This window comes from Leclercia sp. LTM14, assembly GCF_023736175.1.
GTDB classification, from domain to species: domain Bacteria; phylum Pseudomonadota; class Gammaproteobacteria; order Enterobacterales; family Enterobacteriaceae; genus Enterobacter; species Enterobacter barmai.
The window spans coordinates 799,517-855,281 of sequence record NZ_JAIKTT010000002.1 but is presented as its reverse complement, the minus strand read 5'-3'; the positions used below and the strand labels follow the sequence as shown (position 1 = coordinate 855,281).

The window sequence follows — 55,765 nt, the reverse complement described above, 5'->3', positions numbered from 1 at the left end:
AGCATAGCGATCCGGCGGCGTCATTTAACCAAGCAAGCTATGGCTTAGAAGGAAGCCAACCCTCAGATGTTTGTTCGCCTAATCGCACTGATTCCGGTGCGAGTGATGAATACCAACAACTCAAGGTGCTATCCATGGGAAGACAAAAAGCAGTGATCAAAGCTCGTCGTGAAGCGAAACGTGTGCTGAGACGGGATTCACGTAGCCATAAACAGCGTGAAGAAGAGTCGGTCACCTCGCTTGTGCAGATGAGTGGCGTTGAAGCAATTGGCATGGCGCGGGACAGCCGTGATACCACCCCAATTGTGGCGCGCAATGACGCTCAGGCGCAGTACCTGAATGCTATTGAGAATAAGTCGCTTATTTTCGCCACCGGCGAAGCCGGTTGCGGGAAAACCTGGATAAGTGCAGCCAAGGCGGCGGAGGCTCTGATTCATAAGGACGTCGATAAGATCATTGTGACCCGTCCGGTATTGCAGGCTGATGAAGATCTCGGCTTCTTACCTGGCGATATTTCGGAGAAGTTTGCCCCCTATTTCCGGCCCGTCTACGATGTGCTGGTGAAACGGTTGGGTGCATCTTTTATGCAGTACTGCCTGCGTCCCGAAATTGGTAAGGTAGAAATTGCGCCGTTCGCCTATATGCGCGGACGTACATTTGAAAATGCAGTTGTGATTCTCGACGAGGCTCAGAACGTAACTGCTGCGCAAATGAAGATGTTTTTAACGCGCCTCGGGGAAAACGTGACGGTGATCGTGAACGGGGATATCACCCAGTGCGACCTGCCGGCCGGCGTCAAATCGGGTCTGAGCGATGCGCTGGCACGTTTCGAAGAGGATGAGATGGTGGGCATCGTACGGTTCGATAAAGACGATTGCGTACGTTCGGCGCTCTGCCAGCGGACGCTGCAGGTCTACTCCCGGTCATAGCATAACCTTCTCGTTTTACTTGCTTCCTGTAACCCCTTCCCGGCGTAATGCCGGGAAGCTGCGTCTGATTCCTCGGTTGAAATGCACCTGCGGTTGTCTTTCACAAGATCATATTATGATGATGACATATTTATTTCGTATAGAAAATGCCGGGTATTACGCGGTGTTTTGCTGTATTTATAAGTCTTGTTGTTAACTCAACAGGCTTTTTAATAAAAATGACAGAAGTGTGATATTAATTCGTAATACCCACAAAATATGTATGAAAACCATGATCAGGCTAATTATAAATAATCAATTAAACGTGAATGTTGTCACAATTCATTACTGCCAGCCGAATATTAAGTTGGTAACTTTCGGGCTATTATCTATGTTTCGTAGTCATTCAAACACAATTCTAAAAAGAAACTCCCGGGAAGACTTTTCTCTGGAACATCACGCTGAGGGCCATACATGAACGAACTGGTTAGTGCAATTAATGGTGTTATCTGGAGCCCGGCGTTAATATTTTTATGCCTGGGTGTTGGCCTCTATTTCTCACTGCGTAGTCGCTTTTTACAATTACGCCATGTCAAACATATGGTGGCTCTGATGTTCCAGGGGCGTGCCACGGATGCAGGCGTATCGTCGTTTCAGGCACTGACAATGACGCTGGCGGGGCGCGTGGGGACCGGTAACATCGCGGGTGTGGCAACCGCCATTACCTTTGGCGGGCCGGGAGCGCTATTCTGGATGTGGATGGTGGCGTTTTTGGGTGCCAGCTCCGCTTTTGTTGAATCCACTCTGGGTCAGGTTTATAAAGAAAAAATTAACGGCGAATATCGTGGCGGTCCTGCCTTCTATATTGAAAAAGGTTTGGGCGTGAAATGGTACGCATGGTTATTTGCTATTGTGACTATTTTCTCCTGCGGCTTATTACTTCCTGGTGTACAGGCAAACTCTATTGGCGCCAGCCTGGATATTGCCTTTGGCCTCGATCCAAATGTCACCGCCGCATTATTGGCTATATTATTAAGTTTCATTATTTTTGGTGGTGTGAAAAGGATCGCCAGCTTTAGCAGCATGGTCGTTCCTTTTATGGCGCTCGGCTATATTATTGTCGCCTGCGTTATTATCGCCATTAATATTGAGCAACTTCCTTCTGTTATTCTGCTGATCTGGAAAAGCGCATTTGGCCTTGAAGCAGGCTTTGGTGCTGTTCTGGGGCAGGCAATAATGTGGGGCGTTAAGCGCGGGGTATATTCCAACGAGGCGGCGCAAGGTACAGGGCCACATGCTTCCTCAGCGGCCGAAGTGAGCCATCCGGCGAAACAGGGCCTGGTTCAGGCCTTCTCAGTCTATATCGACACGCTGTTCGTCTGCTCCGCGACCGGGTTCATGCTGTTGATTACCGGGTTGTATAACGTTCAGGGCGTCGATGGCGCGGCAATCTATACAGGTATTGCAGGCGTGGCAGCGGGCCCTGGCTATGTGCAGACCGCCATGGAAAGCATGATGCCTGGTTTTGGTAATTACTTCGTTGCCATTGCGCTGTTCTTCTTTGCTTTCACCACTATTATTGCCTACTACTATATTGCTGAAACAAATATCGCGTATATCAACCGTAAAATTCACCGCCCGTGGCTGACGTTCTTGCTGAAAATATGCCTGTTAACGTCCACGGTATATGGCACCGTGCGTACTGCAGATCTGGCATGGGGGTTGGGCGATATTGGGGTCGGCCTGATGGCGTGGCTTAACATTATTGCAATTGTTCTTTTACATAAAAAAGCATTTGCCAGTCTTAAAGATTATGAAAGCCAGAAGGCGCAAGGTATCGATCCGCAATTTGATCCGATTCGACTTGGGATTAAAAATGCCGATCACTGGGTTAAAGACCGTAAAGATGAAAAGGATGCGAGCCTGGGTCAGACATCTTCACTGTCGGGAAATCGTACACTAAGTTGATGGTGCAAAAAGAGCCCGTATGAAAGTACGGGCTCTTTTTTTATATGGCGGTGAGAAGGTTAAGGGTCTGGATTCCGTGAACATGCCTGATGGCGCTTCGCTTATCAGGCCTACGGGATTGAGGCCGGGTAACGCTTTGTTCCCTCGCCCCTTTGGGCAGCCTGTTCGCTGCGCTCTCAGTCTGTCCAACTGGCTGTCGCCAGTTGTCGAACCCCGGTCGGGGGTTCTTATCCTTCCCTCTCGGGAGAATATAAAAGAAAAGAGCCCGTACTTGCGTACGAGCTCTCATCTCGAATATGGCGGTGAGGGAGGGATTCGAACCCTCGATACGTTGCCGTATACACACTTTCCAGGCGTGCTCCTTCAGCCACTCGGACACCTCACCATATTGTTTTGCTGCCTTTCCTCTCGGGGGCAACGGGGCGCTACTATAGGGAGTCGGGCTAAAACGGTCAAGCAGATTTTATGCTTTACTGCGCGTTCGGTTAAGCAATAAGCAGCTCCACGGTTTTCAGGCCGTGGAGCGAGCCATTAGCGCTGTGAATCGAGCGCCTCACCGTTCTTCACCACCTCTTGCGCCTTGCCGTAGCTTTCAATCAGCAGCTGATACGCCGGGAAGATATGGGTATAGACTTCCGCCCACTGCGCCGCATCTTCACGATTCCAGGTGCGCTGGATCTCCGAGGCGACAGCGGCGGTATCCATTGGCACTACGCCTGCCTGCACCACACGCGCCAGGGTGATCTCCTGGGCCATTTTGCTGTAGGTGCCCGATGCGTCGATCACTGCAAACACCTTATAGCCGTCGGCCACCGCGCTGATTGACGGGAAGGCCATGCAGACGCTGGTGATGGTCCCGGCGATAATCAGCGTTTTACGTCCGGTCGCCTTCACGGCGGCCACGAACTCCGGGTTGTCCCAGGCGTTAATCTCACCTTTACGCGCCACGTACTGCGCATGCGGCGCATTGGCGTGGATCTCCGGGATCAGCGGCCCGTTTGGCCCCTGCGGCACGGAGGCCGTGGTGATCACCGGGATATTCGCCAGGCTGGCGATTTTCGCCAGCGCCGCGGCGCGGGCGCGCAGTTCCGGCATCGGCATGTCGCCGACGGTCTGGAACAGGCCGCTCTGGTGATCGATTAGCAGCATCACTGCATCATTCACATCAATCGCCGGACGTGCGCCGTTAAAGTTAGCGGGGGTAGACATGATTCTCTCCTTTATTACATTCAGATCTGACCGAAGCGGCCGGAATTGAAATCGCGAATGGCTTCGGCGATTTCGCTTTTACTGTTCATCACAAACGGGCCATAGCCCACAATCGGTTCATTCAGGGGCTCCCCGGCCATCAGCAGCACTTTGGCGTCGCTGCTGGCTTCCAGATGGAGCGTCTCTCCCTGCTGGCTCAGCACCGCCATCTGGGCTTCACCTGCCTCTGCGGTGCCGTTCACCGTCACGTTGCCCTCCAGCACCACCAGCGCGGTGCTCCAGCCTTCAGGCTGAGTCAGCGTGAGATGGCTGCCCTGACGCAGGGTGAGATCCCAGACATTCAGCGGCGAGTAAGTGTGCGCCGGGCCGGTAGTCTCTTCGTAGCGACCGGCGATCACCCGCAGCGAGCCGCTGTTGTCGGGCAGCGTCACCACCGGAATCTGGCTTTTGGTGATGCTCTGATAGCCCGGCGTCGCCATCTTGTCTTTCGCGGGCAGATTGACCCACAGCTGCATCATTTTTAGCTCGCCGCCTTTCTGCGCAAAGGCGCTGGAGTGGAACTCCTCGTGCAGAATACCGGCGCCCGCCGTCATCCACTGCACGTCCCCCGGGCCAATCACGCCGCCTTTACCGGTTGAGTCGCGATGCTCCACTTCGCCGGAATAGACGATGGTGACCGTTTCAAAGCCACGGTGGGGATGCTCACCCACGCCGCGTTTTGCGCCATCCGCCGGGAAGGTGTAAGGCCCGGCATAATCGAGCAGTAAAAACGGGCTCAGCGGCTCACCCTGTGTCTGGTAAGAAAACATCGAACGCACCGGGAAACCGTCGCCAACCCAGTGCTGACGGGGTGCGGTATAAATGCCTGTAACGTTTTTCATGGTGTTCTCCTGATGTTCTGTTGATGTAATTAGCTTATATTCAGGTTTAATATCCCGGTAGATAGTGAAAATAAGTTGCACTGTTCTGTTTATGGAACGATGAGGGCGTGATGCAGGATCTCAATGATTTCGTGTGGTTTGTGAAGGTGGTCGATCACGGTGGCTTTGCGGCGGCGGGTCGGGCGCTGGATCTGCCAAAATCCCGGCTCAGCCGACGGATAGCCCAGCTTGAGGCGCGGCTTGGCGTGCGTCTGATCCAGCGGACCACGCGCCAGTTTACGGTAACGGAGGTGGGGCAGACCTTCTATCAGCACTGCAAGGCGATGCTGGTGGAGGCCGAGGCGGCGGAAGAGGCGGTTGCGGCGTTGCAGGCTGAACCGCGCGGCATGGTGCGGATCACCTGCCCGGTCACGCTGCTGCACGTTCACGTCGGGCCGATGCTGGCAAGGTTTATGGCGCGCTATCCCGGCATTAATCTGCAGCTGGAAGCGACTAACCGGCGGGTGGACCTGGTGGCAGAGGGCATTGATATTGCTATCCGGGTGCGTCCTCGCCCGTTTGACGACAGCGATCTGGTCCTGCGGGTACTGGCCGACAGGGGGCATTGCCTGGTGGCGGGGCCAGAGCTGATTCAGCGCCTGGGCGTGCCGACAATGCCGTCGGAGCTCAGTGCCTGGCCCGGCTTGAGTCTGGGGGAGGGGAGGCAGATCCATAAATGGGCATTAAGCGGGCCCGAAGGGGCAAAGGCCGAGGTCCATTTTCAGCCGCGCCTTATTACCACCGACATGCTGGCGCTGCGGGAAGCGGCGATAGCGGGGGTAGGGCTGGTGCAGTTACCCATTTTGATGGTCAAAGACCAGCTGGCGTCCGGGGCGTTAATAAAAGTGCTGGAGGCATGGGAGCCGCGGCGGGAAGTTATTCACGCGGTTTATCCCTCCCGGCGCGGGCTGTTGCCGTCAGTCAGAACGCTGGTGGATTTTTTGACGCGAGGATGGTGGAGGAATGATTGGGGGTCAGGTTTTGATTTTGTAGGTCGGGTAAGCGAAGCGCCACCCGTCGCTTTTTTCCCCTCTCCCCTTTGGGGAGAGGGTCAGGGTGAGGGGCCCAGCCCGCACGGTGCCGCATCTGGCTCCGGGAGAATATAAAAGAAAAGAGCCCGTACTTTCGTACGAGCTCTCATCTCGAATATGGCGGTGAGGGGGGGATTGACTCGCTTCGCTCGCCCTTCGGGCAGCCCACTCACTGCGTTCGTGGTCTGTCCAACTGGCTGTCGCAAGTTGTCGAACCCCGGTCGGGGGTTCTCATCCCCCCTGCAGGCGTGCACTATGCGAAAAAAAAGCCCGCATTTTCATGCGAGCTCTTCTTTAAATATGGCGGTGAGGGGGGGATTGACTCGCTTCGCTCGCCCTTCGGGCAGCCCACTCACTACGTTCGTGGTCTGTCCAACTGGCTGTCGCCAGTTGTCGAACCCTCGGTCGGGGGTTCTCATCCCCCCTGCGGGCGTGCACTATGCGAAAAAAAAGCCCGCATTTTCATGCGAGCTCTTCTTTAAATATGGCGGTGAGGGGGGGATTCGAACCCCCGATACGTTGCCGTATACACACTTTCCAGGCGTGCTCCTTCAGCCACTCGGACACCTCACCATATTGTTATCCCGTTGCTGCCGGGACGGGCGCTAATGTAAGGAAAAGCCTGACTGACGTCAATCAACTTTTTCAGTAAATTAGCGCGTTAAGACAAACTTCAACCAACATGATTTTTAATTGCGCTGAAAGCGCCTTTTTTATCAACAACACCCCGGTCGCAAATTTTGTTATGCTGCAATGCAGTTGAAAATGAACGTAAAACAGCGCAACAGAAGGCAATCGCAATGGACATTATTTTTTACCACCCGACATTTGATAACGCTTACTGGATAAAAACACTCTCGGCGGCGCTGCCGGGCGCGCGGGTGCGGGAGTGGAAGCGCGGCGATAATGAACCGGCAGATTACGCTCTGGTGTGGCATCCGCCGGTTGAGATGCTGCAGGGCCGTAACCTGAAAGCGGTATTTGCCCTCGGGGCCGGGGTGGACTCGATCCTCAGCAAGCTCAAGGCGCACCCGGAAATGCTGGCGGAGTCGATCCCGCTGTTCCGCCTCGAAGACACCGGTATGGGCCAGCAGATGCAGGAGTATGCCGTAAGCCAGGTGCTACACTGGTTCCGCCGGTTCGACGACTATCAGGCGCTGAAACAGCAGGCCCGCTGGGAACCGCTGGCCGATTACCCGCGCGAAGAGTTTACCATCGGCATCCTCGGCGCCGGGGTATTGGGATCGAAAGTGACAGAAGCGCTGGCACCCTGGGGCTTCCCGCTGCGATGCTGGAGCCGTACCCGCAAGAGTTACCCTGGCGTCACCAGCTTTGCCGGGAAAGAAGAACTGCCGCAGTTTTTACAGGGCACGCGGGTGCTGATTAACCTGCTGCCGAATACGGCTGAAACCGTCGGCATCATCAATAAGGACCTTATCAGCCAGATGGCGGATAACAGCTATCTGATGAACCTGGCGCGCGGTGTACACGTGGTGGAGGCCGATCTGCTGGCGGCGCTTGAGAGCGGCAAGCTGAAAGGCGCGATGCTGGATGTCTACAGCAAAGAGCCGTTACCCGCTGACAATGCCCTGTGGGCGCACCCGCGCGTGGCGATGACGCCGCACATTGCAGCAGTGACGCGTCCGGCAGAAGCCATCGACTATATTGCCCGCACCATCTCCCAACTGGAGAAGGGCGAGCAGGTCACCGGGCAGGTCGACAGACAGCGCGGTTACTGAGTCAAACCCGGCGATTGCCGGGTTTTTGCTAATAAACGCCCGGGATAACTGCTATCCTTTGGGAAACACGAGAGGAGAGAACGATGTACCCCGTTGACCTGCATATGCACACCGTCGCCAGTACCCACGCCTACAGCAACCTTCATGACTACATCGCCCAGGCTAAACAAAAGCACATCAAACTCTTTGCGATCACCGATCATGGCCCGGATATGGCTGATGCGCCGCACTACTGGCACTTTGTGAATATGCGCATCTGGCCACGGGTGGTGGACGGCGTCGGGATCCTGCGCGGCATTGAAGCCAATATCAAAAACACCCAGGGTGAAATTGACTGTACCGGCCCGATGCTCACCTCTCTGGATCTGATCCTCGCCGGTTTTCACGAGCCGGTTTTCGCGCCTCAGGATCGGGCGACCAACACCGAGGCGATGATCGCCACTATCGCCAGCGGTAACGTACATATCATCAGCCATCCGGGTAACCCGAAATATCCCATCGACATTCAGGCTGTCGCCCGGGCGGCGGCAGAGCATCGCGTGGCGCTGGAGATCAACAACTCCTCCTTTATTCACTCCCGCAAGGGCAGTGAAGCGAACTGCCGGGCAGTAGCGGCGGCGGTGAAGGAGGCCGGTGGCTATGTGGCGCTGGGATCGGATTCCCACACTGCCTTCACGCTGGGTGATTTTAGCGAATGCCGCAAAGTCCTCGACGATGTAGACTTCCCGGAAGATCGCATTCTCAACGTCACGCCGCGCCGGATGCTGGATTTCCTCGAGTCTCGCGGCATGGCGCCAATTGCTGAATTTGCCGAATTTTAACTGTGTAATGGACTAAATAAATGAATGAGTTTTCCATCCTCTGTCGCGTACTGGGTTCTCTTTACTATCGCCAGCCGCAGGATCCGCTGCTGGTGCCGCTGTTAACCTTGATCCGCGAAGGCAAGCTGGCCCAGAACTGGCCACTTGAGCAGGATGAGCTGTTGCAGCGTCTGCAAAACAGCTGTGATATGCAGCAGGTGGCCGCCGATTACAATGCGCTGTTTGTGGGCGAAGAGTGCCGCGTGTCGCCGTATCGCTCCGCATGGGAAGAGGGCGCAACCGAAGCCGAAGTGCGCGCGTTTCTTTCTGCACGCGGGATGCCGTTGACCGATACCCCGGCCGATCATATCGGTACGCTGCTGCTGGCGGCCTCGTGGATTGAAGATCATGCGGCGGAAGATGAAAACGAGGCGCTGGAAACCCTGTTTGGGGAGTACATCCTGCCGTGGTGCGGGGCGTTTCTCGGTAAGGTCGAAGCGTATGCCACCACTCCATTCTGGCGCACCATGGCGCCACTCACCCGTGACGCCATTGCCGCTATGTGGGACGAACTGCAGGAAGAGAATGAAGAGTGATTTAGATCACTCTTTACATGTAACAGCAAATCTCAATTTGCATATTATGTGTTCCTGATCGCATTTCATGGCCGCGTATCTGCTAAGATGCGCGCCATGAACATACTACTCTCTATCGCAATCACGACAGGCATCCTCTCCGGGATATGGGGTTGGGTTGCCGTCTCTCTCGGACTCCTCAGTTGGGCGGGCTTCCTCGGCTGCACGGCCTACTTTGCCTGCCCGCAGGGCGGCGTGAAGGGGCTGTTTATCTCGGCATGTACCCTAATGAGCGGCGTGGCCTGGGCGATGATTATCATCCACGGCAGCGCGCTGGCACCGCATCTGGAAATCCTGGGCTACGTCATGACCGGCGTGGTGGCGTTTCTGATGTGCATTCAGGCAAAACATCTGCTGCTGTCATTTGTCCCTGGCACCTTCATGGGGGCCTGCGCCACCTTTGCAGGGCAGGGGGACTGGAAGCTGGTGGTGCCTTCGCTGGCGCTGGGGCTGGTGTTTGGTTACGCCATGAAAAACAGCGGACTGTGGCTGGCGGCGCGACGGGAACGAACGCGCAACGTCACGGCGCTGAGCAAATAAAAAAAGGCGAGACCCGGGTCTCGCCTTTTTAATGCGCTTTCTGTCAGGATTCTGGCGGCGTCGACATCTCGCGGTATTTCACCAGAATATCGTTTTTCACTTCGTTTTTGTTTTGCAGGTCCCACAGTCCGCGATCGATACCGTCGTTAATCAGGAAGATCACCCCGGTTTCAATTGCCGACATCAGGCAGAGCATGACCGGCTCGTTAGAGGTATACCCGATTTCGCCTTCCAGCAGACGCTGGTAGTCGATGAAGCGGAACACCCCGGCCTGCACTTCGTACGAGAGAATCGTTTTGCTGGTGGTAACGGACGACAGGATTTCGCCGGTACTGACGTTGACCACACGCAGGTTCACCGCAATCTGGTCAAGCTGGTACTGCGTATCGCCGCCGATACCGAAGTAACGGGCCCCCACACCGCCCGATTTGACGTTACTTTCGTAGCCGATAATCGAACCTTCAACCATGACGTTCGCGGCCGTAAGCGAATGCAACGGAATACGGTTGTTCATCGCTACGGTGCCGTTATCCTGCGCAGCACGAATGATCTTACGTTCGTTAAGCAGGTTCTGCAGCCCCTGACGTTCCAGAGGAATAAACCAGCGTGAGTCTTTTAACGCAGTGACCAGCATGGCGGTGGCGCTTTGCGGTACAGCCGTTGAGAAGTTACTTGCCGGATACGGTTTAAATTGCCCGGTTTCATCCTGAATATTATAAACCGACACGTAAATCTTACCCGTTGGCAAAGGCAATTTGGTTAAATCACGATAGCTCTGGGCGCGAGGCATTAATGTCGGTTTCGCTGCTTCTTTCGGCGGAGCAGTTAAACAACCGCTCAATAAGCACACTGCAACAAGGAGGAGAAAGCGCTGCATGATTATTGTCCTTATCTCGACATTTTTTAAAAGTCGGTAGAATTGTTTTGCAAGCCCGCAACCTGAATGGTGGAGGTTTTCCCCGTTTTCCGGTCTGTCACGTTCAGCTGCATTTGACCGTCCGCATTGGCGATGTCGACAATAAAGTCGCTGGTCACCATACGGCCGGGTGTGCCGGTATTAATATTGGTCAGCAGTCCGCCCAGAACCTGGGCCTGAATTGCCTGGGTAAAGTTATCCAGCGCGCTCGGGGTTTCAATACCAAAATCATCGGAGCTTGGATCCGTATAGGAGTTTTGCGCCTGCGCCGAGTTTAAAAGGAAAGATCCGTTATTTGGGTTTCCACCAAAGTTCGGGTTGCGGAACTGGAAGGTCATATTTCCGGCCCAACTCAGAGATGGAATTAGCATTAAAGCTACAACTGCATGGACAACACGCATGAATGCCTCCGAATTAAAATTCGTCTTGCGCTAAATCGCCGGTACTCAGCAGAGCCTTATCGATCTGCAGACGATTTAATGCCTCTTCGGTTTGAGCCAGAGCAAAGACCACGTTTTTATCCAGGTCAGTTTTCGAGGGGTATAAGAAGGTCTGGAAAATAACGTCCTGATTAACCGTTATTGTGATCCAGCTTCCCCATCGTGCACTGGGCCGTTCATTGATCGTTAAGTTACCGGGATAGTCACTTTCCCATTTGTCGCTAAAGCCACGATAGAAAGCATGGCCGACAGCCGAGACGGTGTGGTCAGTTAACAATCCAGGTATCTCAACTTCAACCGCATGAAGATTCCCGGCAGCAAGCCACAGGCCTGCTGCGGTAATCCAACTCATTGTGCGTTTCATACTGTTAACGCCTGAGGTTATCATTCGCCCATGAAACCGCCTGAGTCCGGTTTTTGACAGCTATCTTCTTGAAAAGATTATAAAGATGGGTCTTAACCGTATTTTCGCTGATAAATAACGAACGGGCGATTTCAATATTTGAAGCACCTATACGTAATTTATTCAGAATCTCTTTTTCGCGATGGGTCAGCAAAGCGGACTCTGAACTGTTATAGCGATAATTTCCGGAATGCGTGATGAGGTAGCTGGCAAGTTTCTGCGAAAAATAGCATTCCCCACGCAGTACTCCCTGCAGGCCATCCACCACGCGTGTCTCGTCCTCGTTGACATAAAAGACACCGTTGATATGTGGCCAACTTTCAATATCCCTGAATGGGTATTCTTCGGGAGTATTTAACAACAATACACGGATATTGTTGTTTTTCCTGCTTAAAATATCTTGCCAGTATTGGATAAGTTTTTTATCCGCTTCCATCATATCGAAAAGAATAATGCTGCCAGGAGCAATGTCATCGAAAGAGCGTTGAATGCTATGCAATTTTCCGCTCAACGTTAAGCTATGCTTTAAATGCTGTAGTAAAGCTGTCGCCTGTAAAGAAGGTTTGGTGACTAACAATAAAGTCTGACCATGCAAGCTTTGGACTTCATTAAACATGATGAAACCCCTTTTTGAACATCTGGCAGCTGCCCCCAATATATATTGGGGGCACCAGAAGTACTGACAGATGTGCACTGCTGTGTGTAGAAGAAAGACCATATCCCTTGAGAGAAGGGAAAATAAAATTAACAATGCCGAACTTCTGTTTTCAATCTAGCTATTACGATTTTTAAAGCAAGTGTTAAACGTGTAACAAGATGTAAAAATCAGTATTACTTTGTAAAAAATGAGTTCATGAATTGCTTAGGAATCATTAAAAAGTTGTACACATTGTTATTGATGCACACATTTTAAAAATCATACAAATAACGATATGTTTATGATTTTTATAGGGTATATTATTTTGTCAATATGTGTAGTCAGGTATGAGCTTGTTCAAAAAGCTAAGTCTATTTTTACAATGTGTAAACGTCTTAAGAAATCACGAGGTTTGTCACGCAATCATGGATATATCCCGTTTTCCCTTCTGCAGAGCAGACGAAACGGCAAATCTGCCGAATTGACGATTTTGATTTTTGCAAACTGAAAAAGACGCTTTTTGCACCCCTCTAAAATCGTTGTATCGCCACAGTATTTAATTTTATTTAATACTTTGGGGTGAACGAAAGAATAAAAATACAACTGGCGGGTGAGATATTAAAATTGTTTCGGCAGACATACTCTTCATCGTAACGCCGGGTTAACAAAATATTTGTTCTTGTTAACGCAGTTATTATACCACCAGGTCCAGGGTGATAACATGAAGAACAAGTTGTTATTGATGTTGACATTACTGGGTGCACCTGGATTTGTTTTCGCAACGACTGATTTAGCAGCGTCAGAATACAATTTCGCGGTTAATGAGCTAAGCAGATCCTCATATAACCAGGCAGCTATCATTGGACAAACTGGTGTGAATAACAATGCCAACGTTCAACAGCAAGGTCAGAAATTGTTATCTGTCGTTTCTCAGGAGGGCGGAAATAATCGGGCGAACATTGATCAATCAGGCAGTTACAACCTTGCCTATATAGATCAAAAAGGGAACTCGAACAATGCGAGTATTAATCAAGGTGCATATGGTAATACCGCAGTGATTATTCAGAAAGGTTCTGGTAATAAAGCGAATATTACGCAGTATGGTACGCAAAAAACGGCAGTTGTAGTGCAGAGACAGTCGCAGATGGCGATTCGCGTTATTCAACGCTAGCTATTGGGCGATAATTAATCAATCCGATGGGGGCTTTACAATGAAACTTTTAAAAGTGGCAGTAATTGCAGCAATCGTGGTTTCTGGCAGTGCTATGGCTGGTTCTATTCCACAATGGGGTAATAACCATGGTGGTGGCGGAAATAACAACGTCAGCCCAGAATCGCTGACCGTTTATCAATACGGTGGCCGTAACAATGTGGACGCTTTGCAAAGCGATGCACGTGGGTCTGAAATTACTGTTCGTCAGAATGGTTTCGGTAACGATGCTGACCTGTCTCAGGGCGCTGACAGCAGCGAAATCAGCCTGACCCAGCGTGGCCAGGGTAACGAAGCGACCATCAGCCAGTGGAGCGGTCGTGACCTCTCTGCGACTGTTAGCCAGTCTGGTGGCCGTAACGAAGTCGATCTTCGTCAAACTATGAACGGCGCTACTGCTAACATTACTCAGGTTGGCTTCGGCAACACCGTGACTGCTGGCCAGTACTAATACTGCCGCTGAACGTCGAAAAACAGGGCTGAGGCCCTGTTTTTTTTTGGGAGAAAATGATGAATACACTTCTATTGCTTGCCGCGCTAACCAGTCAGATTACCTTTCAGACCTCCACCGAAGGTGAGATGGTCACTATTATTCCTCAGGTGACCGTTACGGAACCCTGCTTATGCCAGGTGCAGATCCTCACCTCGCGCAGCGGCCCCGGTGGGCAGAGCACCTCGCGCCAGCAAAACACCGTCTCATTGCCAGCTAATAAAACGGTCAACCTTTCCCGCATGACCCTCAATTCCGGGCCCAATGACAAGGTCAACGTCATTGTGACGGTGTCGGATGGGAAATCGCTGCACTTATCACAGCAGTGGCCGCCGTCTAAAGGCTAATGGTTGAAATATTCATAAAATCAATGCATTAATTGATGTGGCGAAAATGTTATTCCATTGTTATTCTCATGTTGCTGGCGTCGTCGATGCCAGCCGATAGCCCCCTGTGAGGGCACGTTGTTTAAGGATCAGGGACGATTGTCATTGAGGAGTATACCGATGGTTTCGTTCCGTACTACCCTTGCAGCAGCGTCTTTGTTTGCCGTAACGCTCGCTCCCGCTTTCGCCAATGTTATTCATTTCACCGGACAGATTGTTGAAGATCCCTGCAATATCTCCCCTGGCGTACACAGGTTGTCCATTACCTGCCCGCAGGATAAAAAGATGACGACCCAACAGGTAAGCTATCAGGAGGCGATCAACGGCAATGTTCCCGCTGCAGACCGCGCGACCGTCAGCATGAAGTACATTAACCCGCAAAAATCTCTCGCCATCGTGCAGGTTGATTACCGCTAAGGCGGAGCCGTTTTCTGTCAACCTGGCTGCCACAACCCAACCTCTGCGATACACTTAAGAAAAAAGCGGTATCCAGAGGTTGCTTATGTACTCCCGAATTGAAGTCTTTCATGGTGATATCACCACGCTGCATGTTGATGTGGTGGTCAATGCTGCCAATCCTTCTTTAATGGGCGGGGGCGGCGTGGACGGCGCTATCCACCGGGCGGCGGGACCCGCTCTGCTTGAGGCCTGCAAGCTGGTGCGCCAGCAGCAGGGCGAGTGCGCCCCGGGGCACGCGGTGATTACCCTCGCAGGCGATCTGCCCGCCAAAGCGGTGATCCACACCGTCGGACCCGTCTGGCATGGGGGAGAGCAGCATGAAGCACGTATCCTTGAAGAGGCCTACCGCAACAGCCTGAATCTGGCGGCAGCCAACGGTTACCGCACCCTGGCATTCCCCGCAATAAGCACTGGCGTTTACGGTTATCCCCGTGCGGCAGCAGCAGAAATCGCCGTAAATACGGTTTCGGATTATCTCACCCGCAAGCCTCTGCCGGAGCGGGTATACTTTGTCTGTTATGATGAAGAAAATGCCCGGCTATACCAGCGACTGCTTACCCAACGAGGACAGGAAACCGACGCATAATACGCGACTGGGGCGTGCTATCGCGCCGGTCAGCTCTGCTCACCCTGGACTTTGCGGCCTTCTTCCCCTTGATAACAGTCTTGACGCCTTCGCCTGCCGCTACCGGCTGGCGGAGATGGCGGAAAAGACGTTAGATGTTCAGTACTACATCTGGGAAGACGACATGTCAGGACGGCTGTTGTTTTCCGTACTGTTGTCCGCCGCCATGCGCGGGGTACGCGTGCGCCTGTTGCTCGATGACAACAACACCCAGGGGCTGGACAGCATCCTGCGCCTGCTGGACGCCCATCCCAATTTCTCGGTCCGGCTGTTCAATCCTTTCTCCTTCCGCACCCTGCGCGCGCTGGGTTATCTCACCGATTTCGCGCGACTTAACCGCCGGATGCACAACAAGAGTTTTACCGTCGACGGCGAGGTCACCATCATTGGCGGACGCAACGTCGGCGATGCCTATTTTGGCGCGGGCGAAGAGCCGCTCTTTTCCGATCTGGATGTGATGGCGACCGGCCCCGTGGTGCAGGACGTCGCGGATGATTTTGAGCGTTACTGGAACTGCGCGTCGGTCTCCACGCTCCAGCAGGTTCTGGAACTCTCTGAAGCCGAAATCGAGGATAAAATTCATCCGCCGGAGGAGTGGTACCGGGACGATATTACCCGACGCTATCTGGATAAACTCCAGTCCAGCGACTTTATTACCAATCTTGAAGCGGGCAATTTACCGCTGATCTGGGCAAAAACCCGGCTGCTTAGCGACGATCCGCGTAAAGGGCAGGGCAGGGCGAAACGCCACTCCCTGCTGCCGCAGCGTTTACTGGACGTGATGGGCTCACCGGTGGAGCAAATTACGATTATCTCGGCCTATTTTGTGCCGACCCGGGCCGGGGTGGCGCTGCTGCTGCAGATGGTGCGCAAAGGGGTTAAGGTTGCCATCATGACCAACTCCCTGGCCGCCAACGACGTCTCTGTGGTTCATGCCGGCTACGCCCGCTGGCGCAAAAAATTGCTTCGTCACGGCATCGAGCTTTATGAGCTGAAGCCCACCCAGGACGGTGTCCCGCCGGCGCACGACCGCGGGATCACCGGGAACTCCGGCTCCAGCCTGCATGCCAAGACGTTCAGCGTCGACGGCGAGAAAGTGTTTATTGGTTCGCTCAACTTTGATCCCCGCTCCACCATGCTCAATACCGAGATGGGTTTTGTCATCGAGAGCGAGAAGCTGGCGAGACTGATCCATACCCGGTTCGTGCGCAGCCAGCGTCACGAAGCCTGGCAAATTCGGCTGGATAAGCTCGGGCGTCTGAACTGGATCGAGCGCAAGGACGGGCAGGAGATCGTGCATAAAAAGGAGCCCAAAACCCGCTTCTGGCAGCGGGTTCTGGTGCGTCTGGTTTACTGGCTGCCGGTAGAGTGGCTGCTGTGATGACGCGCCGGTTCAGTGACCGGCGCAAAAATGCTTAGCTGGTGGCCTGCGGGGTGTTATTCGCTTTCGTGGCCGGTTTGCCCGAAAACAGGAAGCGCAGCAGCGGAATACGCAGATGGATTTCATAGAGCACAATCGCAATCCCTACCACAAAGACCAGGCCGCAGATAAAGCCGAGCAGGTTTGAGCTGATATGCGGCGTGATGTACGCGCCAAAGAACAGCGTCAACGGATGGTGCACCAGATAGATGAACAGCGAGGCGTTAACGAAATAGGTGACGCGCGCGGATTTAAAGTTCAGCAGGCGGTGACCCAGGGCAAAGACCACGTTGACCATCCACAGACCCAGCAGCATGGTGATCACGCTTTCGGTTTCATACATCCACGCATCGCCGCTGCCATAACGCTGGTTGAGCAGATAGGCGATAAACGCCAGCAGCGCCCCGAGAGTGCAGCCACGCGACGGCGTGGTGAACAGGGCTTTCAGCTTCGGATGGACAAACGCCAGCGCGCCGATCAGGAAGAATGGCAGGTAGAACAGGGTCTGCATCACCACAAAATTAAACAGGCCATCGCTGAGGATCGGCGAACAGACGATGAGCAGCGTGCGGCGCAGCGCGGCATAGGCGATACCCAGCACCAGAAACAGCACTGACAGTTTGCCCCAGCTGATATCGGCAAAAAACGCGTCCGAGCGGGCGCTCAGATGATGGCGCATACGGCTGAACAGCCACAGGCTGACGGTGGTCATCACCACCAGCACTAGCAGGAACCACAGGTGCGAGACCAGCTCCCAGGCCAGCGTGTTGTATTTATCGTACAGCGACAGGCTGTGCCAGGTGTCGGCTTTGCCTTTGACATACTGCAGCATAATGAATTGCGGCAGCGTCAACAGGGGAATGGCGGTAAGCATCGGAATGCCGACGCGCTCCACGCGCACTTTCCACCAGCGCTTAAGCGGGTAGCGCAAAAAAAGCATGTAAGAGAAGTAGCCCGAAATAACGAAAAAGACCTGCATCCGGAAGGAGTGGATAAAATCGTTAAACAGCGTCAGCCACCATGACGACTCCGCACTATTGACGTGCCAGACGTGGCTCGAATAAATCAAGGAAATGTGAAACGGGATCCCCAGCAGCATGAGCCAGGCCCGGATAGAATCAAGGAAATATTCGCGTTGTGCGGGTACGGTACTCATATAACGTTGCGCATTCTCAGACTTTTCGTCTTATCCCTAAGACCAATAGTGTTTACATTCGGTGCCAACCCTACACGAAGTCTGACACACTGTCTCCAGGATAAGCACGCAAAGTGAAAACGGGTTACTTTCACTTGCTTAATCCATGAGCCAGCACGCTGAACAAAGCGGTGATTATGTTGTCGGAATGCCTGATTTTCCATTAAAATGGATCGGATCGATATAAGCACACAAAGGGGGAAGTGCTTACTTATTATGAAACATAAACCACAAATGATGAAAATGCGTTGGTTAGGAGCGGCAGTCCTGTTGTCTCTGTATACCTCATCGGCCCTGGCCTTTACCATCGACGACGTCGCAAAACAGGCAAAATCGATGGCCGGTAAAGGGTACGAAGCGCCAAAAAGTAACTTACCCTCCGTTTTCCGCGACATGAAATATGCGGACTATCAGCAGATCCAGTTTAATCACGATAAAGCGTACTGGAATAAAATTAAGACCCCGTTCAAGCTTGAGTTTTATCATCAGGGGATGTACTTCGACACGCCGGTCACCATTAATGAAGTGACCTCTAACGCGGTACGCAAAATCAAGTATAGCCCGGACTATTTCAATTTCGGCAACGTACAACACGACAAAGACACCGTGAAAGATCTGGGCTTCGCGGGCTTTAAAGTGCTTTATCCCATCAACAGTAAAGATAAAAACGACGAAATTGTCAGCATGTTGGGGGCAAGCTATTTCCGTGTGATCGGCGGCGGCCAGGTTTACGGCCTCTCTGCGCGTGGTCTGGCGATTGATACCGCCCTGCCTTCCGGAGAAGAGTTCCCGCGCTTTCGCGAGTTCTGGATCGAGCGTCCAAAACCAACCGACAAACGCCTGACCATCTATGCGCTGCTGGACTCCCCGCGTGCAACCGGCGCCTATCGCTTTGTCATTATTCCGGGCCGCGATACCGTGGTCGACGTGCAGTCTAAAGTCTATCTGCGCGACAAGGTTGGCAAACTGGGCGTAGCGCCGCTGACCAGTATGTTCCTGTTCGGGCCAAACCAGCCGTCTTCAGTCAGCAACTTCCGCCCGGAACTGCATGACTCTAACGGTCTGTCGATCCTGGCCGGAAACGGCGAGTGGATCTGGCGTCCGCTGAACAACCCGAAACACCTGGCGGTAAGCAGCTTCAGCATGGAAAACCCGCAGGGGTTTGGTCTGCTGCAGCGCGGTCGTCAGTTCTCCCTCTTTGAAGATCTGGACGATCGTTACGATCTGCGCCCGAGCGCCTGGATCACTCCGAAAGGCGACTGGGGCAAAGGTAAAGTTGAGCTGGTAGAGATCCCGACCAACGACGAAACCAACGACAACATCGTCGCCTACTGGACGCCGGACCAGCTGCCGGAAGCCGGCAAAGAGATGAACTTCAACTACAGCATCACCATGAGCCGCGATGAAGACAAGCTGCATGCGCCAGAAAGCGCGTATGTGCTGCAGACCCGCCGTTCAACGGGGGATGTGAAACAGTCTAATCTGATTCGCCAGCCTGATGGCACCATCGCGTTTGTTGTCGATTTCACCGGCCAGGATATGAAAAAACTGGCACCGGAAACCCCGGTCACCGCTCAGGCGAGCATTGGTGATAACGGCGAAATCGTTGAGAACAGCGTGCGTTATAACCCGGTCACCAAAGGCTGGCGTTTAACCCTGCGCGTGAAGGTAAAAGACGCGAAACAGCCGACTGAGATGCGCGCCGCTCTGGTGAACGCAGACCAGCCGTTGAGTGAAACCTGGAGCTATCAGCTACCTGCCAATGAATAAGATAACTGAGTATATCGATGCCATGCCGCTGACCGATATCGAGAAGGCGGCACTGCCGAAGGGTGACATCAGTGCGGTTCATACCGCGCTGGATGCCGATCATCATCCGTTTACCCGTGAAGATGATACCCCGCTGGGCTCGGTGAAAAGCCGTCTCGAGCAGGCCTGGCCCGATTCACTGGCCGAAGGCCAGCTGATTCGCGATGACGAAGGGCGCGCCCAGCTTGAGGCGATGCCGAAAGCGACGCGCTCGTCGATGTTCCCGGATCCGTGGCGCACCAACCCGGTGGGCCGTTTCTGGGATCGCCTGCGCGGTCGCGACACCAACCCGCGCTACCTCTCTCGCCTGTCTAAAGAGCAGCAGGCCAGCGAGGAAAAATGGCGTACCGTCGGGAGTATTCGCCGCTACATCCTGCTGCTGCTGACCATCGCGCAGACCGTCGTCGCCACCTGGTATATGAAGACCATTCTGCCTTACCAGGGCTGGGCGCTGATCAATCCTGCCGATATGTTCGACCAGGATCTGCTGGTGTCGTTTATGCAGCTGCTGCCATACATTCTGCAAAGCGGCATCCTGCTGCTGTTCGCCATTCTCTTCTGCTGGGTATCGGCCGGTTTCTGGACCGCGCTGATGGGCTTCCTGCAGCTGTTGATAGGCCGGGATAAGTACAGCATTTCGCACTCGACGGTAGGGGATGAACCCCTTAATCCTGAACACCGTACGGCGCTGATCATGCCTATCTGTAACGAAGACGTGGATCGTGTCTTCGCCGGCCTGCGCGCTACCTGGGAGTCGGTGAAAGCTACCGGCAACGCCGAACACTTCGACGTTTACATCCTGAGTGACAGCTACGACCCGGACATCTGCGTGGCAGAACAGAAGGCGTGGATGGAGCTGATCGCCGAAGTGCAGGGCGAAGGGCAGATCTTCTACCGCCGTCGTCGCCGTCGCGTGAAGCGTAAAAGCGGCAACATCGATGACTTCTGCCGTCGCTGGGGCAATCAGTACAGCTACATGGTGGTGCTGGATGCCGACTCGGTGATGACCGGTGAGTGTCTGACGGGCCTTGTGCGCCTGATGGAAGCTAACCCGAATGCCGGGATCATCCAGTCGTCGCCAAAAGCGTCGGGCATGGACACGCTGTACGCCCGTTGCCAGCAGTTTGCTACCCGCGTGTACGGACCGCTGTTTACCGCCGGTCTGCACTTCTGGCAGCTGGGTGAGTCGCACTACTGGGGTCATAACGCCATTATCCGCGTCCAGCCGTTCATTGAGCACTGTGCGCTGGCGCCGCTACCGGGCGAGGGCTCGTTTGCGGGCTCGATCCTGTCGCACGACTTCGTGGAAGCCGCGCTGATGCGTCGTGCCGGTTGGGGGGTGTGGATCGCCTACGACCTGCCGGGCTCCTATGAAGAGCTGCCGCCGAACCTGCTGGATGAACTGAAGCGTGACCGCCGCTGGTGTCACGGGAACCTGATGAACTTCCGTCTGTTCCTCGTGAAAGGGATGCACCCGGTACACCGTGCCGTGTTCCTGACCGGCGTGATGTCCTACCTCTCCGCGCCGCTGTGGTTTATGTTCCTGGCCCTGTCGACCGCGTTGCAGGTGGTTCACGCCCTGACCGAGCCGCAGTACTTCCTGCAGCCGCGCCAGCTGTTCCCGGTGTGGCCGCAGTGGCGTCCTGAGCTGGCGATAGCGCTCTTTGCCTCGACGATGGTGCTGCTGTTCCTGCCGAAGCTGCTGAGTATCGTGCTGATCTGGTGCAAGGGCTCGAAGGAGTACGGCGGTTTCTTCCGCGTCACCCTCTCCCTGCTGCTGGAAGTGCTGTTCTCCGTGCTGCTGGCGCCGGTGCGTATGCTGTTCCACACCGTCTTCGTGGTCAGCGCGTTCCTCGGCTGGGAAGTGGTCTGGAACTCGCCGCAGCGTGATGACGACTCCACCCCGTGGAGCGAAGCCTTTATGCGTCACGGTTCCCAGATGCTGTTGGGTCTGGTCTGGGCGGTGGGCATGGCGTGGCTGGATCTGCGCTTCCTGTTCTGGCTGGCACCGATTGTCTTCTCGCTGATCCTGTCGCCGTTCGTGTCGGTGATCTCCAGCCGCTCGACGGTGGGTCTGCGCACCAAACGCTGGAAGCTGTTCCTGATCCCGGAAGAGTATTCCCCGCCGCAGGTGCTGGTGGATACCGATCGCTATCTGGAGCTCAACCGCAGCCGTTCGCTGGAAGATGGCTTTATGCACGCGGTGTTTAACCCGTCATTCAACGCCCTGGCTATCGCGATGGCGACAGCCCGTCACCGTGCCAGCCGTGTGCTGGAGATCGCCCGCGATCGTCACGTTGAGCAGGCGCTGAACGAGACGCCGGAGAAGCTGAATCGCGATCGTCGTCTGGTGCTGCTGAGCGACCCTGTGACCATGGCGCGTTTGCATCATCGTGTGTGGTCCGCACCGGAGAAATACTCTTCATGGGTGAACCATTATCAGACGCTGAAGCTGAATCCGCTGGCGTTGAAAGGGAAGTGATGCGCCGGGTGGCGCTGCGCTTACCCGGCCTACAAAACCTGTAGGCCCGTGCAAGCGTAGCGCCACCCGGCAAATAAATACCGGCTCCAGGGCCGGTATTTTTATCTTTTGAGGTACGGGATGAGATTTTTCATCGTCATCACAATGGCGTTATTACTGAGCGGCTGCGGCAGCATTATCAGCCGGGCGGTCCCGGGACAGGGGCACGGCAATCAATATTACCCGGGCGTGCAATGGGATGTCCGCGACTCCGCATGGCGCTACCTGACGATACTGGATCTGCCGTTCTCGCTGGTCTTTGATACGTTACTGCTGCCCATCGACGCTCAGCATGGGCCCTATGAATAATTAACGCTCGTCCCACTCATCCGCTGCGGTTTGACCCTCTTCGGTATCCAGCGGCGGCTCGAGCTGAAATTCACCCTCATCCCATTCGTGCAGGGTGTTTTCTTCCAGCCACTCCTGACGCAGCTCAATCTCGTCATAATCGCCATCAAACACCGCCTGAGCCGCTTCGCCGCTCAGTACGGGCAGGCATTCGCCATCTTCACCGTCATCGGCAAAAAATTCGGCCTGCCACATAATGTCCCCATCCTGCATGACATATTTTTGAATATTGAGTTGTTCAATATTCGCGTCATCTTCCTCAATGCCTGGATTATCGGCGAGAAACTCTTCGCGCGCGGCATCAATCGCTTCCTCTAAAGTGGCAAACATAGTCATCGGCGTCTCCCTGTGAATTGACGTGGTATTCAGGGAAAGAATAGCTGATTCTCCATAATTGCAAGTATGAAAGCGGCAAAAGCCGTCACGAGGTTGTCTTATTCGGACAATGAGACCTTATCTGACTCAGAAATAGCCGCTGGCCGACGCACCGCCCGCGACAAACTGAACCACGAGTAAACCGCGTTAAACATCACCACGCAGGCGGTGACGATAAACACCGCGCGAAAACCGTAGCTGGCGGCTATACCCGCCCCGAGTAGAGGGCCGGTGACGTTGCCGATATCGCGGAATGACTGGTTATAGCTGAAGATGCGCCCGGCAATCTGGTTGGTGGAGTTATAGACCAGCAGGGTCTGCACCGCAGGCAGCAGGGCACCATCGGCTGCACCGAGTAAAAAGCGCAGCACGCCCAGCTGCCACGGCGATTGCACAAAGGACATCGGAATAAGCAGCAGGACGGAGATCACCAGGGCGACAATCAGGATCCTTTCCGGACCAATCCGATCACCCAGTTTCCCAAGGCGCGGAGCGCTGATCAGGGCCGCCACGCCGGGCACCGAGGCAATCATGCCGCTGATAAAGGCGATATTGCCGACGTGTCCGGCCAGATCGCGCACGTACAGCGTCAGGATTGGCGCGATAGAGCCGGTAGCCACCTGAATGATCATGGTGGTGACAAACAGGCTGATGACCAGCCGGGGATTCTTCAGCGAAGCGAAGACCTGGCGGGCGTGAAGCATCTCTTTTTTCGGCACCGGGGTGAAATTTTCCCGGATACAGAACCATGTCAGCAGGAAGCAGGCAAACAGCACGCCTGCGGTAATGAAGAAGACCGGGCGCAGACCGTAGCTGTCCGCCAGTAAACCGCCCGCCAGCGGGCCGAGCAGGGCGCCGCTTACCGCGCCGGTGGAGAGGGTTCCCAGCGCCCAGCCGCTTTTATGGCGGGGTATCTGCGTGGCGATAAGTGCGTTGGCGTTGGGCACAAAGCCGCCCAGCAGCCCCAGCACCGCGCGCAAAATCAGAAACTGCCAGATATTTTGCGCCATCCCCATCAGCAGCATGATGATGGCCATCCCCAGCGCCGAGCGCAACAGCATGATTTTGCGGCCTTTGCGGTCGGCCAGTCCGCCCCAGAAGGGGGAGGCGATAGCGGAGAAGAGAAAGGTGATGCTGAATACCAGCCCGGACCACATGTTGAGCGCGCTGTGGCCGCTGACGCCGAGCTGCTCGACGTAGAGGGGCAGGAAAGGCATCACCAGGCTAAAGGCGGCACCCGTGAGAAAGCAGCCCAGCCAGGCAACCGTAAGGTTCCGCTTCCAGTTTATTGGCGTTTCTGAGGGAGACATAGCTATCCGCGTTATGATGCGCTGCGGCATCATTATAAAAGAAGGTAATAAGCCTGCTAATTATGCGCCGGGGTGATGATTGCTGCAATGGCGGAGAGCATTATAAGCTCAAGGGAGGCTGCGGCCGGGGAGGCCGCAGGGGGAATTAATAGCGGGAAGGGACGCCTTCCGGGCGGGTTTTAAAGCGGCGATGCAGCCACATATACTGTTCCGGAGCCAGCAGGATGCATTTTTCCACCACCTCATTCATCCACGCCGCCGTGGTTCTGGCATCGTCCAGCGGCGGGGCGCACTCCGGTTCCAGCATCATCAGCTCATAACCTTTGCCGTTGGATTTACGGCGCGGCACGAACGGCACAATGGCCGCATTCGACAGACGGGCCAGGGTCCAGGTGCCGGTGGTGGTGGCTGCCTCGTCTACCGCAAAGAAGGGCACAAAGACGCTGGCGGTTGGGCCGTAGTCATGGTCGGGCGCGTACCAGATCACTTCCCCGGACTTCAGGGCGCGGATCATCCCCTTGAGATCCTTACGGTCAATCATGCTCTTGTTGGAGCGCATCCGGCCCCAGGTTTGCAGCCAGTCGATCACCGGATTATCGTTCGGACGGTAAACCCCAATGCCGGGTGCCTGCATGCCAAACATCCGCGCGCCGATCTCCAGCGTCAGAAAATGGACGCCAATCAGCAGCACGCCGGTTTTATTTTCCTGCAGATTGTGTACCGGATCCATGCCGGTGCCGGTCACTTCCGACCAGCGCGCCATGCGCTTATCAGACCAGAACCAGGCCATCCCTGTCTCCATCAGTCCCATGCCGACGGATTCGAAATTTTTCACCACCATGTCGTGGCGCTCATGCTCGCTCATCTCTGGGAAGCAGAGTTCCAGATTGCGGCGGGCAATGCGGGCGCGGCGTGACATAAAGCGCATCGCCAGTCGACCCAGGCCGCAGCCAATGCGGTAGATCAGCGGGTAGGGCAGTTGCACCAGTAACCACAATAAACCGATCCCAGCCCAGGTCAGCCAGTAACGAGGATGTAATAGTGCAATGGAAAATTTAGGTAGTTGAGTCATGTCGTTCCTGTTTTTGATACGTCCTGTTGTCCTAGTGTCGCATTTTTCCATTCATAACCAAAACGCATGCCAATGGATTGGTCATTATTACAGCAGATGTTATTTCCCGGATAATTTAACCTGTGAAATGTAGCGCAAAATGAAGGGATGTAAATTGCCAATGTTTGCTATATCATGCCGACCGATTTTCATTCTCACTACGATTGCAGGAACCGTACACCATGCCAGTGTTACACAACCTCATTTCGAACGAAGAGCTGAAAGCGCGCATGTTGGCTGAAACCGAGCCGCGCACGACGATCTCGTTCTATAAATATTTCACCATCGTTAATCCGCAGGCAACCCGCGACGCGCTGTATAAAGCCTTAACCGCGATGAACGTATTTGGCCGTATTTATCTGGCCCATGAAGGTATCAATGCCCAAATCAGCGTGCCTGAAAGCAAGGTCGATGAGCTGCGCACCTTCCTGTACGGTTTCGATCCGGCGCTGGACGGCCTGCGCCTGAACATCGCTCTGGACGATGATGGTAAATCCTTCTGGGTGCTGCGTCTGAAAGTGCGCGAGCGCATTGTGGCGGACGGCATTGACGACCCGACCTTTGACGCCAGCGACGTGGGTGATTACCTGAAAGCGGCGGAAGTGAACGCCATGCTGGACGATCCCGATACGGTGTTTATCGATATGCGTAACCACTACGAATATGAAGTGGGCCATTTTGAAAACGCGCTCGAGATCCCGGCGGACACCTTCCGTGAACAGCTGCCGAAAGCCGTCGAGATGATGCAGGAGCACAAGGACAAGAAAATTGTCATGTACTGCACCGGCGGGATCCGCTGCGAAAAAGCCAGCGCATTCATGAAGCACAACGGCTTTAACAAAGTCTGGCATATCGAGGGCGGGATCATCGAGTATGCCCGTCGCGCGCGCGAGCAGGGGCTGCCGGTGCGTTTTATCGGCAAGAACTTTGTCTTTGACGAGCGCATGGGCGAGCGTATCTCTGATGATGTGATTGCCCATTGCCACCAGTGCGGCACACCGTGCGACAGCCATACCAACTGCAAAAATGACGGTTGTCATCTGCTGTTTATTCAGTGTCCGGCCTGTGCGGAGAAGTTTAACGGCTGCTGTAGCGAGCTGTGCAGCGAGGAGAGCGTGTTGCCTGAAGAGGAGCAGCGCCGCCGTCGTGCCGGGCGCGAGAATGGCAATAAGATCTTCAATAAGTCGCGTGGTCGTCTGAACACCCGTCTCGGCATTCCTGACCCGGAATGATCCTGAAACCTTGCCCGGTCCTGTGACCGGGCGAGGGCATTACTTCTGCTGAACCCCTTCCACCGAAATGATCAGCTCAACGTCCTGCGATGCCGGGCCCAGATCGGTAGTGATATTGAAGTCTTTCAGGTGAATTTTGCCTGATGCTTCAAACCCTGCGCGCTTGCCGCCCCACGGATCGTCACCCTGGCCAATCAGTTTTGCATCCAGCGTTACCGGCTTCGTCACGCCGTTCAGCGTCAGGTTGCCGGTAATATCCAGACCGTCGCCATCCTTTTTCACTTCCGTTGAGGTGAAGGTTGCCTGCGGGTATTTCGCTACGTTGAGGAAATCCGCGCTGCGCAGGTGCTTGTCGCGCTCGGCGTGGTTGGTATCGAGGCTGTTGGTGTTCAGGGTCACATTGACCTTATCGTTCGCTGGGTTGCTCTCATCGAAGGTGAAGGAGCCATCGAAATCCTTGAAGGTGCCGTACAGCCAGCTGTAACCCAGATGCTGAATACGGAAGTTCACAAAGGCGTGCTGGCCTTGTTTATCAATTTTGTAGTCCGCTGCCACGGCGGTACCGGTGGTGAACAGCAGAGACGCTAAGGTTAATCCCAGCAGGCTTTTCTTCATTTTATGCTCCAGAGTCAGGTGACGCTTTGCCCAACATACGTGTCAGGGTGGCATCTTTGTCGATAAAGTGATGTTTCATGGCGGCAAGACCATGCAGTACGGAAAGGATCACCACGCCCCATGCCAGCCACAAATGCACGGTGCCGGCCAGATCGGCCTGTGCGCCGGCATCGGCCAGCAGGGCGGGCACGTCAAACAGGCCAAAGACGCTGATCGGTTTGCCGTCGGCGGTAGAAATCAAATACCCGCTGATCAGAATGGCGAACAAGATTGCGTACAGCGCGATATGGGCGGCGGCGGCGCTGAGACGCGTGAGGCGCGACTGGCTCTTCAGCGCCGGAGGAACAGGGGAGAAACGGCGCCACAGCAGTCGCACCACCAGCGCCAGCATCAGCATAAACCCGATGCTTTTATGCAGCTCCGGTGCCTGGTGATACCAGCCGTCGTAATAGCTGAGGGTCACCATCCAGAGGCCCAGGCCAAACATGCCATAAACCGCAATAGCCATCAGCCAGTGCAAACTCATGGAAATAACGCCATAGCGTGTGGGGGAATTACGCACCTGCATTGTGAGTACCGTTATTAATTAGCAAGCGCTAAAAATGGCGTGGGGGAAACATTAATGCAAATGATATTTACAGATATTCATTTTTAATTCTATTCGTTCAGTTATTTTGAAATAAATATCGGAAGAATGGTCAATGTGGTTGTTAATGATTTGTGGTAATGGCTGATTTCTGGCGGGTTGTGACGATTTTATGATGTTCAAATAATTTATTGTGAAATTATAGTTATCTGAAGAAGTGTCAGTTTTTGTCAGTATTTTTCATCAGAAAAATACAATGTAGAGAATATCCAGCAGTGCCAGCAGCGACCACAGCAAAATATAGAGCATCAAATGCTCGCGAATATTATTGACCAGATAATTAACGATACGACGCATGAGGATACCGATGAGAGGATGAATGAAAGGCTTCGGAAACCCGAAGCCTGACAGCATTATCGGCTAAAGCGCGACAGGGAGAAAGGCGTGAGATCAAACGGCGGGTCGATCTGCAAAGAGAATTGCGCGGCAATCTCACCCAGCACGCTGGCAAATTTGAAACCGTGTCCGCTCAGACCGGTGATCAGCAGCGTGTTGTCATGGCCTGGCAGGGTATCAATGATGAAATCTTCATCCGGGGTGTTGTCGTAGGTGCAGGCTGCGCCGTGCAGCAGGCCGCCGATGCCGGGAAGGACGTTACGCAGGAATTTGAAGGCTTCTGAACCATCGCCAGGGTAAGCGCCAAACGGCTTGCGCTCTTCCGGCGAGTTGATGACCTGGCCGCCGTTGTGTTTGCCAATCTTCAGGGCATCTTTCTCGGACGGGAAGCCGTAAAACTGATCGCCGTCCGGCAGTTCGCCGGTAAAAGCAGGGAAGTGATTCTGATGACTGTAACGTCCGTCGGCCTGGAACCAGGAGAAGACTTTGCGCACCGGCTGCACCGGGAGACCCGGCACCAGACGCGAAACCCAGGTCCCCGCGCTCACCAGCAGGCGATTTGCGCTGTACGGGCCTTCCGGCGTTTCGACGGTGACGCCGTCGTCATGGTGGGTAATGGCGGTCACCGGGCAGTTAAACAGCTGGGCGCAACCGGCCTCTTTCGCCAGCGCAATCCAGGTTTTAATCGCCAGTTCGCTGCGCAGTACGCCCGATTCGGCTTCAAACAGGCCGATGTAATCCTCGGGGACGTTAATCTCAGGCCAGCGCTTCATGATGGCTGCGGCGTCCAGGCGCTCGAGATTGAGGCTGAACTGACGGGCGCTTTGCTCCACGGTGGCCAGAAACTGTGAATCCGACGGCCCGAGGTTGACCACGCCCGTGCGTTCAAAGACCGGCTCACCGCTGATTTGCGCCAGTGCATCCCACAGCGCCTGCGCGCGTAAAACCAGCGGCACATAGCGCTCACCTTCACCGTACGCGTGGCGCATCAGACGGGTATCACCGTGATGGCTGCCTTCGGTGTGGGGCGGCATATGAGCATCGATCATCAGCACATTCTGGCCTGCCCGGGTTGCGTAATAACCTGCCGCTGCACCGACAGATCCGCTGCCAATAATAATAAGGTCGTATTTCATGGGGATCTCTTTACGCGTTTCGTTGGTTAGCAGGGTAATTAAGACAGGGCGGTTATACAAGGGGGAAATAAGTGAGGCACCGTCAGGTGCCTTTGGGGTGAGATTCAGACATTATACTAATGCCGCTTATACTCATTTTCCTGGTAGTCACTGGATTCTATTTTTGCAATACCGGCTTCTAAAATAGAAATAAACTGGCGTGCGACGTCTGTGGTTAGCCACAGGGTCTGCCCAACTTCCGCTTCTTCGGTGTCAGGGTGATTTGGGGTCTGGTAATGCAAACGCAGCATCAGTGCGTCGTAGCTATCTACAGTGCTGATATCCCAGCCAACAAGTGGATGTGTCTGGATGACTTCATTATTCTTTTCCATCATAACCCCCTGAATACGTGTTAAAAAGACAACGACTGTGAGGTTCAATGCGTGTTTTTCTGAAGCAATTTCAGTATATCAATAAATAAGGCTTCTGAAGGGAAAAAGAAACAGGGAGCACCACTTTTTTATCGCTTTTAGGATTGTTTGAACATTAAAACATCACCTTGCTGATGATTTTTGATGGACTCAAACAGATTATTTGCGCCTGGCTTGATTAGACGAAAAAAAGCCGGGGCGACCCGGCAAAAAACACAATGAAGGAGAAAATTTAATCGGTAATAAACCAGTCGTCAGCGCTCTCCCAGGTTTCCTGTAAAATTTCGCTGATGCGCTCTTTATCTTCTTTTGCGCCACCGATTACCGACAGATTGTTTGACCCCGCATAACGCACGGTGACAGCACCATCGCGTTCGGGAAAGGAGTGATTTATACGGCGGGAGAGTTCACCCGCCAGCGCGTCCAGCGCACCGGCAGGTAAAGCAGTTGTTCTGGCAATGGTCACTTCGATACGCATAGTTGCCCCCTGTGTAATATACTGTTTATTTATACAGTTATATTGTTGAACTTACAACAGGGGACAAACAATTTTTAACGCTTCACCGTCCACTGAACGGTTTCGCCCGCGAGGAACGGGATCAGCGTGTCGTCGGTCAGGGCGATCGACTCCACCACACTGCTCTCTTCGCGCACCAGTTCAACGAAGGTTTCGTTCACCGGCAGACCGTAGAAGCGCGGCCCGTTCAGGGAACAGAACGCCTCGAAGTGCTGCAGGGCGTTCATCTCGTCGAACACCTGGGCGTAGCTGGCAAGGGCCGTCGGGGCGTTAAAGCAGCCTGCACAGCCACAGCTGGCCTCTTTGCGATGACGGGCATGCGGCGCGGAATCGGTGCCGAGGAAAGCGCGCTCAAAGCCGCTGGCGACCAGCTCACGCAGGGCCTGCTGGTGAATGTTGCGTTTGAGGATCGGCAGGCAGTACAGGTGAGGACGCACGCCGCCCACCAGCATGTGGTTGCGGTTGAACATCAGGTGCTGCGGGGTGATGGTGGCAGCCAGAAGCTCATTGCCATCGCGCACGTATTCCGCCGCGTCTTTGGTGGTGATGTGTTCGAACACCACTTTCAGCCCCGGCAGGCGCTGGCGCAGTGGCTCCATCACGGTTTCAATAAAACGCGCTTCGCGGTCGAAAATGTCGATCTCGGCATGGGTCACTTCGCCGTGCACCAGCAGCGGCATGCCCAGTTTTTCCATGCGCTCCAGTACCGGCATAATCGCATCAGTGCTGGTGACACCGTGGCTGGAGTTGGTGGTGGCGTTGGCCGGATAGAGCTTGGCGGCGGTAAAGACCCCTTCGTTAAAGCCGCGTTCAATCTCATTAGGATCGAGCGTGTCGGTCAGATAACAGGTCATCAGCGGGGTAAAATCGTGACCGGCAGGCACGGCATCAAGAATGCGCTGGCGATAGGCAATAGCCGCGTCGACCGTGGTGACTGGCGGCACCAGGTTTGGCATGACAATCGCGCGGCCATAAATTTCACTGGTATACGGCACGACGGTTTTCAGCATATCGCCATCGCGAAGATGGATATGCCAGTCGTCTGGGCGGCGGATTTTCAAAACCTGGGATTGTACAGTCATGGATAGGCTCCGGCTGGGTGAGATGATTTTTGCCGGACACAAAGAATAGAGGGAAACGTTTTCGTTTGCACTCTTTTCTGTAAAAAAAGGCGCCGGAGCGCCTCAGAGGTTAATCGACGAAGGGGATAACAATCTCACCCGGCTTCACTTCGATGCCTTTCGCGTATTTTTTCGCCAGCGCTTCACCCTTGCTGTTATCTTCTTTCAGGATGTAAGCGGGCTGGCGATTAAAGTAGTTCTGCAGGGACTGGTTCAGGTACGGCATCAGCGTTTGCAGAACCGGTTTCATCTTGTCCGGCGACACGACGGCGTCGGCGATCTCCATCTGCTGCAGGTAGATAGCGCCCTGTTCTTTATTGAAGACCGGCAGCGCTTTTAACTTCAGCTTGATATTGGCTTTCTGGCTGCCGAACAGCGAGGTCATGTCCAGGCTGGCATCGCCGGAGAGCATCACTTTATTCGGCTCTTCACGCCCAATCTGGCTGGTAAGATTGGTCAGGACGATATGCGCATCGGCCACGCCCGGAACGCCAATATCTTTCGCAAAGTTATTGCGCTTCTGCAGGGCCTGGTTGATCTCCTGCTCACTGACGGTGTACTGGGTAAGCTGATTACAACCAACCAGCAGGCCGCTGACGATCAACGCAGTGGCAATAACAAATTTTTTCATGGTTTTCCTCGACATGATGTCAGCGCTTCAATCCTGACGGGCAAGTATGTCAGGGGACAGCCGGCCAGACCAGCAGAAAAAACTGATAACGGCGAAGAACAGGAATAGTGCCTGAGAATCGGTCAGGCACCGGGCTCCAGCATACCGGGGGCTGTGCGCCTGTGGCTGAACTGCCAGCCCAGTGCGAAGAAGGTCATCAACCCGATCAGGGCCAGCATCATCCACGGCAGTTCAGGCTGGTTGAAGGCCTTCCCGGCGTCGAATAGCCAGCCGCCGCCGGCATAGCCCAGCGCGCCGCCAATCGCCAGCCCGAGACGGCTAAAGCCCATATAGCTGCCCCGCGCACGGGCGTCCGCCAGCTGCGCGCTCAGGGTTTCGCGGGCGGGCTCAGCAATGATTGAGCCGATGTAGAAGGTGCAGATCAGGATAAACAGCTGCTGCAGCGAGCCCACCATCCCGACAGGCAACATGCTCAGGGACATGATCAGCAGCCCCGCCATCAGGCGGTGCTCAAGGCGGAAGCGTTTTTCGCTCCAGCGGGCGATGGGGTAGAGCAGGGTGAGGGAGAGACAGGCCTCAATGGCGTACATCCACTTTACCGCCGCCGGAGAACCAGCGATATCGTTGACCATGATCGGCAGCATCAGCATCACCTGCACCGCCAGCATGTAATAGCCCGCCAGCGTCAGGACGTAGGTGATAAAGCGTTTGTCACGCCAGACGCGGTCGAGCCCTTCCCGCACCGGTGCTTTGACGGTGGAGAGTTTCCACGCGGGTAGCAGCCAGGCATTGAACGCCGCGCAAAGGATAAACAGCACCGCGCCGGTGGCGCAGACCAGGCGGAAATCATACTGCAGCAGCCAGCTTCCCAGCAGCGCACCCACCACCGCACCGGCGCTGTCCTGCATCATCAGCAGCGAGAAAAAGCGCCCGCGATGCTGAGGGCGGATCAGTTTGACCACTAACGCCGTGCGCGGCGGGTCGAACAGGGTGCCGCCAAGCCCGGAGACGATACAGGAGACCCACAGCAGCCAGGGTTCGTGAGCGATCGCCATGGTGGCAAAGCCCGCCGCCCGCAGCAGCATGCCGGTGACAATCATCGGTTTCGCGCCAAAGCGGTCGGCAATCGCTCCGCCAAACACCCCCAGCCCCTGCTGAACGAACTGGCGCAGACCCAGCGCAATGCCGACCATTAATGCCGCCCAGCCCATCTGATCGACAAAGCGAATCGAAATAAGCGGAAAAACGACAAAAAAGCCGAGCACAACCAGCATGTTATCGACAAGCAGGAAATATTTACCCAGGCTCCGGGCCTTCGAGATACGGGACATTTCCCCTCCAGGGAAAGATACCCGTCATACTTCAAGTTGCCGGTGCGTTGGCCTCCTCGCTCACCCCTGTCACTTACCGGAGTAAGCTCCTGGGGATTCGCTGCGTCGCCGCCTTCCTGCAACTCGAATTATTTAGGGTATCAAGATAATGAGCGCGCTAATATTCTGCGGTGTCGGCAGGTTTTTTCCCACTGCGCAGGCGACAATATTTTTTTATCAAAAGGGTACTTTGATTGAGGGTTTTCATCGAAAAATGTGAAAAGTCTCCAAAATGGTATGTCACTGTTTTCCCGAAAGGCAGCGGCGCAGGTATAGTAAAGCTAACGGGTCAAGGTTGTAACATGAAGGAGTTGTATCCATGTTTGGCTATCGCAGTAATGTGCCGAAAGTGCGCCTGACGACTGACCGGCTGGTGGTTCGCCTCGTGCATGAGCGTGATGCCTGGCGGCTGGCGGACTACTACGCTGAGAATCGTCAGTTTTTAAAACCCTGGGAACCCGTACGGGATGAGAGCCACTGCTATCCTTCCGGCTGGCAGGCCCGGCTGAGCATGATTGCCGAGTTCCACAAGCAGGGCTCGGCGTTCTATTTTGCCCTGCTGGACCCCGATGAAAAAGAGATCGTCGGTATCGCCAACTTCTCTAACGTGGTGCGGGGCTCGTTTCACGCCTGCTATCTGGGCTACTCCATCGGACAAAAATGGCAGGGGCAGGGGCTGATGTTCGAGGCTCTGACCTCGGCGATCCGCTATATGCAACGTACCCAACATATGCACCGCATTATGGCCAATTATATGCCGCACAATCAGCGCAGCGGCGATCTGCTGGCGCGCCTCGGATTTGAAAAAGAGGGCTACGCCAAAGACTACCTGCTGATTGACGGCGAGTGGCGCGATCATGTCCTGACGGCGCTGACAACCAAAGAGTGGAGCGCGGGGCGCTAAGGAACAGAGATGAAATATCAATTAACCGCCACAGAAGCGCGCGTCATCGGCTGCCTGCTGGAGAAGCAGGTCACCACCCCGGAACAGTATCCGCTCTCGGTGAATGCCATCACCCTGGCCTGCAACCAGAAGACCAACCGTGAACCGGTGATGAACCTGGCCGAGCATGAGGTGCAGGATCAGCTCGATGCGCTGGTCAAACGCCACTACCTGCGCACCGTCAGCGGTTTTGGCAATCGCGTGACCAAATATGAACAGCGTTTTTGCAACTCCGAATTTGGTGCCCTGAAGTTGAGCGCCGCCGAAGTGGCGATCGTCGCGACCCTGTTGCTGCGGGGCGCCCAGACGCCGGGCGAATTGCGCACCCGCGCCGCGCGCATGCATGAGTTCGCCGATATGCAGGAAGTGGAGCAGACTCTCGAAGGGCTGGCCGCCCGGGAGGATGGCCCGTTTGTCCTGCGTCTGGCGCGCGAGCCCGGCAAGCGTGAAAGCCGCTATATGCATCTCTTCAGCGGTGAGGTTGAAACCGTCGTCGCGGCGGTGGAAGCCGTGGCGCCGGCAACCGACGAAACCTTACTGGCCCGCGTGGAAGCGCTGGAAAATGAAGTTGAAGAACTTAAGCAGCGCCTCGATTCGCTGCTGGCACATCTGGGAGATTAACGGTGACAAAATTACGAGTGGGCGTGGTAGGGCTGGGCGGTATCGCCCAGAAAGCCTGGCTGCCGGTGCTGAGCGCCGCGTCAGACTGGACGTTGCAGGGCGCCTGGTCGCCGTCCCGGGATAAGGCTTTGCGGATCTGCGAGTCGGTACGCATGCCTTACTACGAATCGTTGCAGGAGCTGGCCCGCGCCTGTGATGCGGTCTTTGTCCATACTTCCACCGCCACCCACTATCAGGTGGTCAGCGAGTTGCTGCATGCCGGGGTGCATGTCTGTGTCGATAAACCGCTGGCGGACAATCTGGCCGACGCCGAGCGGCTGATCGACCTCGCCGCGCAGAAAAAACTGACCCTGATGGTCGGCTTTAACCGTCGCTTTGCGCCGCTCTACCAGCAGCTCAAAACCCAGCTGAACGGCGCGGCATCGCTGCGGATGGACAAGCATCGCGCCGACAGCATCGGGCCCAACGATCTGCGTTTTACCCTGCTCGATGACTATCTGCACGTGGTGGACACCGCCCTGTGGCTGGCGGGGGATAACGCGCAGCTGACCGGCGGTACCCTGCAAACCAATGAGCAGGGGGAGATGGTCTATGCCGAGCACCATTTCAGTACGGGAACGCTGCAGGTAACCACCTCCATGCACCGCCGGGCAGGGAGCCAGCGGGAGTGGATCCAGGCGGTAACGGACGGGGCGCTTCTGGACGTGACCGACATGCGCGAATGGCGCGAAGAGCGGGGAGCGGGCGTGGTCACGCCGGCGATACCGGGCTGGCAAAGCACTCTGGAGCAGCGCGGTTTTGTCGGCTGCGCGCGCCACTTTATCGAATGCGTGCAAAATCAGACGGTTCCTGAAACATCGGGCGAACAGGCGATCCGCGCCCAGCGCATCGTGGAGAAGCTCTGGCGCGATGCCATGAGCGAATAACCCGCTGTAACATCTGCCCATAGCAATTCGCGTTTTTACGAGTAGACTAGGCGCGTTTATTGTCTTGCAGGCCGGGTAAGCGCAGCGCCTCCCGGCGAGAATCACGCCTGCTTTGCAGGCGTTTTGCCGTCTGGTAGTGGAAATTCACGTTAATGAACCTATTAAAATCGCTGGCCGCCGTCAGCTCGATGACCATGTTTTCGCGCGTGCTGGGCTTTGCGCGCGACGCCATTGTGGCGCGGGTGTTTGGCGCAGGAATGGCGACTGACGCCTTTTTTGTTGCTTTTAAACTGCCTAACCTGCTGCGCCGTATCTTTGCTGAAGGGGCGTTTTCTCAGGCTTTCGTTCCTATTCTGGCTGAGTACAAAAGCAAGCAAGGGGAAGATGCGACTAAGGTGTTTGTCTCCTACGTCTCAGGACTGTTGACCCTCGCCCTGGCGATCGTTACGGTGATGGGGATGCTGGCGGCGCCCTGGGTGATCATGGTCACCGCCCCCGGCTTTGCCGATACCGCCGACAAGTTTGCCCTGACCTCGCAGCTGCTGCGCATCACCTTTCCTTATATTCTGCTGATCTCGCTGGCGTCGCTGGTTGGGGCCATTCTCAACACCTGGAACCGCTTCTCGGTCCCGGCGTTTGCGCCGACGTTTCTGAACGTCAGCATGATCGGCTTTGCGCTCTTTGCCGCGCCGCACTTCCATCCGCCGGTCCTGGCGCTGGCGTGGGCGGTGACGGCGGGTGGGGTGCTGCAGCTGGCGTATCAGCTGCCGCACCTGAAGAAAATCGGCATGCTGGTGCTGCCGCGCATTAACCTGCGCGATGCCGGGGCGATGCGGGTGGTTAAGCAGATGGGCCCGGCGATCCTCGGCGTGTCGGTAAGCCAGATCTCGCTGATCATCAACACCATCTTCGCCTCGTTCCTCGTCTCCGGGTCGGTTTCCTGGATGTACTACGCCGACCGCCTGATGGAGTTTCCGTCCGGGGTGCTGGGTGTGGCGCTGGGGACCATTTTGCTGCCTTCGCTCTCCCGCAGTTTCGCCAGCGGCAACCATGATGAGTACTGTCGCCTGATGGACTGGGGGTTACGCCTCTGCTTCCTGCTGGCGCTGCCAAGCGCGGTGGCGCTGGGGATCCTCGCCAAACCGCTCACCGTCTCCCTGTTCCAGTACGGAAAATTTACCGCTTTTGATGCAGCGATGACCCAGCGGGCGCTGGTCGCCTATTCGGTGGGCTTGATGGGACTGATCGTGGTGAAAGTGCTGGCCCCGGGCTTCTACTCACGTCAGGACATCAAAACGCCGGTGAAAATCGCCATCGTGACGCTGATCATGACCCAGGTGATGAACCTGGCGTTTATCGGCCCGCTGAAGCATGCCGGTCTGTCGTTGTCCATCGGTCTCGCAGCCTGTCTCAATGCCGGGCTGCTCTACTGGCAGCTGCGCAAGCAGCAGATCTTCACCCCGCAGCCGGGCTGGGCGAGCTTCCTGCTGCGTCTGGTGATTGCCGTGCTGGTGATGGCGGCGGCGCTGGTGGGGATGCTGTACGTGATGCCGGACTGGTCGCTGGGCACCATGCCGTATCGTCTGCTGCGCCTGATGGCGGTGGTCGTGGTGGGTGTGGTGGCGTACTTCGCCACCCTCGCGGTGCTGGGCTTTAAGGTTAAAGAGTTCGCCCGCCGCACGGCGTAAAAAAGGGGAGCGCCGGTCGGTGCTCCCCTTTTTTTGGCTATCGCCTGATTAAATCGAAAATTTCTTCCCGCCGGTGCGTGAGCTGGCTGTCTGGCCATCGGCGCCATACAGTCCTGTCTCCTGATGCGGCTTAAGCACCTCAAGCGCCTGCTGGTTGCGAAGGATTTGACCCTCAAGTAACCATCCGTTGTGCTGATTCAGATCGCGCAGATGCTGCGTTTTTTCAGTAATAGTTTGCCAGCGATCGACGACATCATCATTTGCACTGTGGCGCGCGGATTGCTCGCCGCGTCGCTGCTGTTCAAGGTAGTCCAGCGTGGCCAGCAAAGAGCTTTTGTCTTCTGTAATGCGCTGCAGCGCGCTGCCGTGAACATTCCCGGCAGAGAGCTGCTGTTGTTCGGCGTCCATCACCGTCTTCAGGTCGTTCAGCACGACCGTCATTTGATCCATTATTTCCGTCAGACGACTCATACGGTGATTACTCTAAGAAACTTTGCGCATCCTGGATCAGCGCATCAGCGATTTTACTGGTATCCATTTTTAGCTCGCCATTACGGATGGCGGTTTTCAGCGCTTCAACGCGTTCCATGTTGATATCGTTGCTACCAGGCTGCATCAGTTTCGCCTGGGCATCGCTCAGCGTGACGCTGGTGCTGTTGGCGGTCGCCGATTTCTGCGGGCGAGTCTTTGCAGTGGCAGTGTCATTCAGCTCGCGCGGTTGTACAGGGCTAACCGGCTTCAGGGGCGATGTACGATCAATGCTCATTATGTTGTCCTCATCGAGGGTTCGCGGCGTTGGCGCCTGACATCATCATTTGTTACTTATTTATCGGCAGCCGCCGCATAATCTTTAAAAAGATTATAGGTTAATCAGAATATTCCCATCCGTATCGACGGTTCCGCTTACCACCTGGCCCGATGTCATCCTGACCCGTGCATTCTGCGCGACCGCGGCATTGTTCAGCGCCTGGCCTTCACCGTTGACGCTAAAGCCGTCGCCGCTGGCAATCACCATCACCCGCTGCCCGGCTTTGATTCGCCAGGACTGGCGCAGCATCGACAGCTGTAACGGCTGTCCTGGCACCAGATCCCGCAGCGTGACGGCATTTTGCACCTGGTTTATATCCAGAATAGCCCGCGGTGGAAGCTGATCCAGCCTGCCGCGCTTCAGCGTAACGCTGCCCGGCTGCAGGGCGGCCCCCCGGGGGATGCTCCGGGACGCGACAACATAATCGCCCGTCGCCTGAACTGCAACCTGAATAAACCGTTTTTCATTGCCACATTGTGCCCTGACGCTGACGTTGCCCCACAGCTTTGTGTTGCCGGGGGCGCTGAATTCAGGCGTCTCGCAGGAGGGACGCATGTTGTCTGGCGTGCGGACCTGCACCGAAACCTCATCGCTGAATCCCGCCAGCCGTTGGGCAAAGAACGCCGTCAGCTGGGCATCGAGATCCTGTGCCTGCGAAAGGGCGCTCCACAGGAGCAGGGTTGCGGTCACACCACGTTTGAATGCCATATCGCCAGTTACCGTCGGTTTAATGATGAGCAGAATTCTACCTGTAGCGCATTGGCATCAACGCAATAAATAGCGACGCATTTTGCGCTTATTCCGTCGATGAAGGAGATGGGGTGAGATTTAAGCTATCCACTGAAATTTTGCCATCAGCGGAGGAGACATGCTCGATAAACTCGACGCCGCGCTACGTTTTCAGCAGGAAGCGCTCAACTTACGCGCCCAGCGTCAGGAGATTCTGGCCGCCAATATCGCAAACGCTGATACCCCCGGGTTTCAGGCGCGTGATATCGATTTTTCCAGTGAATTAAAGAAAGTGATGGAGCGCGGCCGGGCCGAAAATAGCGGTGTCGCCCTCGCGCTGACCTCTGCACGCCACATTCCCGCAGAGACCGTGACCACCCCGAATATCGATTTACTTTATCGCGTTCCCGATCAGCCATCCCTGGACGGCAACACCGTCGATATGGACCGCGAGCGTACGCAGTTCGCCGATAACAGCCTGAAGTACCAGATGGGACTGACCGTTCTCGGCGGGCAGATTAAAGGCATGATGAATGTACTGCAAGGAGGCAACTAATAATGGCCTTACTCAATATCTTTGATATCGCGGGTTCAGCGCTGACCGCGCAATCCAAACGTCTGAACGTGGCCGCCAGTAACATGGCGAACGCCGACAGCGTGGCCGGCCCGGACGGGCAACCCTACCGCGCCAAACAGGTTGTGTTTCAGGTGGATGCTGCACCGGGTGCACAAACCGGCGGGGTAAAAGTCGCCAGTGTGATTGAGAGCCAGGCACCGGACAAACTGGTGTACGAGCCGGGCAATCCGCTGGCTGACGCCAATGGCTACGTCAAGATGCCGAACGTGGATGTGGTCGGCGAGATGGTGAACACCATGTCAGCGTCCCGCAGCTACCAGGCCAACGTTGAAGTGCTGAACACCGTGAAGAGCATGATGCTTAAAACGCTCACTCTGGGCCAGTAAAGGAGAGATCAATGTCTATTGCCGTTAATGTAAATGACAGGTCAGCGACTACGGGTGTCTCCGGCACCACGGGCAGCAGCTCGCTGACCGGAAGCAACGCTTCCGATCTGCAAAGCAGCTTTCTGACGCTGCTGGTTGCGCAGCTGAAAAACCAGGACCCGACCAACCCGATGCAGAACAACGAACTGACCACGCAGCTTGCGCAGATCAGTACGGTGAGCGGCATCGAGAAGCTCAACACCACTCTGGGTTCCATTTCAGGGCAGATCGACAGCAGCCAGTCGATGCAGGCCAGCACCCTGATTGGTCATGGCGTGATGATCCCGGGAACCACCGTTCTGGCGGGCAGCAGCACCACCGACGGCACCAGCACCACCTCCACCACGCCGTTTGGCGTTGAGCTGCAGCAGAGCGCCGACAAAGTGACCGCCACCATCACCGACAAGAACGGTGCGGTGGTTCGCACTATTGATATCGGCGAACTGAAAGCCGGTGTTCACACCTTTACCTGGGACGGCACGATGACCGATGGCAGCAGTGCGCCAAACGGTTCTTATAACGTGGCAATTTCCGCCAGCAGCGGCAGCACGCAGCTGGTGGCCCAGCCGCTGCAGTTCGCGATGGTGCAGGGCGTGATCCGCAGCAGCAGCGGTAACACGCTGGATCTCGGGACTTACGGTACAACTACGCTCGACGAAGTTCGGCAGATTATTTAAGCCTTAACCCTTATCAGGAGTAACAAATGGCCTTTTCACAAGCGGTCAGCGGCCTGAATGCTGCAGCCACTAACCTCGACGTCATTGGTAACAACATTGCCAACTCCGCGACCTATGGCTTTAAGTCCGGTAGCGCGTCGTTCGCAGACATGTTCGCCGGCTCCAAAGTGGGTCTGGGCGTAAAAGTTGCTGGTATCACCCAGGACTTCGCTGACGGTACCACCACCAACACCGGCCGTGGTCTGGATGTCGCTATCAGCCAGAACGGTTTCTTCCGTATGCTCGACAGCAACGGTTCCGTCTATTACAGCCGTAACGGTCAGTTCAGCCTGGACGAAAACCGCAACCTGGTGAACATGCAGGGTCTGCAGGTAACGGGTTATCCGGCAGGCGGCACCCCGCCAACGGTACAGACCGGCGCGAACCCGCAGCCGATCACCATCCCAAACAACCTGATGTCGGCAAAAGCGACCAGCACCGCGGCCCAGCAGATCAACCTGAACTCTACGGACAGCGTGCCGACCATTGCGTTTGACGTGACCAACGCCAACCCGGATTCGGACAGCTACAACAAGAAAGGCACCATCACCGTTTATGACAACCAGGGTAACGCCCACAACATGTATGTCTACTACGTGAAAACGGCAGACAACAAGTGGGATGTCTATTCACAGGATGGCAGCGTGGCGAACGGCAAGATCACCAAATCTGCCCAGATGAGCTTCGACAGCAACGGTAACCTGGAAGGCGTTTATAACTACACCGCCATGGGCACCACGCCGGAAACCTGGACGATGAGCGCCACGGCAAATGCCAACGCGTCTATCAACGTGACTACCGATCCGCTGAGCGGCGCGCTGCCGGTGACCTTCTCCCTGAGCTTCCTGAACTCCATGCAGCAGAACACCGGGGCGAACAACATCGTGGCCACCAACCAGAACGGCTACAAGCCGGGCGATCTGGTGAGCTATCAGATCAACGATGACGGCACCGTTGTGGGTAACTACTCCAACGAACAGAACCAGGTTCTGGGGCAGATTGTGCTGGCAAACTTCGCCAACAACGAAGGTCTGCAGTCTGAAGGTAACAACGTCTGGTCTGCCACGCAGTCCTCCGGCGTCGCGCTGCTGGGCACCGCCGGTTCCGGTAACTTCGGTACCCTGACCAACGGCGCGCTGGAAGCCTCCAACGTCGACCTGAGTAAAGAGCTGGTCAATATGATCGTCGCGCAGCGTAACTACCAGTCGAACGCGCAGACCATCAAAACCCAGGATCAGATCCTCAACACGCTGGTTAACCTCCGCTAAGTGGCTGACGGGATAGCTTAATGGATCACGCAATATATACCGCGATGGGCGCGGCCAGTCAGACGCTTAATCAGCAGGCCGTGACCGCCAGTAACCTGGCGAACGCCTCCACGCCGGGTTTTCGCGCGCAGCTGAACGCCATGCGCGCCGTCCCGGTGGAAGGCCTCTCCCTGCCAACGCGTACGCTGGTGACGGCGTCCACTCCTGGCGCCGATATGACGCCGGGGCAGATGGATTACACCTCGCGCCCGCTCGACGTGGCGCTGCAGCAGGACGGCTGGCTGGCGGTTGAGACCGCCGACGGCGGCGAAGGCTACACCCGTAACGGGAACATCCAGGTGGATTCGGTCGGGCAACTGACCATCCAGGGGCGTCCGGTTATTGGTGAGGGCGGCCCGATCACCGTGCCGGAAGGCTCGGAGATCACCATCGCGGCAGACGGTACTATCTCCGCCCTGAACCCGGGCGATCCGCCGAATACCGTGGCCCCGGTTGGCCGCCTGAAGCTGGTAAAAGCCGAAGGTTTCGAAGTGCAGCGTGGCGACGACGGTATGTTCCGTCTGACCCAGGCGGCGCAGGCTACCCGTGGCCCGACATTGCAGGCCGACCCGAGCATTCGCGTCATGTCTGGCGTGCTGGAAGGCAGTAACGTTAAGCCGGTGGCCGCGATGACCGACATGATCGCCAGCGCACGCCGTTTTGAAATGCAGATGAAGGTGATCTCCAGCGTTGATGAAAACGCCGGTCGCGCCAACCAACTGCTGTCAATGAGTTAACAGGACTTCTTATGATCAGTTCTTTATGGATCGCGAAAACGGGTCTCGACGCGCAGCAAACCAATATGGACGTCATCGCCAACAACCTGGCGAACGTCAGCACCAACGGGTTTAAGCGCCAGCGTGCCGTTTTCGAAGATTTGCTTTATCAAACCATCCGCCAGCCAGGGGCGCAGTCGTCTGAACAGACCACGCTGCCTTCCGGCCTGCAGATCGGTACCGGTGTTCGCCCGGTGGCGACCGAGCGTCTGCACAGCCAGGGCAACCTGTCCCAGACCAACAACAGCAAAGACGTGGCGATCAAAGGCCAGGGCTTCTTCCAGGTTCAACTCCCGGACGGCACCTCTGGCTACACCCGTGATGGTTCGTTCCAGGTCGATCAGAACGGCCAGCTGGTGACCGCAGGCGGTTTCCAGGTGCAACCGGCGATCACCATTCCGGCGAACGCCCTGAGCATCACCATCGGGCGTGACGGGATCGTGAGCGTGACCCAGCAGGGGCAGGCCGCGCCGGTGCAGGTTGGCCAGCTTAACCTGACCACCTTCATGAACGACACCGGTCTGGAAAGCATCGGTGAGAACCTGTACATCGAAACCCAGTCCTCCGGTGCGCCGAACGAGAGCACGCCGGGTCTGAACGGTTCAGGTCTGCTGTATCAGGGGTATGTGGAAACCTCAAACGTCAACGTCGCGGAAGAGCTGGTGAATATGATCCAGGTGCAACGCGCGTACGAAATTAACAGTAAAGCAGTGTCGACGACCGACCAGATGCTGCAGAAACTGACGCAACTCTAAGGTGCAGTCCGGTGCGGTTCGCGCCGCACCGGCTCCCTGTTTTCGAAGATGAAGGCAATGCAAAAACACGCGGCGATTCGTTATCCGATAGTGACTCTCCTGGCCGTTACCCTCAGCGGTTGCGCCTGGGTTCCGTCTCAACCGTTGGTGCAGGGTGCGACTTCCGCCCAACCCATTCCTGGCCCGACCCCGGTAGTGAATGGCTCAATTTTCCAGACCGCGCAGCCGATTAACTACGGTTATCAGCCGCTGTTTGAAGACCGTCGCCCACGTAATATCGGCGATACGCTGACCATCCAGCTGCAGGAAAACGTCAGCGCCAGTAAGAGCTCGTCGGCGAATGCCAGCCGCGACGGGAAGACTAATTTTGGCTTCGACACCGTGCCACGCTACCTCGAAGGCCTCTTCGGTAATGCGCGCGCCGATGCCGAGGCGTCTGGCGGCAACTCCTTTAACGGAAAAGGCGGCGCCAATGCCAGCAACACCTTTAGCGGCACCCTGACGGTCACCGTCGACCAGGTGCTGGCGAACGGCAATTTACACGTTGTGGGTGAAAAACAGATCGCCATCAACCAGGGCACTGAGTTCATTCGCTTCTCCGGTGTGGTTAACCCTCGCACCATCAGCGGCTCCAACACCGTACCGTCCACCCAGGTGGCCGATGCGCGCATTGAGTACGTCGGCAACGGCTACATCAACGAAGCGCAGAATATGGGCTGGTTGCAGCGCTTCTTCCTTAACCTCTCACCGATGTAATCGAGGTGACCTATGTTTAAATCCCTCTTCGGGTTCCTGCTGGTGCTGGTGGCAACCTGCGCCCAGGCCGACCGTATTCGCGATCTCACAAGCGTACAGGGCGTGCGGGAAAACTCACTGATCGGTTACGGTCTGGTGGTGGGGCTGGACGGTACGGGTGACCAGACCACCCAGACGCCGTTCACCACCCAGAGTCTGAACAACATGCTCTCCCAGCTCGGCATTACCGTGCCGGCCGGGACCAACATGCAGCTGAAAAACGTGGCGGCGGTTATGGTCACCGCCTCCTTCCCGGCCTTCGCGCGCCAGGGGCAGACCATCGACGTGGTGGTCTCCTCCATGGGTAACGCAAAAAGCCTGCGTGGCGGCACCCTGCTGATGACTCCGTTGAAAGGGGTGGACAGCCAGGTCTATGCCCTGGCGCAGGGGAACATCCTCGTTGGCGGGGCGGGAGCCTCCGCAGGCGGCAGCAGCGTGCAGGTAAACCAGCTTAACGGTGGGCGTATTACGAACGGGGCCGTCATCGAGCGTGAGCTGCCGACTCAATTCGGCACCGGCAACACCATCAACCTGCAGCTGAACCAGGATGACTTCACCATGGCGCAGCAGATTGCGGATACCATCAACCGCGGCCGCGGCTTCGGCAGCGCCACCGCGCTGGATGCCCGCACCGTGCAGATCCGCGTCTCCAGCGGCGGCAGCAACCAGGTACGTCTGCTGGCAGATATCCAGAATATGGAAGTGAACGTCACGCCGCAGGACGCCAAAGTGATCATCAACTCCCGTACCGGCTCGGTGGTCATGAACCGTGAGGTGACGCTGGACAGCTGTGCCGTGGCGCAGGGCAACCTCTCCGTTACCGTTAACCGCTCGGCGAACGTCAGCCAGCCGGATACGCCGTTTGGCGGCGGTGAAACGGTGGTTACGCCGCAGACCCAGATTGATTTACGCCAGAGCGGCGGCTCGTTGCAGAGCGTGCGTTCCAGCGCCAACCTGAACAACGTGGTACGTGCCCTCAACGCTCTGGGCGCCACCCCGATGGATCTGATGTCGATTCTGCAGTCCATGCAGAGCGCGGGCTGTCTGCGCGCCAAACTGGAAATCATCTGATGCTGACCGATAGCAAACTGCTGAGCAGCGCGGCCTGGGATACCCAGTCGCTCAACGAACTGAAGTCCAAAGCGGGTAAAGATCCGGCGGGGAATATCCGCCCGGTGGCCCGCCAGGTGGAGGGGATGTTTGTCCAGATGATGCTGAAAAGCATGCGTGAAGCCCTGCCGAAAGACGGCATCTTCAGCAGCGACTCAACGCGTCTGTACACCAGCATGTATGACCAGCAGATTGCGCAGCAGATGACCGCCGGTAAAGGGCTCGGGCTTGCGGACGTGATCGTCAAGCAGATGGCGGCCGCCCAGGGCGTGCCGCCGGAAGATGCGCCGCAGCAGGTGCCGATGAAGTTCGATCTGGAAAAGGTGACCAGCTATCAAAATCAGGCCCTGACCCAGATGGTGCGTAAAGCGGTACCGAAGGCACCTGAAAGTAACGATGAACCCCTCACCGGCGACAGCAAAGACTTCCTGGCGCAGCTCTCGCTGCCGGCGCGTCTTGCCAGCCAGCAGAGCGGGGTGCCGCATCACCTGATCCTCGCCCAGGCGGCGCTGGAGTCGGGCTGGGGGCAACGTCAGATCCGCCGCGAGAACGGCGAACCGAGCTTTAACATCTTCGGCGTCAAGGCGTCGGGAAGCTGGAAGGGGCCAACCACCGAGATCACCACCACCGAATATGAAAATGGCGAGGCGAAAAAGGTCAAAGCCAAATTCCGCGTGTACAGCTCGTATCTGGAGGCGCTTTCAGACTATGTCGGCCTGCTGAGTCGTAACCCGCGCTATGCGGCAGTGACCCAGGCCGCGACGGCAGAGCAGGGGGCGCAGGCGTTGCAGAATGCGGGCTACGCTACCGACCCGCAGTATGCCCGCAAGCTGACCAGCATGATTCAACAGCTGAAATCGATGGGTGAGAAAGTCAGCAAAGCCTACAGCAACGATATCGAAAATCTGTTCTGAAAGTTCTCAAGTCCGGCTGGAGACTGCCGATAATCTCCAGCAGGACTCGTGTCTGAAAGTATAAAAGGAACCCCCATGTCCAGTTTGATCAACAGCGCCATGAGTGGCCTCAGTGCGGCACAGGCTGCGCTGAATACCGCCAGTAATAACATTTCAAGCTACAACGTGACGGGCTACACCCGTCAGACGACGGTGCTGAGTGCCTCAAACAGCACGCTGACGGGCGGCGGTTGGATTGGCAACGGCGTGTATGTCTCCGGGGTACAGCGAGAATATGATGCATTCATTACCAACCAGCTGCGCACCGCGCAGAACCAGAGCAGCGCCCTGACCACGCGCTACCAGCAGATGTCCAAAATCGACGACATTCTGTCTGGCAGCAGCAACAGCCTGGCCACCACCATGCAGGACTTCTTCAGCAGCCTGCAGACTCTGGTCAGCAACGCCGAAGATCCGGCTGCGCGCCAGACGGTGCTGGGCAAGGCCGATGGCCTGGTGAACCAGTTCAAGGTGAACGATCAGTATCTGCGCGATCAGGATAAGCAGATCAACACCGCGATCGGCACCAGCGTTGAGCAGATCAACAATTACGCCAAACAAATTGCCAACCTCAACGATCAGATTTCCCGTCTGACCGGCGTAGGCGCGGGCGCGTCCCCGAACAACCTGCTCGATCAGCGCGACCAGCTTGTGAGCGAGCTGAACCAGATCGTGGGCGTTGAAGTCTCCGTTCAGGACAGCGGCACCTATAACGTCTCCTTCGGTAACGGCTACAACCTGGTTCAGGGCAGCACCGCCAACCAGCTGGCGGCCGTGAAATCCAGCGCCGATCCGTCCCGTACCACGGTAGCCTTTGTTGACGGCACCTCGGGCCCGGTCGAGATCCCGGAAAAACTGCTTACCAGCGGTTCTCTGGGCGGCATGATGACCTTCCGCACCGAAGAGCTCGACGCGGCACGCAATACCCTCAACCAGCTGGCGCTCTCCTTCGCTAACGCAATGAATACCCAGCATGAAAAGGGCTTTGATGCAGCAGGCGATCCCGGCGGTAAACTGTTCGATATCGGTTCCCCGGCGGTACTGGCTAACAGCAAAAACAGCGGTACGGCCTCCGTCACTGCGGCCATTAATGTGGCTGACAGCGCCAAAGTACAGGCTACAGACTACAAGATGGAGTTTGATGGCTCCGCCTGGAAGATTACTCGTCTCTCCGATAAAACCACCGTCACCCCAACCGACGACGGCAAGGGTAACTTAACCTTCGATGGCCTGACGGTCAGCGTATCGGGCGCGGCGAAGAACAAAGACAGCTTTATCGTTAAGCCTGTCGCCAATGCCATCGTCAATATGGATCTGGCGATCAGCGACGAGTCAAAACTGGCGCTGGCCTCTGACGCCACCGGCGGTGAAAGTGATAACCGCAACGGCCAGGCGCTGCTGGATTTGCAGAACAGCAAAGTGGTCGGCGGCAACAAAACCTTTAACGATGCCTATGCCTCGCTGGTCAGTACCGTCGGCAGCAAAACCGCGACGCTGAAAACCAGCAGCACCACCCAGGCAAACGTGACGACGCAGCTGAGCAATCAGCAGCAGTCGATCTCCGGCGTTAACCTCGACGAAGAGTACGGCAACCTGCAGCGCTACCAGCAGTACTACCTGGCCAATGCCCAGGTGCTGCAAACCGCCAGCACGCTCTTCGACGCGTTAATTAATATTCGCTAAGGCTGAGGTGAACGATGCGTATTAGCACCCAGATGATGTACCAGCAGAACATGCGCGGGATCACCGATTCCCAGAGCAAGTGGCTGAGTTACGGTGAGCAGATGTCCACCGGCAAACGCGTTAACCGTCCGTCTGACGACCCCATTGCCGCGTCGCAGGCGGTGGTGCTGTCGCAGGCCCAGGCGCAGAACAGCCAGTTTACGCTGGCCCGCTCTTTTGCCTCCCAGCGAGTAGGGCTGGAGGAGAGCGTTTTGGGTCAGGTGACCACGGCGCTGCAATCAGCGCAGGATAAAATTGTCTATGCCGGTAACGGCTCCCTGAGTGACAACGACCGTAGCTCCATTGCTACCGACCTGCAGGGTATCCGCGATCAGCTGGTGAACCTGGCAAACAGCACCGACGGTAACGGACGCTATATTTTCGCCGGTTATAAAACGGACGCTGCGGCTTTCGACCAGGCCACGGGTACCTATAACGGCGGTGACACGCCTATCCGGCAGCAGGTTGATTCCGCGCGTAACATGCAGATCAGCCATACCGGCAGTGAAGTGTTTGAATCCTTCACCAGTAACGCAGCGCCAGAGCCGGACGGCTCAACCCCGGAAACCAATCTGTTCAAGATCCTGGATAATGCGATTGCAGCCCTGAAAACGCCGGTCAGCGGCGATCAGGACAAGACGGATCAGCTGAATCTGGATATCGATAAGGCCAACCGCGGTCTGCGTAACTCCCTTGATAACGTGCTGACCGTGCGCGCTGACCTGGGGACTAAGCTGACCGAACTCGATGCACTGGATACGCTGGGCAGCGATCGTGCGTTAGGCCAGACCCAGCAGATGAGCGATCTTATTGACGTAGACTGGAACGCTGCAATTTCGTCCTACACCATGCAGCAGGCGGCGCTTCAGGCATCCTATAAAGCGTTCAGCGATATGCAGGGTATGTCGCTGTTCCAGATGAATAAATAACTGACTTGACCTTTAGAACATGGCTTGAAACTGGTTATGTTCTCTGTGCCCAATCCGTTTTGCGGATTGGGCATTTTTTTTCAGGAATTCTGCACGGCTGATGGGGTTGAGCGGACGTTCCCGGTCATACGAATAACCAGCGCCACACCGGCTGTCATCGTCGCCAGGGCAATCACGCCCGGCCAACCGGCCAGGGTATACAGCTGGCTACCCAGCGCTGAACCCAACGCCATGCCGATAAACACGCCGGTGAAGAGCAGGGCGTTCAGGCGACCACGCGCCTGCGGCTCGAGGCTGTAAACCAGGTTCTGGTGGGCCACCAGGCTTGACTGCAGACCGAGATCAAAGCCCACAGCGGCAACGGCAATCAGGATCAGCTGGCCATGTACGCCTAAAGCAGGCATTAAAAACATCAGGGCGAAGGAGACAGTCACCAGTGCCGCACCCAGTTGGGTGACTTTACCCGCGCCCAGTTTATCGGCCAGACCACCCGCCAGCGGCGCAGCCAGAGCACCTGCGGCACCGGCAATACCGTATCCTCCGGCTACCGCGCTGCCAAGCCCATAATGTTCCATCAGCATGACCGCCAGGTCGACCAGAAGGCGCTAAAGGCAATGGAGAGGAAACCCTGAGCCAGCGCGGCGCGGCGCAGGGCCGGGTAGCGGCGCCACAGATGCGCCATGGAACGCATTAGTTCCGGATAACGCAGGTTCGACGGCACCGCGAAACGGGGCAGAATGAACCACATCACGGCGGCGAGGATCGCAATGCTGCCCGCAGCCAGCTGATACATCACGCGCCAGCCAAAGGCTTCCCCTACCACGCCGCTCACCGTACGGGAGAGCAGGATCCCCAGCAACAGGCCGGTCATCACCGTACCGACGGTTTTGCCCTGTTTGCCCTGAGGCGCAAGAATTGCCGCAGCCGGGACGATATCCTGCGCCATGGTGGCGGTCATACCAATCAGCAGGCTGACCAGCAGCAGGGAGTGGATCTGCCCCGTCAGGCTACAGGCCAGAAGCAGCAGCGCCAGGGCGACGCTTTTCACCACTATCAGGGTGCGACGGTCGTAGCGATCGCCGAGCGGCAGCAGGAACAGGATCCCAAGTGCATAACCTGCCTGGGTGAGAGTTGGCACCATTCCCATCCCTTCAACGCTGAGATGCAAATCCGAGCCCATCAGCGGCAGCAGCGGCTGAGCATAATAGATGGCGGCGACGCTAAATCCTGCGCCGATGGCGAGGATAAAAATGACCCAGCGGCTGACGGCTGGGGTTAAGGAGCTGGTGTTCATATGCGATTCCTCATTTCGGGTGTGTCGCTATTCTTTATCAGCCCGCCTTGCGGTGGTAGCCAGCCCAGTGATAAAACACTTATACGTATAACGTATAACCGTGACGATAATGAAACGTTCAGAACGTATAGACAGGGTAGAGTTAATGCGGACCTTTGTACGCATCGTCGAAACCGGCTCTCTTTCCGCTGCCGCCGTGCAGATGGCTACCAGCCAGGCCACAGTCAGCCGCCGACTGCAGTCGCTGGAGATGCTGCTCGGCGCGCGCCTGATCCTGCGAACAACCCATGCCATGAAGCTGACCGATGACGGCGAACGCTGCTATCAACATGCCCGGCGGGTGATCGACAGCTGGCATGCGCTGGAAGATGAAGTGGGGCAGACGGAAGATGAACCGGTGGGGGTGCTCCGGGTGAGGGCACCGCATGCCTTCGGTCAGGAGCAGTTGCTGGAGCCACTCACGCAGTTTTTGCTGCGTTATCCCCGGCTGAACGTGGAGTGGATGCTCAACGATCGCTCGGCTGATTTTTTAAGTGACAATATCGACTGCGCTATTCGGGTCGGGGCGGAGATCGACCCGGCCACGGTGTCGGTCCTGCTGGCCGAAGTGCCGCGCTGCATTGTGGCATCCCCGGAATTGCTTGCACGCTTTACCCCTGTGGAGAAGCCCGAAGATCTCTCCGCGCTGCCCTGGGTGGCCCTCAATACGTTTTATCGTCAGCATGTAGAGTTGTTCAGCGCGGGGACATCACAACCGCTGCGGGTGGCTATCTCGCCTCGATTAAGTACCGACAGCCTGTACGTGGCGCGTAAAAGCGCACTCACCGGGCTGGGCGTTGCTGTGGTCTCGAGCTGGACGGTCGAAGCGGATATCCGCGAGGGCAGGCTGGTGCATCTCCTGCCGGACTGGCAGCCGGCCGCGCTGCCGGTTCATCTGGTCTACCCGTGGTCACGCTATTATCCGGCGCGACTGCGTCGTTTTCTGGAGATGATGAGAGAGGTGATGCCTGAAATTGCGGGAATGCGCAGGCCTGAGCAGATGCAATAAAAAAGCCGACCCGAAGGTCGGCTTTTACGCTTAAGCGGGCTTATTCAGCCGGCTGTGGGCGCGTGGCTGGCGCAGTGGCCTGATGCGTAGCGCTATGACCGCCTGCAGAGCCTTTACCGTCAAACTCAAATGCCGGACGTACCCAGTCGCTGTGACGCGGTGCTTCCGCAACATATTCCGGTGCCGGAGCACGGGTCATTGGGGCAGTGGCGTGATGCGCTTTAGCGTGAACCTGCGCGGCTGGCGCCGGTTTCACCTCAGGTTCTGGTTTCACTTCTGGCGCTTTTACTTCCGCGACTTCAGTGTCTTCAGGTTCCACTTCAGCAACCTCAACCGGTTCAACATCGATTTCGATTTCAGGTTGAACTTCAGTTTCCACTTCAACTTCCACGACCGGCTGTGGCTCGGCTGCAACCTCGGTGGTTTCAGCCGGTTCAGCAGCGGCAGCTTCTTCCACAACCTGCTCTGCGACAACCTCGTCTTCAGGGGTGACGATCTGCGGTTGTTCAGTCACAGGCACAGCAATCACTTCCGGATGAGACGTTTCAACTTCAGCAACCTGCGGCTCAGGGATCGCAACGGCAGCGGCCTCAGTAATCGCCTCAACGGCGGCTGGCGCAACAGGGGCTACCGTTTCTGCAGCAACGTTCTGCTCTTCAAACTGTGGCTCCTGAGGACGGGCAACCGGATAACGGATCCAGGCTTTACCTGATGCCATCTCTGGTGACGCACAGGCAATAGCCAGCGGCATTGGAGACTGCAGCGGATAACGCTCGTCACGATAACGGCGGCGACGCTGACCGCTCACGCGCAGGTGACGCGGGGAGCGACGTGAACGACGCGGCATGCCGGCGTTTTCACGGCCTTCGCCGTTCTCTTCCTGCTCAGGTGCGTTTTCGATAACGGCAGGCAGGTCAACTTTTGCCAGCTCGGTGCTCTGGGCTGGTTCAGCCGGAGGTGCGACCGCTTCAACCGCTGCCTCTTCAGTCTGAGACTCGAAGCGCACTTTCTGGTTCAGCTGACGCTGCTTACGGCGTGGCATGACCTGAACGCGTTCTTCCTGTTCAGCATCCTGCACGGTCTCTTCTTCGCGATTAAGCGCTTTGACTTCCTGCTGGGCCTGGCGCTTGTCATCATTACGACGACGGTTACGCTCACGGCGCGGCTGCTGCTCATCACGCTGTCTGCCTTTATCAGACTCTTCGCTGACCGGCTGGCGAATTTCACGATCTTCCGCGTTCTGCTGCGGCTTCTCACGGCGGTTGCGACGGTTGTCGTCACGCCCTTCACGGCGCTCACGACCCTCACGGTTGTCGCGATTATCGCGATTGTCACGACCTTCGTTGCTGTCTGAACGGTTATCGCGGCGCTCGGTGCGGTCTCGACGGTTGTTCTGACGTTTACGACGATCCGGTGAACGCTCCTGTTTCTCTTCTTTCTTCTCAACCGGCGCCGGGGCTGGCTGCGGCTCTTCGCCTGCAAACATTTTTTCAGCGCGCTGAAGAAGCGGCTCAGCAGGCCTGGCTGCTCAGTCGGCTGGCTGGCTTCTGCCGCCGGTTTGGCTGCAGCAGGCTTAGCCGCAACGGTCTCCTGCGCTGGCGCAGGTGGCGCTTCAGGCATCACGAATGCCGCAAGAGCAGGTTGCTCAGGCAGCTTACGCTCTGAGTACTCTTCCTCAGACGGCAGCGCCATCTCTTCTTCATGCAGCTTCGGCAGCATGTAGCTCAGGGTGGACGTCTCTTCACCTTTGCGCACGCGCAGCACGGAATAGTGCGGGGTTTGCATCTGGTCGTTAGGGACGATCACGCAGCGTACGCCGCTCAAACGGGATTCGATTGCGCTTACCGCTGCACGTTTTTCGTTCAGCAGGTAGGAGGCAACCGGCACAGGCACAATGGCGTGAACTTCTTTGGTGTTCTCTTTCAGCGCTTCTTCTTCGATGAGACGCAGGATAGAGAGCGCCAGCGATTCGTTGTCACGCACGGTACCGGTGCCGCTACAGCGTGGGCAGACGTGGTGGCTGGATTCGCCGAGCGACGGGCTCAGACGCTGACGGGACATCTCCAGCAGGCCAAAACGGGAGATATGGCTGATCTGGATACGGGCACGATCCTGACGCACCGCTTCACGCAGGCGGTTTTCCACCGCGCGCTGGTGACGTACTGGCGTCATGTCGATGAAGTCGATAACGATCAGGCCGCCGAGGTCACGCAGACGCAGCTGACGCGCAATTTCATCTGCCGCTTCCAGATTGGTGTTAAACGCCGTCTCTTCGATATCGCCGCCGCGGGTTGCACGTGCGGAGTTGATGTCGATGGCGGTCAGCGCTTCGGTGCTGTCGATAACGATAGAGCCGCCGGATGGCAGACGGACTTCACGCTGGAAGGCGGATTCAATCTGCGATTCGATCTGGTAGTGGCTGAACAGCGGGATCTCACCGGTGTACAGTTTGATTTTGCTGGTGAAATCCGGACGACCCAGGGCTGCGATGTGCTGGCGAGCCAGCTCAAGCACTTTAGGATTATCAATCAGAATTTCGCCGATGTCCTGACGCAGATAGTCGCGGAAGGCACGTACAATAACGTTACTTTCCTGGTGGATCAGGAACGGAGCAGGGCGACTTTCAGCGGCTTTCTGGATCGCTTCCCAGTGCTTCAGGCGGAAGCCCAGGTCCCACTGCAGGGCTTCGGCAGATTTGCCAACGCCTGCGGTACGGACAATCAGGCCCATGCCGTCCGGCAGCTCAAGGCTTGCCAGCGCTTCTTTCAGCTCGGTACGGTCGTCGCCTTCGATACGGCGAGAGATACCACCCGCGCGCGGGTTGTTAGGCATCAGAACGAGGTAGCTGCCTGCCAGGCTGATAAAGGTTGTTAGTGCCGCGCCTTTGTTGCCGCGCTCTTCTTTATCAATCTGGACAATAACTTCCTGACCTTCACGCAGAACATCTTTGATGTTTGGACGGCCATGGGCGTTATAGTTGGAAGGGAAGTACTCGCGAGCGATCTCTTTCAGCGGGAGGAAACCATGACGCTCGGCACCGTAATCGACAAATGCGGCTTCAAGGCTGGGTTCAATGCGGGTGATTTTGCCTTTGTAAATGTTCGCTTTTTTCTGTTCGTGTCCAGGACTTTCGATATCCAGATCGTACAGACGCTGCCCATCCACAAGGGCGACACGCAACTCTTCTTGCTGAGTTGCGTTGATTAACATTCTTTTCATCGTAACTTACTCATTATTCTTACATTGACGACTAAGCTGCGGGCAAGGTGACGCTTTCCGGGGTATGAACCGATGGCCTCGTGTCTATTCACGTCGCCAACCTCACGGTTGTCGCTCGCTTAAGAGGCGCAAAGTGTCGGTTGCCTGTATTTCATACGGAAATACAGCGCGATTATCAGGGGAATAGCCTGGGTAAAACTCTCCAGAGAAGATTCCATTTACCGGTAAGTACTGCAACCCGCAGCCCGCTAACTGTCTGAAAGATCAATACGTCTTACGCCATTGCTGCGTGGATGATCGGTCAGACAAAATTGGTCATTCCGTCGATATCCTTACAAAACCCGGATTTAACGCGGAAAACAGCAGCATTATTCCATTGCTAACCGGGTTATAGCAAGATGACTTTTACCAATTATCACCCGGTTACTCACAGTTTTTTCACTTCTCTGACGTGATTGGTTTAATAACCATCAAATCGATTGCGTGAATGAAACACCGTCCGGGTAAAGGTAAATATAAGCACAGAAAAATGAGTGGCGCTATTGGCTGCCGATAATTAGAATCGCCCCCCATGAAAACAGAGACTCCAGCCGTAAAAATGGTTGCCATTACCGATGATGAAGCGGGGCAACGCATCGACAACTTTTTTGCGCACCCAATTGAAGGGTGTGCCGAAAAGTATGATTTATCGCATCCTGCGTAAGGGTGAAGTGCGTGTGAATAAGAAGCGCATCAAACCTGAATACAAACTTGAAGCAGGTGATGAAGTCCGCATTCCACCCGTTCGCGTCGCCGAGCGGGAAGAAGAGGCGGTATCGCCGCATCTGAATAAAGTTGCTGCGCTTGCGGATGTGATTTTATATGAAGACGATCATATCCTGGTGCTCAACAAACCGTCCGGTACCGCAGTACACGGCGGCAGCGGACTGAGCTTCGGCGTCATTGAAGGCCTGCGCGCGCTGCGTCCGGAAGCCCGCTTCCTTGAGCTGGTTCATCGCCTTGACC

At 56.1% G+C, this 55,765-nt stretch carries 56 protein-coding genes, 2 tRNA genes, 1 other RNA gene and 3 pseudogenes (1 of these 62 only partly in view); 34 read left to right on the top strand and 28 right to left on the bottom strand.

The window, feature by feature from the left end:
• Positions 1-134 precede the first annotated feature (134 nt).
• Together phoH and K5I40_RS08640 are read left to right on the top strand one after the other, a co-directional pair.
• Positions 135-929, top strand: a complete 795-nt coding sequence (gene phoH / locus K5I40_RS08645; protein ID WP_223074353.1) for a phosphate starvation-inducible protein PhoH — start codon at positions 135-137, stop codon at positions 927-929.
• 453 nt (positions 930-1,382) lie between these two features.
• Positions 1,383-2,876 carry a sodium:alanine symporter family protein gene (locus K5I40_RS08640; RefSeq protein WP_039032315.1) on the top strand — a complete coding sequence of 498 codons (1,494 nt, stop codon included), beginning with the start codon at positions 1,383-1,385 and terminating at the stop codon, positions 2,874-2,876.
• Between the two features lie 297 nt (positions 2,877-3,173).
• Here the strand turns inward: K5I40_RS08640 and K5I40_RS08635 are convergent.
• The 3 genes from K5I40_RS08635 to K5I40_RS08625 all read right to left on the bottom strand — a co-directional run bounded on the left by K5I40_RS08635 (position 3,174) and on the right by K5I40_RS08625 (position 4,966).
• A tRNA-Ser gene (locus K5I40_RS08635) sits at positions 3,174-3,261 on the bottom strand.
• Positions 3,262-3,407: 146 nt separating this feature from the next.
• Entirely contained in the window at positions 3,408-4,085 is a 678-nt protein-coding gene (locus tag K5I40_RS08630; protein WP_138368607.1) for an isochorismatase family protein, read from the bottom strand.
• Positions 4,086-4,105: 20 nt separating this feature from the next.
• Positions 4,106-4,966: a pirin family protein gene (locus K5I40_RS08625; RefSeq protein WP_138368608.1), complete on the bottom strand. Its 861-nt coding sequence runs from the start codon at positions 4,964-4,966 to the stop codon at positions 4,106-4,108.
• A 110-nt stretch (positions 4,967-5,076) separates the two neighbouring features.
• Here K5I40_RS08625 and K5I40_RS08620 point away from each other — a divergent pair.
• A pseudogene (locus K5I40_RS08620) lies at positions 5,077-5,967 on the top strand (LysR family transcriptional regulator); the annotation flags it as partial.
• A 187-nt stretch (positions 5,968-6,154) separates the two neighbouring features.
• Here K5I40_RS08620 and K5I40_RS08615 read toward each other — a convergent pair.
• Both K5I40_RS08615 and K5I40_RS08610 read right to left on the bottom strand, forming a co-directional pair.
• Positions 6,155-6,291, bottom strand: a non-coding RNA gene (locus tag K5I40_RS08615) — RtT sRNA.
• A 230-nt stretch (positions 6,292-6,521) separates the two neighbouring features.
• Positions 6,522-6,609 (bottom strand) — tRNA-Ser (locus K5I40_RS08610).
• Positions 6,610-6,836: 227 nt separating this feature from the next.
• Here K5I40_RS08610 and ghrA point away from each other — a divergent pair.
• The 4 genes from ghrA (at position 6,837) to K5I40_RS08590 (ending at position 9,750) form a co-directional block, all read left to right on the top strand.
• Entirely contained in the window at positions 6,837-7,775 is a 939-nt protein-coding gene (gene ghrA, locus K5I40_RS08605; protein WP_223074312.1) for a glyoxylate/hydroxypyruvate reductase GhrA, read from the top strand.
• A gap of 83 nt (positions 7,776-7,858) precedes the next feature.
• Positions 7,859-8,596, top strand: a complete 738-nt coding sequence (locus tag K5I40_RS08600) for a phosphatase (RefSeq protein WP_039032320.1) — start codon at positions 7,859-7,861, stop codon at positions 8,594-8,596.
• Between the two features lie 20 nt (positions 8,597-8,616).
• Complete coding sequence (locus K5I40_RS08595) at positions 8,617-9,171, top strand: molecular chaperone (RefSeq protein WP_223074311.1); 555 nt, start codon at positions 8,617-8,619, stop codon at positions 9,169-9,171.
• A 96-nt stretch (positions 9,172-9,267) separates the two neighbouring features.
• Positions 9,268-9,750: a DUF1097 domain-containing protein gene (locus K5I40_RS08590; protein WP_139564747.1), complete on the top strand. Its 483-nt coding sequence runs from the start codon at positions 9,268-9,270 to the stop codon at positions 9,748-9,750.
• A gap of 43 nt (positions 9,751-9,793) precedes the next feature.
• Here the strand turns inward: K5I40_RS08590 and csgG are convergent, their stop codons facing one another.
• From csgG to csgD, 4 genes are read right to left on the bottom strand one after another with little or no spacing between them, the layout of a single operon-like run.
• A complete protein-coding gene (gene csgG / locus K5I40_RS08585; protein ID WP_039032323.1) occupies positions 9,794-10,627 on the bottom strand; it encodes a curli production assembly/transport protein CsgG in 834 nt (277 codons plus the stop codon).
• Between the two features lie 26 nt (positions 10,628-10,653).
• Complete coding sequence (gene csgF, locus K5I40_RS08580; RefSeq protein WP_039032324.1) at positions 10,654-11,067, bottom strand: curli production assembly/transport protein CsgF; 414 nt, start codon at positions 11,065-11,067, stop codon at positions 10,654-10,656.
• A 13-nt stretch (positions 11,068-11,080) separates the two neighbouring features.
• Positions 11,081-11,470, bottom strand: coding sequence for a curli production assembly/transport protein CsgE (gene csgE / locus K5I40_RS08575; RefSeq protein WP_039032325.1), 390 nt, complete (start codon positions 11,468-11,470; stop codon positions 11,081-11,083).
• A 4-nt stretch (positions 11,471-11,474) separates the two neighbouring features.
• Positions 11,475-12,125 (bottom strand): biofilm master transcriptional regulator CsgD, encoded by a 651-nt coding sequence (gene csgD / locus K5I40_RS08570; RefSeq protein WP_039032326.1) that lies wholly within the window; start codon positions 12,123-12,125, stop codon positions 11,475-11,477.
• A 742-nt stretch (positions 12,126-12,867) separates the two neighbouring features.
• Between csgD and csgB the strand changes: the two genes are divergently transcribed.
• The 6 genes from csgB to K5I40_RS08540 all read left to right on the top strand — a co-directional run bounded on the left by csgB (position 12,868) and on the right by K5I40_RS08540 (position 16,697).
• Entirely contained in the window at positions 12,868-13,317 is a 450-nt protein-coding gene (csgB, locus tag K5I40_RS08565) for a curli minor subunit CsgB (protein ID WP_039032327.1), read from the top strand.
• Positions 13,318-13,357: 40 nt separating this feature from the next.
• A complete protein-coding gene (gene csgA / locus K5I40_RS08560; protein WP_039032328.1) occupies positions 13,358-13,807 on the top strand; it encodes a curli major subunit CsgA in 450 nt (149 codons plus the stop codon).
• A gap of 59 nt (positions 13,808-13,866) precedes the next feature.
• On the top strand, positions 13,867-14,193 hold the full coding sequence (gene csgC / locus K5I40_RS08555) for a curli assembly chaperone CsgC (RefSeq protein WP_039032344.1): 327 nt from the start codon (positions 13,867-13,869) through the stop codon (positions 14,191-14,193).
• 159 nt (positions 14,194-14,352) lie between these two features.
• Positions 14,353-14,649: a type 1 fimbrial protein gene (locus K5I40_RS08550; RefSeq protein ID WP_251929589.1), complete on the top strand. Its 297-nt coding sequence runs from the start codon at positions 14,353-14,355 to the stop codon at positions 14,647-14,649.
• Positions 14,650-14,734: 85 nt separating this feature from the next.
• The gene (gene ymdB, locus K5I40_RS08545; protein WP_039032330.1) at positions 14,735-15,277 is read left to right on the top strand and encodes an O-acetyl-ADP-ribose deacetylase; all 543 of its coding nucleotides are present in this window, start codon (positions 14,735-14,737) and stop codon (positions 15,275-15,277) included.
• A complete protein-coding gene (locus tag K5I40_RS08540; RefSeq protein ID WP_176556545.1) occupies positions 15,213-16,697 on the top strand; it encodes a phospholipase D family protein in 1,485 nt (494 codons plus the stop codon). Before ymdB ends, K5I40_RS08540 begins: the two co-directional genes overlap by 65 nt.
• A 34-nt stretch (positions 16,698-16,731) precedes the next feature.
• Here the strand turns inward: K5I40_RS08540 and mdoC are convergent, their stop codons facing one another.
• Positions 16,732-17,892: a glucans biosynthesis protein MdoC gene (gene mdoC / locus K5I40_RS08535; RefSeq protein WP_138368616.1), complete on the bottom strand. Its 1,161-nt coding sequence runs from the start codon at positions 17,890-17,892 to the stop codon at positions 16,732-16,734.
• 273 nt (positions 17,893-18,165) lie between these two features.
• Between mdoC and mdoG the strand changes: the two genes are divergently transcribed.
• From mdoG to K5I40_RS08520, 3 genes are all read left to right on the top strand, one after another.
• Positions 18,166-19,701, top strand: coding sequence for a glucans biosynthesis protein MdoG (mdoG, locus tag K5I40_RS08530; protein ID WP_223074310.1), 1,536 nt, complete (start codon positions 18,166-18,168; stop codon positions 19,699-19,701).
• Positions 19,694-22,222: a glucans biosynthesis glucosyltransferase MdoH gene (gene mdoH / locus K5I40_RS08525; RefSeq protein WP_039032333.1), complete on the top strand. Its 2,529-nt coding sequence runs from the start codon at positions 19,694-19,696 to the stop codon at positions 22,220-22,222. The genes mdoG and mdoH overlap by 8 nt, the downstream gene beginning before the upstream one ends.
• A gap of 120 nt (positions 22,223-22,342) precedes the next feature.
• Positions 22,343-22,570, top strand: coding sequence for a YceK/YidQ family lipoprotein (locus K5I40_RS08520; RefSeq protein WP_039032334.1), 228 nt, complete (start codon positions 22,343-22,345; stop codon positions 22,568-22,570).
• Here the strand turns inward: K5I40_RS08520 and K5I40_RS08515 are convergent, their stop codons facing one another.
• The 3 genes from K5I40_RS08515 to K5I40_RS08505 all read right to left on the bottom strand — a co-directional run bounded on the left by K5I40_RS08515 (position 22,571) and on the right by K5I40_RS08505 (position 25,366).
• Positions 22,571-22,945: a MysB family protein gene (locus K5I40_RS08515; protein ID WP_039032335.1), complete on the bottom strand. Its 375-nt coding sequence runs from the start codon at positions 22,943-22,945 to the stop codon at positions 22,571-22,573.
• Positions 22,946-23,043: 98 nt separating this feature from the next.
• On the bottom strand, positions 23,044-24,294 hold the full coding sequence (mdtG, locus tag K5I40_RS08510; RefSeq protein ID WP_223074309.1) for a multidrug efflux MFS transporter MdtG: 1,251 nt from the start codon (positions 24,292-24,294) through the stop codon (positions 23,044-23,046).
• A gap of 145 nt (positions 24,295-24,439) precedes the next feature.
• Positions 24,440-25,366 carry a Kdo(2)-lipid IV(A) acyltransferase gene (locus tag K5I40_RS08505; protein WP_223074308.1) on the bottom strand — a complete coding sequence of 309 codons (927 nt, stop codon included), beginning with the start codon at positions 25,364-25,366 and terminating at the stop codon, positions 24,440-24,442.
• Positions 25,367-25,587: 221 nt separating this feature from the next.
• Here K5I40_RS08505 and K5I40_RS08500 point away from each other — a divergent pair, with 221 nt between their 5' ends.
• A complete protein-coding gene (locus K5I40_RS08500; protein WP_039032337.1) occupies positions 25,588-26,637 on the top strand; it encodes a rhodanese-related sulfurtransferase in 1,050 nt (349 codons plus the stop codon).
• Between the two features lie 39 nt (positions 26,638-26,676).
• On the opposite strand, the gene K5I40_RS08495 is transcribed toward K5I40_RS08500, so the two are convergent.
• From K5I40_RS08495 to mdtH, 9 genes are all read right to left on the bottom strand, one after another.
• On the bottom strand, positions 26,677-27,252 hold the full coding sequence (locus K5I40_RS08495) for a YceI family protein (RefSeq protein WP_039032338.1): 576 nt from the start codon (positions 27,250-27,252) through the stop codon (positions 26,677-26,679).
• A gap of 1 nt (position 27,253) precedes the next feature.
• Complete coding sequence (locus tag K5I40_RS08490; RefSeq protein ID WP_039032339.1) at positions 27,254-27,820, bottom strand: cytochrome b; 567 nt, start codon at positions 27,818-27,820, stop codon at positions 27,254-27,256.
• Between the two features lie 261 nt (positions 27,821-28,081).
• Positions 28,082-28,195 carry a DUF2770 family protein gene (locus tag K5I40_RS08485; protein ID WP_072036751.1) on the bottom strand — a complete coding sequence of 38 codons (114 nt, stop codon included), beginning with the start codon at positions 28,193-28,195 and terminating at the stop codon, positions 28,082-28,084.
• 56 nt (positions 28,196-28,251) lie between these two features.
• Positions 28,252-29,370 carry an N-methyl-L-tryptophan oxidase gene (gene solA / locus K5I40_RS08480; protein WP_223074307.1) on the bottom strand — a complete coding sequence of 373 codons (1,119 nt, stop codon included), beginning with the start codon at positions 29,368-29,370 and terminating at the stop codon, positions 28,252-28,254.
• Between the two features lie 116 nt (positions 29,371-29,486).
• Positions 29,487-29,741: a biofilm formation regulator BssS gene (gene bssS / locus K5I40_RS08475; protein ID WP_039032340.1), complete on the bottom strand. Its 255-nt coding sequence runs from the start codon at positions 29,739-29,741 to the stop codon at positions 29,487-29,489.
• Between the two features lie 271 nt (positions 29,742-30,012).
• Positions 30,013-30,258, bottom strand: coding sequence for a DNA damage-inducible protein I (dinI, locus tag K5I40_RS08470; RefSeq protein ID WP_138368624.1), 246 nt, complete (start codon positions 30,256-30,258; stop codon positions 30,013-30,015).
• A gap of 74 nt (positions 30,259-30,332) precedes the next feature.
• Positions 30,333-31,379: a dihydroorotase gene (pyrC, locus tag K5I40_RS08465; RefSeq protein ID WP_138368625.1), complete on the bottom strand. Its 1,047-nt coding sequence runs from the start codon at positions 31,377-31,379 to the stop codon at positions 30,333-30,335.
• Between the two features lie 109 nt (positions 31,380-31,488).
• On the bottom strand, positions 31,489-32,049 hold the full coding sequence (locus K5I40_RS08460; protein WP_039028902.1) for a lipoprotein: 561 nt from the start codon (positions 32,047-32,049) through the stop codon (positions 31,489-31,491).
• A gap of 122 nt (positions 32,050-32,171) precedes the next feature.
• Positions 32,172-33,380 (bottom strand): multidrug efflux MFS transporter MdtH, encoded by a 1,209-nt coding sequence (gene mdtH / locus K5I40_RS08455; protein WP_223074306.1) that lies wholly within the window; start codon positions 33,378-33,380, stop codon positions 32,172-32,174.
• A 358-nt stretch (positions 33,381-33,738) separates the two neighbouring features.
• On the opposite strand from mdtH, the gene rimJ reads away from it, so the two are divergent.
• From rimJ to murJ, 4 genes are all read left to right on the top strand, one after another.
• Positions 33,739-34,323, top strand: coding sequence for a ribosomal protein S5-alanine N-acetyltransferase (gene rimJ, locus K5I40_RS08450; protein ID WP_142489056.1), 585 nt, complete (start codon positions 33,739-33,741; stop codon positions 34,321-34,323).
• A 9-nt stretch (positions 34,324-34,332) separates the two neighbouring features.
• On the top strand, positions 34,333-34,983 hold the full coding sequence (locus K5I40_RS08445; protein WP_223074305.1) for a YceH family protein: 651 nt from the start codon (positions 34,333-34,335) through the stop codon (positions 34,981-34,983).
• Positions 34,984-34,985: 2 nt separating this feature from the next.
• Complete coding sequence (locus tag K5I40_RS08440; protein ID WP_223074304.1) at positions 34,986-35,909, top strand: Gfo/Idh/MocA family protein; 924 nt, start codon at positions 34,986-34,988, stop codon at positions 35,907-35,909.
• Between the two features lie 152 nt (positions 35,910-36,061).
• Complete coding sequence (gene murJ / locus K5I40_RS08435) at positions 36,062-37,597, top strand: murein biosynthesis integral membrane protein MurJ (RefSeq protein WP_223074303.1); 1,536 nt, start codon at positions 36,062-36,064, stop codon at positions 37,595-37,597.
• 48 nt (positions 37,598-37,645) lie between these two features.
• Here murJ and flgN read toward each other — a convergent pair whose 3' ends face one another.
• The 3 genes from flgN to flgA all read right to left on the bottom strand — a co-directional run bounded on the left by flgN (position 37,646) and on the right by flgA (position 39,113).
• Positions 37,646-38,068 carry a flagella biosynthesis chaperone FlgN gene (gene flgN / locus K5I40_RS08430; RefSeq protein WP_039028908.1) on the bottom strand — a complete coding sequence of 141 codons (423 nt, stop codon included), beginning with the start codon at positions 38,066-38,068 and terminating at the stop codon, positions 37,646-37,648.
• 7 nt (positions 38,069-38,075) lie between these two features.
• On the bottom strand, positions 38,076-38,363 hold the full coding sequence (flgM, locus tag K5I40_RS08425) for a flagellar biosynthesis anti-sigma factor FlgM (protein WP_039028909.1): 288 nt from the start codon (positions 38,361-38,363) through the stop codon (positions 38,076-38,078).
• Positions 38,364-38,456: 93 nt separating this feature from the next.
• Positions 38,457-39,113 carry a flagellar basal body P-ring formation chaperone FlgA gene (flgA, locus tag K5I40_RS08420; RefSeq protein WP_039028910.1) on the bottom strand — a complete coding sequence of 219 codons (657 nt, stop codon included), beginning with the start codon at positions 39,111-39,113 and terminating at the stop codon, positions 38,457-38,459.
• Between the two features lie 160 nt (positions 39,114-39,273).
• Between flgA and flgB the strand changes: the two genes are divergently transcribed.
• The 11 genes from flgB (at position 39,274) to flgL (ending at position 49,199) form a co-directional block, all read left to right on the top strand.
• A complete protein-coding gene (flgB, locus tag K5I40_RS08415) occupies positions 39,274-39,690 on the top strand; it encodes a flagellar basal body rod protein FlgB (RefSeq protein WP_039028911.1) in 417 nt (138 codons plus the stop codon).
• Positions 39,691-39,692: 2 nt separating this feature from the next.
• On the top strand, positions 39,693-40,097 hold the full coding sequence (gene flgC / locus K5I40_RS08410; RefSeq protein ID WP_039028912.1) for a flagellar basal body rod protein FlgC: 405 nt from the start codon (positions 39,693-39,695) through the stop codon (positions 40,095-40,097).
• An 11-nt stretch (positions 40,098-40,108) separates the two neighbouring features.
• Entirely contained in the window at positions 40,109-40,813 is a 705-nt protein-coding gene (flgD, locus tag K5I40_RS08405) for a flagellar hook assembly protein FlgD (RefSeq protein ID WP_039028913.1), read from the top strand.
• Between the two features lie 26 nt (positions 40,814-40,839).
• Entirely contained in the window at positions 40,840-42,120 is a 1,281-nt protein-coding gene (gene flgE, locus K5I40_RS08400; RefSeq protein ID WP_039028914.1) for a flagellar hook protein FlgE, read from the top strand.
• Positions 42,121-42,140: 20 nt separating this feature from the next.
• Positions 42,141-42,896 carry a flagellar basal body rod protein FlgF gene (locus tag K5I40_RS08395; RefSeq protein WP_039028915.1) on the top strand — a complete coding sequence of 252 codons (756 nt, stop codon included), beginning with the start codon at positions 42,141-42,143 and terminating at the stop codon, positions 42,894-42,896.
• Between the two features lie 11 nt (positions 42,897-42,907).
• On the top strand, positions 42,908-43,690 hold the full coding sequence (gene flgG / locus K5I40_RS08390; protein WP_039028916.1) for a flagellar basal-body rod protein FlgG: 783 nt from the start codon (positions 42,908-42,910) through the stop codon (positions 43,688-43,690).
• Between the two features lie 57 nt (positions 43,691-43,747).
• On the top strand, positions 43,748-44,446 hold the full coding sequence (gene flgH, locus K5I40_RS08385) for a flagellar basal body L-ring protein FlgH (protein ID WP_039028917.1): 699 nt from the start codon (positions 43,748-43,750) through the stop codon (positions 44,444-44,446).
• Positions 44,447-44,458: 12 nt separating this feature from the next.
• Positions 44,459-45,556 (top strand): flagellar basal body P-ring protein FlgI, encoded by a 1,098-nt coding sequence (locus tag K5I40_RS08380; protein ID WP_138368630.1) that lies wholly within the window; start codon positions 44,459-44,461, stop codon positions 45,554-45,556.
• Positions 45,556-46,509 (top strand): flagellar assembly peptidoglycan hydrolase FlgJ, encoded by a 954-nt coding sequence (flgJ, locus tag K5I40_RS08375; RefSeq protein WP_039028919.1) that lies wholly within the window; start codon positions 45,556-45,558, stop codon positions 46,507-46,509. The genes K5I40_RS08380 and flgJ overlap by 1 nt, the downstream gene beginning before the upstream one ends.
• 75 nt (positions 46,510-46,584) lie before the next feature.
• Positions 46,585-48,231 (top strand): flagellar hook-associated protein FlgK, encoded by a 1,647-nt coding sequence (flgK, locus tag K5I40_RS08370; protein ID WP_223074302.1) that lies wholly within the window; start codon positions 46,585-46,587, stop codon positions 48,229-48,231.
• 14 nt (positions 48,232-48,245) lie between these two features.
• The gene (flgL, locus tag K5I40_RS08365) at positions 48,246-49,199 is read left to right on the top strand and encodes a flagellar hook-associated protein FlgL (protein ID WP_039028921.1); all 954 of its coding nucleotides are present in this window, start codon (positions 48,246-48,248) and stop codon (positions 49,197-49,199) included.
• A gap of 80 nt (positions 49,200-49,279) precedes the next feature.
• Here the strand turns inward: flgL and K5I40_RS08360 are convergent.
• A pseudogene (locus K5I40_RS08360) lies at positions 49,280-50,493 on the bottom strand (MFS transporter).
• Positions 50,494-50,602: 109 nt separating this feature from the next.
• Between K5I40_RS08360 and K5I40_RS08355 the strand changes: the two are divergent.
• Entirely contained in the window at positions 50,603-51,541 is a 939-nt protein-coding gene (locus tag K5I40_RS08355) for a LysR family transcriptional regulator (protein ID WP_138368633.1), read from the top strand.
• 40 nt (positions 51,542-51,581) lie between these two features.
• Here K5I40_RS08355 and K5I40_RS24115 read toward each other — a convergent pair whose 3' ends face one another.
• Positions 51,582-52,619 carry a hypothetical protein gene (locus K5I40_RS24115; protein WP_405023081.1) on the bottom strand — a complete coding sequence of 346 codons (1,038 nt, stop codon included), beginning with the start codon at positions 52,617-52,619 and terminating at the stop codon, positions 51,582-51,584.
• Positions 52,556-54,760 carry a ribonuclease E gene (rne, locus tag K5I40_RS08350; protein ID WP_405023080.1) on the bottom strand — a complete coding sequence of 735 codons (2,205 nt, stop codon included), beginning with the start codon at positions 54,758-54,760 and terminating at the stop codon, positions 52,556-52,558. Before rne ends, K5I40_RS24115 begins: the two co-directional genes overlap by 64 nt.
• A 571-nt stretch (positions 54,761-55,331) precedes the next feature.
• Here rne and rluC point away from each other — a divergent pair.
• Positions 55,332-55,765, top strand: a pseudogene (rluC, locus tag K5I40_RS08345) (23S rRNA pseudouridine(955/2504/2580) synthase RluC) (it continues 515 nt past the right edge of the window).

Excerpts from the sequence above, each read along its gene's own strand:
- phoH (WP_223074353.1), top strand. The coding sequence starts at position 135 with ATGGGAAGACAAAAAGCAGTGATCAAAGCTCGTCGTGAAGCGAAACGT.
- K5I40_RS08640 (WP_039032315.1), top strand. The coding sequence starts at position 1,383 with ATGAACGAACTGGTTAGTGCAATTAATGGTGTTATCTGGAGCCCGGCG.
- K5I40_RS08630 (WP_138368607.1), bottom strand. The coding sequence starts at position 4,085 with ATGTCTACCCCCGCTAACTTTAACGGCGCACGTCCGGCGATTGATGTG.
- K5I40_RS08625 (WP_138368608.1), bottom strand. The coding sequence starts at position 4,966 with ATGAAAAACGTTACAGGCATTTATACCGCACCCCGTCAGCACTGGGTT.
- ghrA (WP_223074312.1), top strand. The coding sequence starts at position 6,837 with ATGGACATTATTTTTTACCACCCGACATTTGATAACGCTTACTGGATA.
- K5I40_RS08600 (WP_039032320.1), top strand. The coding sequence starts at position 7,859 with ATGTACCCCGTTGACCTGCATATGCACACCGTCGCCAGTACCCACGCC.
- K5I40_RS08595 (WP_223074311.1), top strand. The coding sequence starts at position 8,617 with ATGAATGAGTTTTCCATCCTCTGTCGCGTACTGGGTTCTCTTTACTAT.
- K5I40_RS08590 (WP_139564747.1), top strand. The coding sequence starts at position 9,268 with ATGAACATACTACTCTCTATCGCAATCACGACAGGCATCCTCTCCGGG.
- csgG (WP_039032323.1), bottom strand. The coding sequence starts at position 10,627 with ATGCAGCGCTTTCTCCTCCTTGTTGCAGTGTGCTTATTGAGCGGTTGT.
- csgF (WP_039032324.1), bottom strand. The coding sequence starts at position 11,067 with ATGCGTGTTGTCCATGCAGTTGTAGCTTTAATGCTAATTCCATCTCTG.
- csgE (WP_039032325.1), bottom strand. The coding sequence starts at position 11,470 with ATGAAACGCACAATGAGTTGGATTACCGCAGCAGGCCTGTGGCTTGCT.
- csgD (WP_039032326.1), bottom strand. The coding sequence starts at position 12,125 with ATGTTTAATGAAGTCCAAAGCTTGCATGGTCAGACTTTATTGTTAGTC.
- csgB (WP_039032327.1), top strand. The coding sequence starts at position 12,868 with ATGAAGAACAAGTTGTTATTGATGTTGACATTACTGGGTGCACCTGGA.
- csgA (WP_039032328.1), top strand. The coding sequence starts at position 13,358 with ATGAAACTTTTAAAAGTGGCAGTAATTGCAGCAATCGTGGTTTCTGGC.
- csgC (WP_039032344.1), top strand. The coding sequence starts at position 13,867 with ATGAATACACTTCTATTGCTTGCCGCGCTAACCAGTCAGATTACCTTT.
- K5I40_RS08550 (WP_251929589.1), top strand. The coding sequence starts at position 14,353 with ATGGTTTCGTTCCGTACTACCCTTGCAGCAGCGTCTTTGTTTGCCGTA.
- ymdB (WP_039032330.1), top strand. The coding sequence starts at position 14,735 with ATGTACTCCCGAATTGAAGTCTTTCATGGTGATATCACCACGCTGCAT.
- K5I40_RS08540 (WP_176556545.1), top strand. The coding sequence starts at position 15,213 with ATGAAGAAAATGCCCGGCTATACCAGCGACTGCTTACCCAACGAGGAC.
- mdoC (WP_138368616.1), bottom strand. The coding sequence starts at position 17,892 with ATGAGTACCGTACCCGCACAACGCGAATATTTCCTTGATTCTATCCGG.
- mdoG (WP_223074310.1), top strand. The coding sequence starts at position 18,166 with ATGATGAAAATGCGTTGGTTAGGAGCGGCAGTCCTGTTGTCTCTGTAT.
- mdoH (WP_039032333.1), top strand. The coding sequence starts at position 19,694 with ATGAATAAGATAACTGAGTATATCGATGCCATGCCGCTGACCGATATC.
- K5I40_RS08520 (WP_039032334.1), top strand. The coding sequence starts at position 22,343 with ATGAGATTTTTCATCGTCATCACAATGGCGTTATTACTGAGCGGCTGC.
- K5I40_RS08515 (WP_039032335.1), bottom strand. The coding sequence starts at position 22,945 with ATGACTATGTTTGCCACTTTAGAGGAAGCGATTGATGCCGCGCGCGAA.
- mdtG (WP_223074309.1), bottom strand. The coding sequence starts at position 24,294 with ATGTCTCCCTCAGAAACGCCAATAAACTGGAAGCGGAACCTTACGGTT.
- K5I40_RS08505 (WP_223074308.1), bottom strand. The coding sequence starts at position 25,366 with ATGACTCAACTACCTAAATTTTCCATTGCACTATTACATCCTCGTTAC.
- K5I40_RS08500 (WP_039032337.1), top strand. The coding sequence starts at position 25,588 with ATGCCAGTGTTACACAACCTCATTTCGAACGAAGAGCTGAAAGCGCGC.
- K5I40_RS08495 (WP_039032338.1), bottom strand. The coding sequence starts at position 27,252 with ATGAAGAAAAGCCTGCTGGGATTAACCTTAGCGTCTCTGCTGTTCACC.
- K5I40_RS08490 (WP_039032339.1), bottom strand. The coding sequence starts at position 27,820 with ATGCAGGTGCGTAATTCCCCCACACGCTATGGCGTTATTTCCATGAGT.
- K5I40_RS08485 (WP_072036751.1), bottom strand. The coding sequence starts at position 28,195 with ATGCGTCGTATCGTTAATTATCTGGTCAATAATATTCGCGAGCATTTG.
- solA (WP_223074307.1), bottom strand. The coding sequence starts at position 29,370 with ATGAAATACGACCTTATTATTATTGGCAGCGGATCTGTCGGTGCAGCG.
- bssS (WP_039032340.1), bottom strand. The coding sequence starts at position 29,741 with ATGGAAAAGAATAATGAAGTCATCCAGACACATCCACTTGTTGGCTGG.
- dinI (WP_138368624.1), bottom strand. The coding sequence starts at position 30,258 with ATGCGTATCGAAGTGACCATTGCCAGAACAACTGCTTTACCTGCCGGT.
- pyrC (WP_138368625.1), bottom strand. The coding sequence starts at position 31,379 with ATGACTGTACAATCCCAGGTTTTGAAAATCCGCCGCCCAGACGACTGG.
- K5I40_RS08460 (WP_039028902.1), bottom strand. The coding sequence starts at position 32,049 with ATGAAAAAATTTGTTATTGCCACTGCGTTGATCGTCAGCGGCCTGCTG.
- mdtH (WP_223074306.1), bottom strand. The coding sequence starts at position 33,380 with ATGTCCCGTATCTCGAAGGCCCGGAGCCTGGGTAAATATTTCCTGCTT.
- rimJ (WP_142489056.1), top strand. The coding sequence starts at position 33,739 with ATGTTTGGCTATCGCAGTAATGTGCCGAAAGTGCGCCTGACGACTGAC.
- K5I40_RS08445 (WP_223074305.1), top strand. The coding sequence starts at position 34,333 with ATGAAATATCAATTAACCGCCACAGAAGCGCGCGTCATCGGCTGCCTG.
- murJ (WP_223074303.1), top strand. The coding sequence starts at position 36,062 with ATGAACCTATTAAAATCGCTGGCCGCCGTCAGCTCGATGACCATGTTT.
- flgN (WP_039028908.1), bottom strand. The coding sequence starts at position 38,068 with ATGAGTCGTCTGACGGAAATAATGGATCAAATGACGGTCGTGCTGAAC.
- flgM (WP_039028909.1), bottom strand. The coding sequence starts at position 38,363 with ATGAGCATTGATCGTACATCGCCCCTGAAGCCGGTTAGCCCTGTACAA.
- flgA (WP_039028910.1), bottom strand. The coding sequence starts at position 39,113 with ATGGCATTCAAACGTGGTGTGACCGCAACCCTGCTCCTGTGGAGCGCC.
- flgB (WP_039028911.1), top strand. The coding sequence starts at position 39,274 with ATGCTCGATAAACTCGACGCCGCGCTACGTTTTCAGCAGGAAGCGCTC.
- flgC (WP_039028912.1), top strand. The coding sequence starts at position 39,693 with ATGGCCTTACTCAATATCTTTGATATCGCGGGTTCAGCGCTGACCGCG.
- flgD (WP_039028913.1), top strand. The coding sequence starts at position 40,109 with ATGTCTATTGCCGTTAATGTAAATGACAGGTCAGCGACTACGGGTGTC.
- flgE (WP_039028914.1), top strand. The coding sequence starts at position 40,840 with ATGGCCTTTTCACAAGCGGTCAGCGGCCTGAATGCTGCAGCCACTAAC.
- K5I40_RS08395 (WP_039028915.1), top strand. The coding sequence starts at position 42,141 with ATGGATCACGCAATATATACCGCGATGGGCGCGGCCAGTCAGACGCTT.
- flgG (WP_039028916.1), top strand. The coding sequence starts at position 42,908 with ATGATCAGTTCTTTATGGATCGCGAAAACGGGTCTCGACGCGCAGCAA.
- flgH (WP_039028917.1), top strand. The coding sequence starts at position 43,748 with ATGCAAAAACACGCGGCGATTCGTTATCCGATAGTGACTCTCCTGGCC.
- K5I40_RS08380 (WP_138368630.1), top strand. The coding sequence starts at position 44,459 with ATGTTTAAATCCCTCTTCGGGTTCCTGCTGGTGCTGGTGGCAACCTGC.
- flgJ (WP_039028919.1), top strand. The coding sequence starts at position 45,556 with ATGCTGACCGATAGCAAACTGCTGAGCAGCGCGGCCTGGGATACCCAG.
- flgK (WP_223074302.1), top strand. The coding sequence starts at position 46,585 with ATGTCCAGTTTGATCAACAGCGCCATGAGTGGCCTCAGTGCGGCACAG.
- flgL (WP_039028921.1), top strand. The coding sequence starts at position 48,246 with ATGCGTATTAGCACCCAGATGATGTACCAGCAGAACATGCGCGGGATC.
- K5I40_RS08355 (WP_138368633.1), top strand. The coding sequence starts at position 50,603 with ATGAAACGTTCAGAACGTATAGACAGGGTAGAGTTAATGCGGACCTTT.
- rne (WP_405023080.1), bottom strand. The coding sequence starts at position 54,760 with ATGAAAAGAATGTTAATCAACGCAACTCAGCAAGAAGAGTTGCGTGTC.